The 49,239-nt window shown below is 73.1% G+C and carries 52 protein-coding genes (1 of these 52 running past the window's edge); 16 read left to right on the forward strand and 36 right to left on the reverse strand.

Features of this window, described 5'->3' with window-relative positions; translation table 11 throughout:
* From VR894_RS16705 to VR894_RS16755, 11 genes are all read right to left on the reverse strand, one after another.
* Window positions 1-93 carry the beginning of a CoA transferase subunit B gene (locus VR894_RS16705; RefSeq protein WP_324653361.1) on the reverse strand. It extends 564 nt beyond the left edge of the window, so the window shows 93 of its 657 coding nt (coding positions 1-93); it begins with the start codon at window positions 91-93; the stop codon falls past the left edge of the window.
* 1 nt (window position 94) lies between these two features.
* Window positions 95-904 carry a CoA transferase subunit A gene (locus tag VR894_RS16710; RefSeq protein ID WP_324653363.1) on the reverse strand — a complete coding sequence of 270 codons (810 nt, stop codon included), beginning with the start codon at window positions 902-904 and terminating at the stop codon, window positions 95-97.
* Window positions 901-1,797: an alpha/beta hydrolase gene (locus VR894_RS16715; RefSeq protein WP_324653364.1), complete on the reverse strand. Its 897-nt coding sequence runs from the start codon at window positions 1,795-1,797 to the stop codon at window positions 901-903. The genes VR894_RS16710 and VR894_RS16715 overlap by 4 nt, the downstream gene beginning before the upstream one ends.
* Window positions 1,794-2,546 carry a 3-hydroxybutyrate dehydrogenase gene (locus VR894_RS16720; protein WP_324653365.1) on the reverse strand — a complete coding sequence of 251 codons (753 nt, stop codon included), beginning with the start codon at window positions 2,544-2,546 and terminating at the stop codon, window positions 1,794-1,796. The genes VR894_RS16715 and VR894_RS16720 overlap by 4 nt, the downstream gene beginning before the upstream one ends.
* Window positions 2,543-3,160 (reverse strand): TetR/AcrR family transcriptional regulator, encoded by a 618-nt coding sequence (locus VR894_RS16725; RefSeq protein WP_324653367.1) that lies wholly within the window; start codon window positions 3,158-3,160, stop codon window positions 2,543-2,545. Before VR894_RS16725 ends, VR894_RS16720 begins: the two co-directional genes overlap by 4 nt.
* A complete protein-coding gene (locus VR894_RS16730; protein WP_324653369.1) occupies window positions 3,157-4,680 on the reverse strand; it encodes a class I adenylate-forming enzyme family protein in 1,524 nt (507 codons plus the stop codon). The genes VR894_RS16725 and VR894_RS16730 overlap by 4 nt, the downstream gene beginning before the upstream one ends.
* Window positions 4,677-5,825, reverse strand: coding sequence for a branched-chain amino acid ABC transporter permease (locus tag VR894_RS16735; RefSeq protein WP_324653371.1), 1,149 nt, complete (start codon window positions 5,823-5,825; stop codon window positions 4,677-4,679). Before VR894_RS16735 ends, VR894_RS16730 begins: the two co-directional genes overlap by 4 nt.
* The gene (locus VR894_RS16740; protein ID WP_324653373.1) at window positions 5,822-6,700 is read right to left on the reverse strand and encodes a branched-chain amino acid ABC transporter permease; all 879 of its coding nucleotides are present in this window, start codon (window positions 6,698-6,700) and stop codon (window positions 5,822-5,824) included. Before VR894_RS16740 ends, VR894_RS16735 begins: the two co-directional genes overlap by 4 nt.
* Window positions 6,697-7,416 carry an ABC transporter ATP-binding protein gene (locus tag VR894_RS16745; protein ID WP_324653375.1) on the reverse strand — a complete coding sequence of 240 codons (720 nt, stop codon included), beginning with the start codon at window positions 7,414-7,416 and terminating at the stop codon, window positions 6,697-6,699. The genes VR894_RS16740 and VR894_RS16745 overlap by 4 nt, the downstream gene beginning before the upstream one ends.
* Window positions 7,413-8,174 (reverse strand): ABC transporter ATP-binding protein, encoded by a 762-nt coding sequence (locus VR894_RS16750; RefSeq protein ID WP_324653377.1) that lies wholly within the window; start codon window positions 8,172-8,174, stop codon window positions 7,413-7,415. The genes VR894_RS16745 and VR894_RS16750 overlap by 4 nt, the downstream gene beginning before the upstream one ends.
* A 65-nt stretch (window positions 8,175-8,239) precedes the next feature.
* The gene (locus VR894_RS16755; RefSeq protein ID WP_324653379.1) at window positions 8,240-9,484 is read right to left on the reverse strand and encodes a substrate-binding domain-containing protein; all 1,245 of its coding nucleotides are present in this window, start codon (window positions 9,482-9,484) and stop codon (window positions 8,240-8,242) included.
* Window positions 9,485-9,684: 200 nt separating this feature from the next.
* On the opposite strand from VR894_RS16755, the gene VR894_RS16760 reads away from it, so the two are divergent.
* The gene (locus VR894_RS16760; RefSeq protein ID WP_324653380.1) at window positions 9,685-10,152 is read left to right on the forward strand and encodes a GNAT family N-acetyltransferase; all 468 of its coding nucleotides are present in this window, start codon (window positions 9,685-9,687) and stop codon (window positions 10,150-10,152) included.
* Window positions 10,153-10,158: 6 nt separating this feature from the next.
* Here VR894_RS16760 and VR894_RS16765 read toward each other — a convergent pair whose 3' ends face one another.
* From VR894_RS16765 to VR894_RS16780, 4 genes are all read right to left on the reverse strand, one after another.
* A complete protein-coding gene (locus tag VR894_RS16765) occupies window positions 10,159-10,839 on the reverse strand; it encodes a DedA family protein (RefSeq protein WP_324653381.1) in 681 nt (226 codons plus the stop codon).
* 242 nt (window positions 10,840-11,081) lie between these two features.
* The gene (locus VR894_RS16770) at window positions 11,082-11,225 is read right to left on the reverse strand and encodes a hypothetical protein (protein ID WP_324653383.1); all 144 of its coding nucleotides are present in this window, start codon (window positions 11,223-11,225) and stop codon (window positions 11,082-11,084) included.
* 21 nt (window positions 11,226-11,246) lie between these two features.
* Window positions 11,247-12,503: an MFS transporter gene (locus tag VR894_RS16775; RefSeq protein ID WP_324653384.1), complete on the reverse strand. Its 1,257-nt coding sequence runs from the start codon at window positions 12,501-12,503 to the stop codon at window positions 11,247-11,249.
* A 258-nt stretch (window positions 12,504-12,761) separates the two neighbouring features.
* On the reverse strand, window positions 12,762-13,334 hold the full coding sequence (locus VR894_RS16780) for a winged helix-turn-helix domain-containing protein (protein WP_324653386.1): 573 nt from the start codon (window positions 13,332-13,334) through the stop codon (window positions 12,762-12,764).
* A 59-nt stretch (window positions 13,335-13,393) separates the two neighbouring features.
* On the opposite strand from VR894_RS16780, the gene VR894_RS16785 reads away from it, so the two are divergent.
* Together VR894_RS16785 and VR894_RS16790 are read left to right on the forward strand one after the other, a co-directional pair.
* A complete protein-coding gene (locus VR894_RS16785) occupies window positions 13,394-13,975 on the forward strand; it encodes a DUF998 domain-containing protein (RefSeq protein ID WP_324653388.1) in 582 nt (193 codons plus the stop codon).
* Between the two features lie 38 nt (window positions 13,976-14,013).
* The gene (locus tag VR894_RS16790; protein ID WP_324653389.1) at window positions 14,014-15,252 is read left to right on the forward strand and encodes a S1C family serine protease; all 1,239 of its coding nucleotides are present in this window, start codon (window positions 14,014-14,016) and stop codon (window positions 15,250-15,252) included.
* 5 nt (window positions 15,253-15,257) lie between these two features.
* On the opposite strand, the gene VR894_RS16795 is transcribed toward VR894_RS16790, so the two are convergent.
* Window positions 15,258-15,458: a hypothetical protein gene (locus VR894_RS16795; protein ID WP_324653390.1), complete on the reverse strand. Its 201-nt coding sequence runs from the start codon at window positions 15,456-15,458 to the stop codon at window positions 15,258-15,260.
* A gap of 89 nt (window positions 15,459-15,547) precedes the next feature.
* Here VR894_RS16795 and VR894_RS16800 point away from each other — a divergent pair, with 89 nt between their 5' ends.
* On the forward strand, window positions 15,548-16,516 hold the full coding sequence (locus VR894_RS16800) for a helix-turn-helix transcriptional regulator (protein ID WP_324653391.1): 969 nt from the start codon (window positions 15,548-15,550) through the stop codon (window positions 16,514-16,516).
* 42 nt (window positions 16,517-16,558) lie between these two features.
* Here the strand turns inward: VR894_RS16800 and VR894_RS16805 are convergent, their stop codons facing one another.
* Window positions 16,559-18,439 (reverse strand): acyl-CoA dehydrogenase family protein, encoded by a 1,881-nt coding sequence (locus VR894_RS16805; protein ID WP_324653393.1) that lies wholly within the window; start codon window positions 18,437-18,439, stop codon window positions 16,559-16,561.
* Window positions 18,440-18,569: 130 nt separating this feature from the next.
* Here VR894_RS16805 and VR894_RS16810 point away from each other — a divergent pair, with 130 nt between their 5' ends.
* The 5 genes from VR894_RS16810 to VR894_RS16830 all read left to right on the forward strand — a co-directional run bounded on the left by VR894_RS16810 (window position 18,570) and on the right by VR894_RS16830 (window position 26,314).
* The gene (locus VR894_RS16810; RefSeq protein WP_324653395.1) at window positions 18,570-19,433 is read left to right on the forward strand and encodes an EamA family transporter; all 864 of its coding nucleotides are present in this window, start codon (window positions 18,570-18,572) and stop codon (window positions 19,431-19,433) included.
* 128 nt (window positions 19,434-19,561) lie between these two features.
* Window positions 19,562-23,707, forward strand: a complete 4,146-nt coding sequence (locus tag VR894_RS16815) for a S8 family serine peptidase (protein ID WP_324653397.1) — start codon at window positions 19,562-19,564, stop codon at window positions 23,705-23,707.
* Window positions 23,708-23,867: 160 nt separating this feature from the next.
* Complete coding sequence (locus VR894_RS16820) at window positions 23,868-24,506, forward strand: hypothetical protein (RefSeq protein WP_324653398.1); 639 nt, start codon at window positions 23,868-23,870, stop codon at window positions 24,504-24,506.
* Window positions 24,507-24,514: 8 nt separating this feature from the next.
* The gene (locus VR894_RS16825; protein WP_324653400.1) at window positions 24,515-25,261 is read left to right on the forward strand and encodes a 2,3-diphosphoglycerate-dependent phosphoglycerate mutase; all 747 of its coding nucleotides are present in this window, start codon (window positions 24,515-24,517) and stop codon (window positions 25,259-25,261) included.
* Between the two features lie 153 nt (window positions 25,262-25,414).
* Window positions 25,415-26,314 carry a PfkB family carbohydrate kinase gene (locus VR894_RS16830; RefSeq protein ID WP_324653401.1) on the forward strand — a complete coding sequence of 300 codons (900 nt, stop codon included), beginning with the start codon at window positions 25,415-25,417 and terminating at the stop codon, window positions 26,312-26,314.
* Here the strand turns inward: VR894_RS16830 and VR894_RS16835 are convergent.
* The 8 genes from VR894_RS16835 to VR894_RS16870 form a co-directional block, all read right to left on the reverse strand.
* Entirely contained in the window at window positions 26,302-26,787 is a 486-nt protein-coding gene (locus tag VR894_RS16835) for a hypothetical protein (RefSeq protein ID WP_324653402.1), read from the reverse strand. The genes VR894_RS16830 and VR894_RS16835 overlap by 13 nt on opposite strands.
* 139 nt (window positions 26,788-26,926) lie before the next feature.
* Complete coding sequence (locus VR894_RS16840; RefSeq protein ID WP_324653403.1) at window positions 26,927-27,535, reverse strand: copper resistance CopC family protein; 609 nt, start codon at window positions 27,533-27,535, stop codon at window positions 26,927-26,929.
* Window positions 27,536-27,587: 52 nt separating this feature from the next.
* A complete protein-coding gene (crcB, locus tag VR894_RS16845) occupies window positions 27,588-27,962 on the reverse strand; it encodes a fluoride efflux transporter CrcB (protein WP_324653406.1) in 375 nt (124 codons plus the stop codon).
* Complete coding sequence (locus VR894_RS16850) at window positions 27,959-28,309, reverse strand: DUF190 domain-containing protein (protein ID WP_324653408.1); 351 nt, start codon at window positions 28,307-28,309, stop codon at window positions 27,959-27,961. Before VR894_RS16850 ends, crcB (VR894_RS16845) begins: the two co-directional genes overlap by 4 nt.
* Entirely contained in the window at window positions 28,306-28,746 is a 441-nt protein-coding gene (gene crcB / locus VR894_RS16855) for a fluoride efflux transporter CrcB (RefSeq protein WP_324653410.1), read from the reverse strand. The genes VR894_RS16850 and crcB (VR894_RS16855) overlap by 4 nt, the downstream gene beginning before the upstream one ends.
* A 17-nt stretch (window positions 28,747-28,763) precedes the next feature.
* Complete coding sequence (locus tag VR894_RS16860; protein ID WP_324653412.1) at window positions 28,764-30,233, reverse strand: DUF2079 domain-containing protein; 1,470 nt, start codon at window positions 30,231-30,233, stop codon at window positions 28,764-28,766.
* Complete coding sequence (locus VR894_RS16865; protein WP_324653414.1) at window positions 30,230-32,854, reverse strand: lysylphosphatidylglycerol synthase transmembrane domain-containing protein; 2,625 nt, start codon at window positions 32,852-32,854, stop codon at window positions 30,230-30,232. The genes VR894_RS16860 and VR894_RS16865 overlap by 4 nt, the downstream gene beginning before the upstream one ends.
* An 80-nt stretch (window positions 32,855-32,934) precedes the next feature.
* A complete protein-coding gene (locus tag VR894_RS16870) occupies window positions 32,935-33,714 on the reverse strand; it encodes a CPBP family intramembrane glutamic endopeptidase (protein WP_324653417.1) in 780 nt (259 codons plus the stop codon).
* Window positions 33,715-34,012: 298 nt separating this feature from the next.
* Between VR894_RS16870 and VR894_RS16875 the strand changes: the two genes are divergently transcribed.
* From VR894_RS16875 to VR894_RS16885, 3 genes are read left to right on the forward strand one after another with little or no spacing between them, the layout of a single operon-like run.
* A complete protein-coding gene (locus tag VR894_RS16875; RefSeq protein ID WP_324653418.1) occupies window positions 34,013-34,987 on the forward strand; it encodes a methionine ABC transporter ATP-binding protein in 975 nt (324 codons plus the stop codon).
* Window positions 34,984-35,661, forward strand: coding sequence for a methionine ABC transporter permease (locus VR894_RS16880; protein WP_324653419.1), 678 nt, complete (start codon window positions 34,984-34,986; stop codon window positions 35,659-35,661). The genes VR894_RS16875 and VR894_RS16880 overlap by 4 nt, the downstream gene beginning before the upstream one ends.
* 23 nt (window positions 35,662-35,684) lie before the next feature.
* Window positions 35,685-36,563: a MetQ/NlpA family ABC transporter substrate-binding protein gene (locus tag VR894_RS16885; protein WP_324653420.1), complete on the forward strand. Its 879-nt coding sequence runs from the start codon at window positions 35,685-35,687 to the stop codon at window positions 36,561-36,563.
* 83 nt (window positions 36,564-36,646) lie between these two features.
* On the opposite strand, the gene VR894_RS16890 is transcribed toward VR894_RS16885, so the two are convergent.
* From VR894_RS16890 to VR894_RS16915, 6 genes are all read right to left on the reverse strand, one after another.
* Window positions 36,647-39,223: a heavy metal translocating P-type ATPase gene (locus VR894_RS16890; protein WP_324653421.1), complete on the reverse strand. Its 2,577-nt coding sequence runs from the start codon at window positions 39,221-39,223 to the stop codon at window positions 36,647-36,649.
* A gap of 28 nt (window positions 39,224-39,251) precedes the next feature.
* Entirely contained in the window at window positions 39,252-39,506 is a 255-nt protein-coding gene (locus VR894_RS16895) for a heavy-metal-associated domain-containing protein (RefSeq protein ID WP_324653422.1), read from the reverse strand.
* Window positions 39,507-39,549: 43 nt separating this feature from the next.
* On the reverse strand, window positions 39,550-39,831 hold the full coding sequence (locus tag VR894_RS16900; RefSeq protein WP_324653423.1) for a metal-sensitive transcriptional regulator: 282 nt from the start codon (window positions 39,829-39,831) through the stop codon (window positions 39,550-39,552).
* Between the two features lie 65 nt (window positions 39,832-39,896).
* Complete coding sequence (locus VR894_RS16905; RefSeq protein ID WP_324653424.1) at window positions 39,897-40,529, reverse strand: vitamin K epoxide reductase family protein; 633 nt, start codon at window positions 40,527-40,529, stop codon at window positions 39,897-39,899.
* A gap of 75 nt (window positions 40,530-40,604) precedes the next feature.
* The gene (gene purB / locus VR894_RS16910) at window positions 40,605-42,110 is read right to left on the reverse strand and encodes an adenylosuccinate lyase (protein ID WP_324653425.1); all 1,506 of its coding nucleotides are present in this window, start codon (window positions 42,108-42,110) and stop codon (window positions 40,605-40,607) included.
* Window positions 42,111-42,185: 75 nt separating this feature from the next.
* On the reverse strand, window positions 42,186-42,686 hold the full coding sequence (locus VR894_RS16915; protein WP_324653426.1) for a low molecular weight protein-tyrosine-phosphatase: 501 nt from the start codon (window positions 42,684-42,686) through the stop codon (window positions 42,186-42,188).
* A gap of 173 nt (window positions 42,687-42,859) precedes the next feature.
* Between VR894_RS16915 and VR894_RS16920 the strand changes: the two genes are divergently transcribed.
* Both VR894_RS16920 and VR894_RS16925 read left to right on the forward strand, forming a co-directional pair.
* Window positions 42,860-43,135, forward strand: coding sequence for a hypothetical protein (locus VR894_RS16920; RefSeq protein WP_324653427.1), 276 nt, complete (start codon window positions 42,860-42,862; stop codon window positions 43,133-43,135).
* The gene (locus tag VR894_RS16925; RefSeq protein WP_324653428.1) at window positions 43,132-44,682 is read left to right on the forward strand and encodes a hypothetical protein; all 1,551 of its coding nucleotides are present in this window, start codon (window positions 43,132-43,134) and stop codon (window positions 44,680-44,682) included. Before VR894_RS16920 ends, VR894_RS16925 begins: the two co-directional genes overlap by 4 nt.
* Window positions 44,683-44,686: 4 nt before the next feature.
* On the opposite strand, the gene VR894_RS16930 is transcribed toward VR894_RS16925, so the two are convergent.
* A complete protein-coding gene (locus VR894_RS16930; RefSeq protein WP_324653430.1) occupies window positions 44,687-45,109 on the reverse strand; it encodes a phage holin family protein in 423 nt (140 codons plus the stop codon).
* Window positions 45,110-45,115: 6 nt separating this feature from the next.
* On the opposite strand from VR894_RS16930, the gene hisC reads away from it, so the two are divergent.
* Window positions 45,116-46,195 carry a histidinol-phosphate transaminase gene (gene hisC, locus VR894_RS16935; protein ID WP_324653432.1) on the forward strand — a complete coding sequence of 360 codons (1,080 nt, stop codon included), beginning with the start codon at window positions 45,116-45,118 and terminating at the stop codon, window positions 46,193-46,195.
* A 108-nt stretch (window positions 46,196-46,303) separates the two neighbouring features.
* Here the strand turns inward: hisC and VR894_RS16940 are convergent, their stop codons facing one another.
* From VR894_RS16940 to VR894_RS16955, 4 genes are read right to left on the reverse strand one after another with little or no spacing between them, the layout of a single operon-like run.
* A complete protein-coding gene (locus VR894_RS16940) occupies window positions 46,304-46,777 on the reverse strand; it encodes a DoxX family protein (RefSeq protein ID WP_324653433.1) in 474 nt (157 codons plus the stop codon).
* A gap of 15 nt (window positions 46,778-46,792) precedes the next feature.
* Window positions 46,793-47,428, reverse strand: a complete 636-nt coding sequence (locus VR894_RS16945; protein ID WP_324653434.1) for a serine esterase — start codon at window positions 47,426-47,428, stop codon at window positions 46,793-46,795.
* Complete coding sequence (locus VR894_RS16950) at window positions 47,425-47,958, reverse strand: VOC family protein (RefSeq protein WP_324653435.1); 534 nt, start codon at window positions 47,956-47,958, stop codon at window positions 47,425-47,427. The genes VR894_RS16945 and VR894_RS16950 overlap by 4 nt, the downstream gene beginning before the upstream one ends.
* A gap of 16 nt (window positions 47,959-47,974) precedes the next feature.
* Window positions 47,975-48,550, reverse strand: a complete 576-nt coding sequence (locus VR894_RS16955; RefSeq protein WP_324653436.1) for an NADPH-dependent F420 reductase — start codon at window positions 48,548-48,550, stop codon at window positions 47,975-47,977.
* Window positions 48,551-48,653: 103 nt separating this feature from the next.
* Between VR894_RS16955 and VR894_RS16960 the strand changes: the two genes are divergently transcribed.
* Window positions 48,654-49,169, forward strand: coding sequence for a MarR family winged helix-turn-helix transcriptional regulator (locus VR894_RS16960; protein ID WP_324653438.1), 516 nt, complete (start codon window positions 48,654-48,656; stop codon window positions 49,167-49,169).
* Window positions 49,170-49,239: the final 70 nt, after the last annotated feature.

Below are 49,239 nucleotides of genomic sequence, written 5' to 3' on the forward strand. Positions count from 1 at the left end.
CAGGGTGGGCAGCCCGATGCCGAGGTTGACGTAGGCGCCGTCGGGCAGCTCGCGCGCCGCGCGGGCGGCCATCTGCTCTCGCGTCAGGGCCATCTCAGCTCACTCCCTCGGCGCGCACGGTGCGCCGCTCGATCCGCTTCTCGAAGTCCGACCCGACGTGGACGAGCCGGTGGACGTAGATGCCGGGCAGGTGGACCTCGTCCGGGTCGAGCTGCCCCGGCTCGACGAGCTCCTCGACCTGGGCGATGCACGTGCGCCCCGCCATCGCGGCCAGTGGGCTGAAGTTGCGCGCCGACTTGTTGAACACGAGGTTGCCGTGCCGGTCGCCGCGCAGGGCGTGGACGAGCGCGAAGTCGGTGGTGATCGCCTCCTCGAGGACGAACTCCCGCTCCTCACCGTCGACGGTGAAGGTGCGCACCTCCTTGGGTGCCGACGCCGTGACGACCGAGCCGTCGGGGCCGTAGCGCTGAGGCAGGCCGCCCTCGGCGACCTGCGTGCCGACGCCGGTGGTCGTGTAGAACGCCGCGATGCCCGACCCGCCGGCGCGCAGCTTCTCCGCGAGCGTGCCCTGCGGGGTCAGCTCCACCTCCAGCGTGCCGGTGAGGTACTGGCGCTCGAAGTCCTTGTTCTCCCCGACGTAGGAGGCGGTGATCCGCGCGAGCCGGCCGGCGCCGAGCAGGAGGCCCAGCCCGTAGTCCTCCACGCCGCAGTTGTTCGACACGACCCGCAGGCCGGTCGCGCCCTGGGCGAGGAGTGCCTCGATGAGCCCGACCGGGTTGCCGCACAGCCCGAAGCCACCGACGGCGAGGGACGCCCCGTCGGGGACGTCGGCCACCGCCTCGGCGGCCGAGGCCACCACCTTGTCCAGTCCTCGTCGGGGGGCGGACGTCATCGTCGTCGTCATGGTCGGACTCCTTCCGGGGTCGGGGAGAGCTGGGCCGCCACGAGCCGCGCACCGTGCGGGCTCATGACGACCGTGTAGTGGTTGAGGTCCCCGGCCCACGTCGTCGTCAACGTCGGAAGGCGATTCTCCCACCGGGTGACGTGGTCGCGGGAGTAGAGCGGGGCGTCGTCGAGCAGGCCGCGCGGGGCGTGGACGAAGCGGGTCGGCACGGTCAGGGACTCCAGCGCCGGGATGACGCTGCTCCCCGTGGCGAGCTCCCGCTGGTCCTCGGTCACCGCCTCGATCCGCGACGAGGAGCGCCACCCCGCGCCGTCGGGCTCGAGGTCGTAGTCGAAGTACGGACCGAGCTCGGCGACCAGCCGCGGGCCGAACGCCGGGTGGTCCGCCCAGAACGCCCGGTAGGCGGCGTGGTCCGGGAAGGTCATCGACAGCCGGCGGACGGCTGGCCCCAGCACCGCCTCCATGAGGGCGTCGGGGTCCACGCCGCGCGGCAGGTCGATGGGCAGGCCGCCGTCGACGAGCACCAGCTCGTCGACGATCGCGGGGTGCCGGTGGGCGAGCACGACGGAGGCGAAGGCGCCCATCGAGTGCCCGACGACGGCGGCCCGCTCGGTCCCGAGCGCGGACAGCAGGGCGGCGAGGTCGTCGGCGTGCCGGGCCATGCCGTACGGGCCACCGAGCCCGTTGGAGCGTCCGCGGCCGCGCAGGTCCGGGGCGACGACCCGCACCCCCGGCAGGGCGGCGGGGAGGTAGGTCCAGCTCTGGTGCGTGGCCGTGATCCCGTGGACCGCCAGGACGGTGCGCATCACCGGCCCGTCCGGGTCCCAGACCCCCGCGTGAAGGGTGCCGCCGTCGACCGCGACGCCGACCTCCCGATAGCTGTGGGTGCTCATCGCGCGTGCCACCCCCCGTCCAGGACGTAGGAGGAGCCGGTCGCCATGCCGGAGTCGGGGCCCGTGAGCCACGCGACCAGTGAGCCCACCTCGTCCGGCTCGACCAACCGCTTCACCGACTGCTGGGTGAGCAGCACCTTCTCCAGCACCTCGTCCTCACTGATGCCGTGCGCGCGCGCCTGGTCGGTGATCTGCCGCTCGACGAGCGCGGTGCGCACGTAGCCGGGGTTGACGCACACGCTCGTCACGCCCCGGGCCGCGCCCTCGAGCGCCGTCACCTTGCTCAGCCCCTCGAGGGCGTGTTTGGCGGTGACGTAGGCGCTCTTGTACGGGGACGCGACGAGACCGTGGACCGAGGAGATGTTGACGACCCGCCCCCACCCGCCGTCGTACATGTGCGGGAGGGCGGCCCGGATGAGCAGGAACGGTGCCTCGACCATGATCCGCTGGATGCGCCGGAAGTCGTCCGGCGCGAAGTCCTCGATCGGTGAGACGACCTGGATCCCGGCGTTGTTGACGAGGATGTCGGCCTGGAGCCGCAGGTCCTCGAGCGCGGCGGTGTCGGACAGGTCGACCACCCACGCCTCGCCGCCGACCTCCTCGGCGACGACGCGGGCGGCGTCCCCGTCCCTGTCGGCGACGACGACGTCGGCCCCGCGAGCCGCCAGGGCCCGGACGCACGCGGCGCCGATCCCGCCGGCCCCACCGGTGACGACGGCTCGGCGGCCGCTCAGGTGCTGCTCGCTCATCGGTCCTCCAGGTCGGGGTACAGGGCGCGCTCGATGAGGCGCATCGTCGCGTCGAAGACGTGCTCGGGAAGCTCGCGCGGCCCGCCGGCCTCCTCGGTCCACGTCACCCACCGCATGCCGACGAGCTCGCCGATCCCCATGAGCGCCCAGGCGGCGACCTCGGGGTCGAGGTCGGCGGCGACCTCGCCGCGCTGCTGGGCCGCGGTGAGGCCGGCGACGTAGCCGCGGGCGATGGTCTCGTAGTGGACGTGCAGCACGTCGGGGGCGACGAACTCGGCCTGCCGCATGATCCGGTAGAGCGCCGGGTTCTGGGCGGTGAAGCGGAAGAACGCGCGGAAGCCGGCCCGCTCGGCGGAGAGCCGGTCCGGCTCCGCGGCGGACGCCTCGTGCATCGCCCGGCGGACGCGGGTGTTGAGGTCGCGGACGACCTCCTCGAAGATCCCCTGCTTGGAGGAGAAGTAGAGGTAGAACGTGCCCTGGGCGACGTCCGCCGCCTCGGTGATCTTGACGATCGAGGCCTCGTGGTAGCCGTGCTCGGCGAAGACCTCGGTGGCGCCCACGAGGATCCGCTCGCGGGTGCGGGAGCCTCGGGCGGTACGCGGGGGCGCGCTCATCGGATCTCCTCGTGCTGGGGGCGGAGCGCCGCGCGGCGCACCTTGTGCAGCGCGGTGCGGGGAAGCTCGGTGACGAAGGCGACCGACCGCGGCACCTTGAACGTGGCCAGGTGGGCACGGCAGTGGTCGAGCAGCTCCTCGTCGGTGGGCGGGCGCCGCGGGTCGGCGGGGACGACGACGGCGCGGCCCACCTCCCCCCAGCGCTCGTCCGGGACGCCGACGACGGCGACGTCGCCGACGGCGGGGTGCCGGCGCAGCACGTCCTCCACCTGGGCGGGGGAGACGTTCTCGCCGCCCGAGATGTACATGTTCGACAGGCGGTCGACGATCCGGAAGTAGCCGTCGGCGTCGCGCGTGGCGAGGTCGCCGGTGCGCAACCACCCGCCGTCCCGGGCGGCGGCCGTCGCGCCGTCGTCGGCGAAGTACCCGGCGAAGACGGCGGGGCCGCGGACGAGCAGCTCCCCGGTGCCCGGCCCCTCGACCCGCCGGCCGGTGGCCGGGTCGGCGAGCTCGACCTCGACGTGGGGGTAGGGCTTGCCGACGGAGCCGAGGTGGTCGAAGGCGTCCTCGGGCGGCAGGAGCAGGACGTTGGGGGCCGCCTCGGTGAGGCCGTAGCCCTGGATGACGCGCACCCCGCGGCCGTGCCACGTGCGCAGCAGCCGCTCGGGCATCGGTGCGCCGCCGACGATCATGTGCGTGAGCCCACTGAGGTCCGCCGTCGCGAAGCCGGGGAGCTCGGCGAGCTGCTGGTAGTGGGAGGGGACACCCATCATCGTCGTCACCCGGTGGCGCGCGAGCAGCTCGAGGACCGCCGCGGCGTCGAAGGTGGGCTCGAGCACCACGGTGGCGCCGCGCCACCAGGCGAGCAGCGGCTGGACGTTCCACCCGCCGACGTGGTGCTGCGGCAGCACGCTGAGGACGACGTCCTCGGTGGTCATCCCGGCCGCCCCGGACAGGGAGAGGTTCGTCCAGAAGCAGTTCGCGTGCGTGAGGACGACGCCGCGCGGGCGGCTCGCGCTGCCGGAGGTGTAGATGAGCAGCAGGGGGTCCTCGTCCTGGGGCGGCCGGTCGGGGCCGGGGTGCGACCCGGCGGCGGGGACCGCTCGCTCCATGCCGTCCCGCCCCAGGTGGACGACCGGTGCGGGTGGGTGCGCCGCGGCGACGTCGTCGGCGAGCTCCGGGGCGACGGCGACGAGCGCGGGGCGGCAGTGGGTGAGCTGGTAGGCCAGCTCCTCGGTGCTCAGCCGCCACGACAGCGGCGCGAGGACCAGGCCGGCCTTCGCGCAGGCGAAGAGGAGGACGACGTGCGCGGTGCTGTTGCGGGTGAGGGTGGCGATCCGGTCGCCCGGCCGGTAGCCGGCGGCCCGCAGCCGCTGGGCCAGCACCGCGGCGCGGGCGTCGAGCTCCGCGTAGGTGGTGCGGGTGCCGCGCTCGTCGATGGCCACCTTCGTGGGGGTGAGCCGCGCGTGGTCGGCCGTCCACCTCCCGAGCGTGTGGCCGCCGGGCTCGGGCGTGGTCACGCGACCTCCTCCGTGCGGCGGCGCTCGCGGGCCCGACGGTCGGCTGCCCCGCTACCCCGGACGAGCCGGGTGGCGCCGCGGCGCAGGCCGCCGGCGATCCCGCCCGGCAGGAAGAGCACGACGAGGATGAACAGCACGCCGAGGATGAACGCCGGCTCACTCAGCGGGACCCGCAGCACCGTGGGCAGGGAGTCGACGGCGTCGGACGACGCCAGCACGGAGAGCCGCTGGTTGAGCAGGGTGAAGGTGACCGCACCGACGACGGCGCCCCAGCGTGAGCCCACCCCGCCGAGCACCACCATGATGAGGATCTCGATGGTGAAGTCCGCCGCGGAGATCGTCGGCACCGCCTGGGACTGGAGCAGCAGGTAGGCCATGCCGACGATCCCGGCCAGCGCACCGGCGATGACGAACGTGAGGAGGCGGATGAGGTAGGGCGGCTGGCCCAGCACCCGCACCCGCAGCTCGTTCTCGCGGGTCGCCTCGACGACGTGCCCGGCACGCGACCGCTGCACCCAGGTGACGACGACGTAGACGACGACGAGCACGGCGAGCGAGAGCCAGTACATGTTGCGGGTGTTGACCACGCCGACGAGGGCGTCGGGCACGCTCGCCGTGGCGAGACCGATGCCCTCCTCGCCGCCGGTGTAGCCACCGAGGTTGCGGCGCGCGACGACGTTCCCGGCCTGCGCGAAGGCGAGGGTCACCATGGCGAAGGACACCCCGGACACCCGCAGGGAGACGGCCCCGACGACGTGTGCCAGCGCGATGACGCCGACCAGCACGAGGGCACCGGCCGCGAGCAGGGGCATGTCGGTGCGCTGGAGGACGATGGCCAGGCCGTAGGCGCCGGCCGCGAAGTACAGCGCGTGCCCGAAGCTCAGCATCCCGGCGACGCCGTAGACCAGGTGGTAGGTCAGCGCCACGGCCGCGAAGAGCATGCACAGCGCGATGAGGTGCATCGTCCCGGGTGTCCACGTGGCGCCGGGCAGGATGCCGGGCACGCGGAGGTCGAGCAGGGGCAGCACCGCGACGACGACGACCGCGACGAGCCCCACGACCAGGGGCGCGCGGCCGGGGCGGGAGGCAGGTGCCGGTCCCGCCGCGGGGGCGGGGGCCGGACGGCGCAGGGTCCCGGTGGTCATGCCGCTCTCCTTCCCATGAGTCCGGTCGGTCGGAGCAGCAGGACGACGGCGAGGGCGAGCACCGCGATGAGGTCACCGACCCCCACGAGGTAGTAGTTCGCGAGCTGCTGGGGCACCGCCACGACCACGGCCGCCACGGCGGCACCGCCGAGGGAGCCGAGCCCGCCGATGACGGTGACGATGAAGGCGAAGATGAGCAGCGTCTGGCCCATGTGCGCCGATACGTAGCCGAAGTACTGGGAGGCCAGCACGCCGCCGAGGCCGGCGGCGGCACCACCGATCGCGAAGACGAGGGTGAAGGACCGGCGCACGTCGATCCCCAGGGCGGTGACCATGGAGCGGTTCTCCACCCCGGCGCGGATGATGAGGCCGTAGCGGGTGTAACGCAGGAACAGCACGAGCCCGAGGAGGAGCAGCGCGGCGGCCGCGACCGTGACGAAGACGGTGTTGGGGACGCGCGCGCCGAGGATCGAGGTGGTGCCCGTCATCCAGCCCGGGCCCGAGATGAACACGGCGTCGGTGCCCCACACGCCCTCGAAGAGGGCGACGCCGACGAGGCCCAGGCCCACCGTGATGAGCACCTGCTCGATGTGGCGGTTGTACAGCGGCCGGATGAGGAACAGCTCGGTGAGGGCCGCGATGACCGCACCGGCGGCCGCGCCGGCGAGGAGGGCGAGGAGGAAGCCGCTCCACGTGCTGGCGTCCATCCGGCGGGCGACCTCCCAGCCGACGAACGCGCCGAGGGACAGGAAGACGCCGTGGGCGAAGTTGAGGACGTGCATGAGCCCGTAGATGAGCGACAGGCCGGAGGCGATGAGGAAGTACAGGGCACCCAGGCCCAGGCCGGTGGCCAGCAGGAGGACGACGGTGCTCACGGGGCCACCTCCGCGCGCGGCTCGGTCCCGACGCCGAGCAGCCGGTGGACGGCCTCCTCGTCGGCGAGCAGCTCCCGCGCCTTGCCCGTGTGGACGACCGTCCCGGCGTCGATGACGACGACATCGTCGGCGAGGCGCTCGATGACGGGCAGGTTCTGCTCGACGAGGAGGATCGGCACGGTGCGCGCCGCCTCCTCCAGGGCGGTGGCGACCTCGTTGACGATCCGCGGGGCCAGGCCCTTGGTGGGCTCGTCGACGAGCAGGAGCTTGTTGTCGTTGATGAGGACGCGGGCGAGGGACAGCATCTGCTGCTGGCCGCCGGAGAGCGTCCCGGCCTTCTGGTTGGCGCGGCCGACGAGGTCGGGGAAGAGCTCCTCGACGAGCTCGCGCCGCTCCGTGCCGCCCCGCACAGCGAGGCGCAGGTTCTCCGCGACGGTGAGCCCGCCGAAGACCTCCCGGTCCTCCGGCACGTACCCGATCCCGCGCTGGACGATGCGGTGGGTGTGCTCGTGGTCGATCCGGTGGCCCTCGAACGTCACCGTCCCGGACCGGTTGATGAGGCCCATGACGGCCTTGAGGGTGGAGGTCTTGCCCACCCCGTTGCGGCCGAGGACGGCCGTCACGCCGGTGCCGGGCACCGTGAGGGAGACGTCCTCCACCACCTGCTGACCGCCGATGCTCGCCGAGAGGTGCTCGACGACGAGGAGCGCGCTCATGCCGCCGTCCCCAGGTAGGCGCTCTGCACGGTGGGGTCGGCCATGATCGCCTCCGGGGCGTCGAGCGCGAGGATCGTGCCCTGGTGGAGCACCGCCACCCGCTCGACGAGGTCCATGACCACGTCGATGTGGTGCTCGACCATGAGGACGGTGCACCGGTGCTCGCGGTGCATACGGCGGATGACTTCCGACAGTCCGGGGACGTCGGCGCGGGAGACGCCCGCCATGGGCTCGTCGAGGAGGATGACGCTCGGGTTCATCGCGAGCAGCACGGCGATCTCCAGCTTGCGCTTGTCGCCGTGGCTGAGGCCACCGGCGAGCACATCGGTCCGGTCGGCGAGACCGACCTCGGCCACGTGCTCCCGGGCGGTCGTCGTCGCCCGGTCGTCCGGACGCGGGAAGCGGAGCACCGAGAGGTTCCCGCCGAGCTCGCGCTGTGCGGCGAGCCGGACGTTCTCCAGGACGCTCAGCCCGGGGAAGAGGTTGGAGGTCTGGAAGGTGCGGCCCAGGCCCGCCCGCGCCCGCTGGTGGATGCTGTGACGGGTGATGTCCGCGCCGTCGAGCAGGACCCTGCCGGCCGTGGGGCGGTGGATGCCGGAGATCATGTTGAACAGGGTCGTCTTGCCGGCGCCGTTGGGCCCGATCACCCCGATCATCTCGCCCGAGGGGACCTCGAGGGTGACGTCGTCGAGGATCGTGATGCCGCCGACGGCGAAGCCCAGGGACTCGACGCGGAGTGCCGCGGAGGGGGAGGACATGGTGGCTCTCTCTGCTCGACGGTGCCGGCCCGCCCGGGGACGGGCCGGCACCGGGTATCGGTGGGTCAGCCGGCCTCGGGCGGGGCGACGTCCTCGCCCGGCACGGTGGCGACGAGCTCGGGGACCCAGCTGCCGCCGTCGCCGGGGACGAGGCGGGCCTGGAACATGGGCTGGATGAGCGCGTGGTCCGACGCCCGGATCGTGTACTCGCCCTTGGGTCCCTCGAAGCTCCAGCCCTCGAGCGCCCCGATCATCGCGTCGACGTCGTCCCCGCCGGCCTCGCTGATCGCGTGGACGATCATCTGCGCGGCGGTGAAGCCGTCCGGGGTGAACAGGTCGGGCGTGCCGCCGGCTGCCTCGACGTGCTCCACCATCGCCGTGTTCACCGCGTTGTCCGGCGCGCCCGGGAAGTAGTGGTTGAGGAAGTCGACCTTGTCCGAGGCCTCGCCGTAGGCCCCGAAGGTGGCGGCGTCGCCGAGTCCGGTGACGACGGTGATGTCGTCGAGCACGCCCTGCTGGTTGAGCGACTGCCACATGGCGCCGGAGGTGGCGCCGGCCCAGGCGACGAAGACCATGTCCGGCTCCGCGTCGAGGACCTGCGCCGCGAAGGGGGTGAACTCGGTGACGTCCTCGGGGATCATCACCGAGCCGACCTCGGCACCCTGGGCACCGAGGATGCCCTCGACCGCGGCGAGGTTGCCCTGCCCGAAGGCGTTGTCCTGCGCGAGGACGAGGATCTCCGCGCCCTCGACGTCGATGAAGGACCCGGCGGTGGCGACGTCCTGGAGGGACTGGCGGCCGGAGCGGAAGGTGTAGTCGTTGATGCCGGTGATGGCGTCGGCCGCGGCGGGCCCGGAGACGTAGAGGACCTGGTTCTGCTCGGCCTGCTCGGCCAGTGCGAGCGCGACACCGGAGGAGGCGGTGCCGGTCATGATCGAGTAGCCCTGGCCGATGACGTCGCGGGCCGCGGTGATGGCGCGGTCGGTGTCACCGCCGTCGTCGAGGACCTCGACGACGATCTCGACGCCGTCGACCGTCCCCGTGCCGTCGGTCGCGTAGTCGAGGCCCGCCTCGAAGCCGCCGATGAAGGCCTCGCCGTAGGCGGCGAGGGGCCCGGTGGTGGAGGTGATGAGCGCGACGTTGACCGGGTCGCCGCCGCCGGCGTCGGCGGTCTGCTCGCCGGTGCCGGCGTCGCTGCCGGCGTCGTCGTTGGTGTCGTCGTCGCCGCCGGCGCTGGGGGCGCAGGCGCCGAGGGCCAGGAGGGCTACGACGCCCACGGTGGCCGCGAGGGACTTCGTTGTTGCTCGCACGGGGACCGCCTTCGTTAGCTGGTGCCGGGATGGGACCCATCAACATGACAGGTGATTCAGGTTTCACAAATCATGTGACCTTCGTCCCACCGTGTCAACCTCCTGCCGATCTCGGTCCTGTCACGGCGTTGGTACGGTGACGGCCCAGCGGCCCTGCCCACGGGTCGGCGAGGGTCCGGGTGCCGGGACGAGGGGGACGCATGACCGACGACGACGCCGTCGTGCGGGACGCCAGGCAGGAGGACGTCCCCCTGCTCGAGCGGGTGCTGCCGAGCGGTGGTGACCACGCCCGTCAGCTCGCGAACGCCGTCGCGGGGCGCAGGGACTTCCTCGTGGTGACGAGTGGCGGGGTGCCGGTCGGGACGGTCGTCGTGCGCTGGGCCGGCATCGGCGTCGGTGGTCGTGCGGTGCCGGAGATCGGCTCCCTGGCGGTGGCACCTCGCTGGCGGGGGCGCGGGCTCGCGACCCGGCTCGTGGCCGCGGCCGAGCGGCGGGTCCACGACCGCGGTGGGCGGGCGGCGGCCATGGCCGTCGCCGAGACGAACCAGGCTGCGCTCCGCCTCTACCTGGGGCTCGGCTACGGCGGCAGCGGGCGCCGTCCGGCCCCCGCGTCAGGGGCAGGGCAGGGGGACGTCGCGACGGAGCTGGTGCTCGTCAAGGAGCTGTGACGACGTTCAGCCGACCGACTCGAGCTCGCGGTCGTCGGCCGGGCCGGGGCAGTCCGCACCGTCGTCGAGGACTGCCGCCCGGGCCCGGCGGGTGCTCCGCCGCCGCCGCAGGGTGACGGCGACGCCCGCGAGGACGACGACTCCCAGGCCCACCCAGCCCAGCCGGCTCAGCGACGACGCCATGGCGGGCAGCGCGCGACCGGCCAGCCCGCCCGCACCGAGCCAGAGCGCGGCCCACACCAGGGTGCCCAGGACCGAGCCCGCCAGGAACCGGTGGTAGCGCATCCGCGCCGCTCCGGCGGCGGCAGGGGCGAGGGTGCGCACGAGCGGCAGCAGCCGGCTGACGAGGAGTGCGGCCGGACCGCGCCGGCGGAGCAGCTCCGCTGCGCGGTCCCAGTGCTCGGTGCCGAGCCGGTGGACCATCCGGGTCTCGCGCAGCCGGTGCCCGTAGCGCCGGCCGACGAGGTACCCGACGTGGTCGGCCGCCGTGGCGGCGATGCTGACGACCGTCAGGGCGAGCAGCACCTGGACCGGCGTCGATGCCGCCGCGCCGAGCACGAGGACACCGAGCTCACCGGGGACGAGCACGCCGAGGCCGAACGCCGACTCGGCGAAGGCCAGCGCGGCGCCCAGGGCCAGCAGTGCTGGGCTGAAGGCCTCGGGCAGCAGGGTGATGAGGTCCGGCATGGCTCCAGCGAATCGTGAGGTGGTGGGTGCGGGGTATCCGGGGTCACCCTGGTCCGACCCTGGGGCGGGGTCAGGGTGACGTCCGGGTGGGAGGGGGAGTGGGCGCGGAGCCCGCCGTCGAGATGCACAGCGTGAGTGGTGAACACATGTCAGGACAAGACAATTTCCGGCCCTGGACGACGGCGTCACGCGGGGCCCCACCACCTCTCGCCGAGAGCGGGATTGTGGGCGCCGTTGGTGGGTCAGCCGCGCCGGCGGCCGGGCCAGCCGAAGGTGGTCCGGGGCTTGCGTGGCCGGCTCGGCGCCAGCTGCTGGAGGAGGGCGTAGTCGGACATCGTCCGCCCGGAGCTGTGAGCGGCGAGGTCGTGCAGCAGGTGCGGTTCCATGGTGGTCTCCTCCGGTGGTTCTCAGGCGGTGGGGCGGCGGCCGGTCCGCAGGCAGAGTGCGGCGGCGACGAGGGTGCAGCCGATGGTGGCGGCGACGAGGACGCGGTAGTCGAGCAGGCCGATGACGGTGGCACCGGCGAGCGTGGCAAGGGTCTGCGGCAGGTTGAGCGCGACGTTGGTGGCGGCGGCGACGCGGCCCTGCAGCCGCGGCGGGGTCTCCCGCTGGCGGACCGTCACGAACGCGACGATCGCCCACGGGACGCCCAGGCCGACGAGGGCGAGGCCGGTGACCGCGATGGCGAGCCCGGCGGCCGGCGGGAGGGCGAGGGAGCCGATGAGGACGAACGGCGTCATGCCCAGGCCCATGACGCCCAGGCCGACGGCGACGGCGAGCGGCTCCCCCGTGCGGCCGATGAGCCGTGCGGCGGTGAGCCCGCCGAGGACGGCCCCGACGCCCTGGACGCTGACGAGGACCCCGAGCAGTGCCGGGTCGAGGCCCAGGCCTTGCTCCATCATCGGGAAGACGGCCACGTTGGTCAGCCCGGAGGCGCCCATGGCGATCGCCAGCGCGATCGTGAGCGCACCCAGGGGAGCGGTGTGCCGCAGGTGGTGCAGCCCGCCCGCGAGCTCGGTCCAGAACGACGCACCGTCGGCAGGAGCCTCGGGCGGTGTCTCGGTGACCTCGAGGCGGGTCAGCAGGGCCGCCGTGACCGCGAAGCACACCGCGGTGACCACGACGACGGCGCGTGGGCCGGCAGAGACGTACAGTGCGGTGCCCACCAGCGGTGAGACGAGGCGGAAGGCCTGGTCCGTCGTGGTGAGGAGCCCGTTGCCACCCGCGAGCTCGTCGTCGTCGAGGAGGTCCCGGACCAGGCCGGACTGCGCGGACGCCGTGAGGTGGCCCATGGCGCCGTAGACGAAGGTGACGACGTAGATGAGCCAGATGTCGCGGGCGTCGCCCACCAGCGCGAGGCTCGCCACCACCGGGACCATGACGCCGTTGCCGACGGCGAGCAGCCGCGCGCGGGACACGCGGTCGGCGAGCTGCCCGATGAACGGGGCGAGCAGGGTCGGCAGCCCGAGCGCGGCGAAGACGAACGCCGCGGCGCCGTTGGAGCCGGTCAGCTCCTTCACCCAGACCGCGACCATGAGGTAGAGCGCGCTGTCGGCGATGTTGGTGAACACCCAGGCCCCCGCCAGCTGGCGGAACCCGCGCGTGCGCAGGGCGGCCGGGCCGCGGTGACGCGGTGCGGCTGCTACGCGGAGCTGCTCGGACATCGTGCGGACCCTTCGGGTGGGGGCTGACGACACGAGGTTAGAGCACTAAAGAGATCTTGCGCAAGATCTCTTTAGCAAGTTGTCTTGATAGTTCTGGTTGCTGCGGCGGCACGCTGAGGTCGGGCAGCGCCACGGCGCCCGGCCGCGGGCACGGGGCCTGCGCTGTGGAGGCGACGGGCGCGCCGGGCACGGGGCCCAGGGCGGGGGACACGGCGCTGCGGAGGCGGGTCGCCGGGCGCAGCGCCACAGCGGGGGTAGTCAGCCCGGCGGGTCGGCGTGGATCGTCGTCATCACGCGCACACGCCGGGCGCCGTCGGGTCGGCTCGCCTCGTCGTCGCGACGCCCCTCGAACCGGTCGAACAGCGCCATGATCTGGTCACCCAGCTCGGCGGCCTCTGCCGCGGTGGCCCAGAAGGTGCTGTTCATCAGCCGGGTGGCGTCCAGCCACTCCGGTGGCTCCTCACCGATCCGCTCGAACGCGTTCCACAGGCTCTGGGAACGCTGCTGGAACGTGAGCCTGGCCAGCTCGGAGGTGGCCTGCAACGACCCGGGGACCTCGGGGTCGATGCCGGTCGCGTACCCTCCGGCGCTGCGTGCCTTCCAGGGCTTCTCACGTCCGCGGGCCTCGGCCCGCTCGATGAACCCGTACTTCTCGAGCATGCGCAGGTGGAACGAGCAGCTGGCCACCGACTCCCCGGTGAGCTCGGCGCACTGCGTGGCAGTGAGCTCACCTCGCTCCGCGAGGAGGTCGAGCAGCTTGAGGCGAAGCGGATGGGTCAGCGCCCGGATCCGCTCGGGGTCGTCGATGACCTCCTGCTCGCGCGCTGACATGTCCTCAACCTTAGATTGCTCTGCGCACGAAGGCTCCAACGTCGCGGAGGTCGGTGGTGGTGAGGACGGGTGCCCTGCTCGGGTGCGGTGCCGCGGCCGGACCCGTGCTCGTTCTCGCGCTCCTCCTGCAGGCGCTGTGGCGAGAGGACTACGACCTCGGGACCGACCCGATCAGCTCACTCGGCCTCGGCCCCCACGGCTGGGTCCACGTCGTGACCTTCGTCCTCGTCGGTGGCCTCGTCGCTGCACTCGGCGTGGGCACGCTCCGGCTGGACCGGCGGGGACGCCTGGTCCGGGTGGCGGGAGCCCTCCTCGTCGTCATGGCGGCCGGGCTGGTCGGCGTCGGCGTCTTCGTGGTCGACCCGGTCGCCTGGCACGGCCGCCTGCACGACGTCTCGACCGGCGTCGCGATCAACGCCGGGCTGCTCGCCGTGCTCGCCATCTCGGTCGCGTGGTGGCGCGACGGGCTGCGAGGGCGGGCACTCCACGGTCTGGCGACCGTCGTCGTCTGCGCCGCCCTGGGGTGGCAGACGGACCCCGGGACGACGGCGCTCCGGCACACGGTCGTCGTCGTCGTCCTGGGTGCCTGGCTGACGATGACGGCGCTGTGGCTGCTCCGGGACCGCGCCGACGGTCACTGATCCGGCCGGGCTCGCGACGCCTCGGAGGCGGTGGTGTCATGGACGGGGTACTGCCCGCCCGGTCCGGCTCGAGCGACACGACGGAGGACGACATGGCGGCCGACGACGGCGAGCACGGTGAGTCCGCCGGGGCGAGGGACGCCCGCGGCCGCCCGAGCTGGGTGACGGCCGTGGTCATCGCCGTGCTCGCCGCGGTCGTCGCAGTTCTCGGGACCCTCGCCCTCACGCGATCCGGCGGTGAGGAGCCCGGCGCCTCCCCGAGCCGGAGTCCCGGTGCCCCGACGGAGCCGGCCACGGACCCCGGCGGCCCCGTCCCGGACGGCGCCGTCCCGGACTGGGTGGCGCTCGCCGAGCGGGTGGGTCCGAGCGTCGTGGCCATCGACGTGCGCCGGGCGAACGGCGCAGGCGAGGGCTCGGGCGTCATCGTCAACGCGGAGGGGCGCATCGTCACCAACCACCACGTCGTCGCCGGCGCGGTCGAGCTGGTCGTGACGCTGTGGGACGGACGCCTGTACCCGGCCACCATGGTGGGGACCGACGCTGCGACGGACCTCGCGGTCATCGTCATCGACGACCCGCCGGAGGACCTCCGGTCCGCCGAGCTCGGCGACTCCGACGAGGTGCGCGTCGGGCAGGCGGTCGCGGCGATCGGCAACCCCCTCGGCCTCAGCAACACCATGACGACCGGCGTGGTCTCGGCGCTCGACCGACCGGTGACGACCGTCGAGCAGGCACGCCTGCCGGGGCAGGCAGCGGTTCAGGTCACGACGAACGCCATCCAGGTCGACGCCGCGATCAACCCGGGCAACTCGGGTGGCCCGCTGTTCGACTCCGGCGGCCGCGTGATCGGGATCAACAGCTCGATCGCGACCATGCCCAGCGGCGCCGGCGGACCGTCGGGCAGCATCGGCCTGGGATTCGCCATCCCGAGCAACCTCGTCACCCTCATCACCGAGCAGCTGGCGGCGGACGGGGTGGCGGAGCACGCCTACCTCGGTGTCGCGCTGACCGACGCCGTCGTCGCTGACGACGGTGCGCGACGTGCGGGCGCGCAGGTTGTCACGGTTGAACCGGGAAGCCCCGCCGCCGACGCCGGGCTGCAGCCCGGCGCCGTCATCACGGCGATCGACGGGCGGCCCGTGTCGGGCGCGGACTCACTGGTCGGCTTCGTCCGGCAGTACGCCAGTGGCAGCGAGGCCACCCTCACGGTGGCCGACGACGCGGGGCTGAGCGAGGTGACGGTCACGCTCGCCACCCGCGAGGACGTGCTGCCCTGAGCCGGCTACCGGACGACGACGACGAGGACGGTGCCGACCGCCGGTGCCGCAACCCCGAGGGTCGTGCCCAGGGCCATGGCAGACCGGCGACGACGGGTGGCGCTCCGGCGTGGGCGGCTCGCCGAGAGCCGCTGGTCGCGCGTGAAGTCCGCGAGCGTCGCCCCGACCATGCGAGCGGCAAAGCTGTCGAGCAGGTGCGGATCCATGAGACGTCCCTCCAGGCGAAATGGACATTCCTCACGGTAGGAGGCCAAGCGGACACCCTGTGTCCGCTGCTCCGAGGAAGATGGGGGACGTGGTCGACTCGTCCCGCCGGATGCTCGAGCTCCTCAGCCTGCTCCAGCTGAGGCGCGAGTGGTCGGGCGCGGAGCTCGCCGAGCGGCTCGGCGTCACCGACCGGACGCTGCGCCGGGATGTCGACAAGCTCCGTGAGCTGGACTACCCGGTGCACGCGGTCAAGGGCAGGGGTGGTGGCTACCGCCTCGGTGACGGTGGCCGTCTCCCGCCGCTCCAGTTCGCCAGCGACGAGGCCGTCGCCGCAGCGATCGCGCTCACCACGGCCGCGAGCAGCAACGTCCACGGAGTCGGCGAGGCGGCTCAGCGTGCCCTGGCAAAGCTGCAGCAGGTCCTCCCCTCACGGCTGCGTGCCGGGGTGGAACGGCTGGGAGCCAGCGTGGTGAACCTGCCTGGAGCCGCCGTCGTCGACCCGACGGTCCTGCTGACCGTCGCCGGTGCGTGCCAGGACCGGGTGCGGCTGCGCTTCGACTACGTCCGTGGTGACGGCACCGAGTCCCTGCGGGAGGTCGAGCCCTACGGGCTCGTCGCCTGGACGGGGCGGTGGTACCTCGTCGCCTGGGACCTCGACCGCTCCGACTGGCGGACCTTCCGCGTCGACCGGCTCCGTCCCAGGACCCCCCTCGGACGGCGCTTCACGCCCCGGGAGCTTCCCGCGGACAACGCCGGTACCTACCTGCAGCGCAGGGTGCGTGACCTGTGGGACGAGAAGGCGGTGATCCTCGTCCAGGAGCCCGCGGACAGCGAGCTCATGCGCCGCTGGGCCGTCGAGGGTGAGGTCCAGCCGGTCGACGAGACGAGTTCCCGGTTGCTCCTCGACGGTGACAGCGTGCAGTGGCTGGCGTCCGCGCTCGCCCAGCTCGAGGCCGACTTCGTCGTCGAGCACCCCCGGGAGCTGCGCGACTACCTGCGGGGAGTCACCGCCCGGCTGTCCCGGGCGGTCGCGGACCCGCCCACCGACCATGGCTGAGGCCGCGGCGCCGGGATGTGGCCGACTGGGCGGCGGGCGCGGTCAGGTGCCCTGCGGGTCCGCGGCGATCCAGGGGCCGGTGCCCTCCGAAAGGTCGAGGACACCCTCCTCCAGCCAGGTGTGCTCGCCGTCGAGGACCTCGCGGGCCAGCTGCTCGTCGCTCGCGTCGGTGTTCGTCCACAGCTCGCGGAAGAGCCGTGCCACGGTGAGCCGGGCCTGGTTGCAGTAGGCGTTCGCGAGCCGGGTGGCACCCGGCGCGGTGCCGTCCTCGTCCTGCATGCGTGCCCGCAGACAGACGGCCGTCATCGCGAAGAGCTCGGCACCGATGTCGACCACGCGCCCGAGGAAGCCCTGCTTGTGCTCGAGCCCGCCCTGCCACCGGGCCATGCCGTAGAACGTCGAACGGGCGAGCCTGCGTGAGGCACGCTCGACGAAACGCATGTGGCCGGCGAGCGTACCGAACTGCGCGAAGGAGCTCGGCACCATCCCGGCACCGGTGTAGAGGCTCGGCAGCCAGCCGGCGTAGAACTGAGCCGCCTGGACGGCGGCCCGGGCCTTGTCGGTGGTCGACGTGTCGGGGTCGATGATCGCGCCCGCGACGGACAGGTGGGCGTCGACGGCGTCGCGGGCGATGAGCAGGTGCATGATCTGGGACGAGCCCTCGAAGATCCGGTTGATGCGCAGGTCGCGGAGCACCTGCTCCACCGGCACGGCCCGCTCGCCGCGCGCACGCAGCGAGGCGGCCGTCTCGTAGCCGCGGCCGCCGCGGACCTGGACGAGCTCGTCGGCCACCTGCCACGCGCGCTCGGAGGTGAAGAGCTTGGCGATCGCTGCCTCGATCCGGACGTCGGTGTCCCCGGCGTCGGCCAGGTGGCCGGTCAGCTCGAGGACCGCCTCCTGGGCGTAGGTCGTCGTCGCCATGAACGCGATCTTGTGGGCGACGGCGGCGTGCCGGCCCACCGGTCGGCCCCACTGGACCCTCTCCCGGGCCCACTCCCGCCCGATCTTCAGCGACCACTTGCTCGCGCCGACGCACAGCGCCGGGATGGACAGTCGCCCGGTGGTGAGGGTGGCGAGCGCGATCTTCAGGCCGCGGCCCTCCGCGCCGAGCCGGTTCGCCGCCGGCACGCGCACGGAGGTGAACCGCGTGAGGCTGTTCTCCAGCCCGCGCAGCCCCATGAACGCGTTGCGCCGCTCGACGGTGATCCCGGGGGAGTCCGCCTCGACGACGAAGGCGGTGATCCCTCCCCGCCGCCCCTCGCTCTGCGGCACCCGGGCCAGCACGACGAGCAGCTCGGCGATCGTGCCGTTGGTGCCCCACAGCTTGGTGCCGTCGAGGAGGTAGTCGCCCTCCGGCGTCGGGGTCGCCGCCAGCTGCAGGCGGGCGGGGTCGGACCCCACGTCCGGCTCGGTGAGCAGGAAGGCGGAGACGGCGCCGGCCGCGCAGCGGGGCAGGAACTCCTGCTTCTGCTCCTCGGTGCCGAACATCTTGACCGGCTCGGGCACCCCGATCGACTGGTGCGCGGACAGCAGCGCGCCGAGGGACGGGTTGACCGTCCCGACAAGCATGAGCGCCCGGTTGTAGTACACCTGCCCCAGTCCGACGCCGCCGTACTCCTCGGGGATCTTCATCCCGAAGGCACCGACACGGGCCAGCCCGTCGAGGACCTCCTGCGGGATCTTCGCGTCCCGTTCGATCGCCTCGCCGTCGACCGTCTCGAGGAACGCGCGCAGCCGGGAGAGGAAGGCCTCCCCGCGCTGGACCGTGGCGTCATCCGCCCGCGGGTGGGGCTCGACGAGCTCGGGCCGGAACCGGCCGAGGTAGAGCTCCTTGGCAAAGCTCGGCCGGTGCCACTCGGTGTCCCGGGACTCCTCCGCGACCCGCCGTGCCTCTCGTTCGTCGACCTGTGCCGTTGTGGCCATGATCGCCTCCCGCGTCGTTGCCGGTACCCGCAGTATCGGGTACTCGGAGCCGAAGGGGAAGAGGTGACGGGCAGGGAGCCGACATCCGGCGACGACGGCGGGGGCGCGGGCTCGGGGATACCGTGCAGCAGTGACCTCACCGTCGGGTGCGCGGTTGCGTACCATGGCCGTCAGCCTCGTGCTCGCCGCCGCCGTCTCGACCCAGTTCGGCGCCGCCGTGGGAGCCCTCGTGTTCCCGCAGGCCGGCCCGATGGGTGTGGTCACGCTGCGGCTCGTCTTCGGTGCCGCGATCCTCCTCGCTCTCCTGCGCCCGCGGGTGCGCGGTCGGACAGCGTCCGACTGGCTGCTCGTCCTCGGGCTCGGGCTCTCGCTCGCGCTGATGAACACCATGCTCTACCACGCCATCGACCGGATCCCGCTGGGCATCGGTGTCACCTTCGAGGTGCTGGGCCCGCTCGTGCTCTACGTCGTCCTTGGTCGGCGGTCGTCGCACGTGGTGTGGGCGGTGCTCGCCCTCGCCGGTGTCTACCTGCTGGGCGGGGACCTCGGCGCCGACCTCGACCCGGTCGGGGTGGCCCTCGCCCTGGGCGCGGGTGCGGCCTGGGCCGGGTACATCCTCGTCGGATCCCGGGTGGCGCGTCGCTTCGACGGCGCGGACGGGCTCGCGCTCGCCCTTGCGGTCGGCGCCGTGCTCGCCCTGCCTCTCGGGGTCGCGACCGCCGGGACCGCGCTCGTCGAGCCGGGGGTGCTCGGTGTCGGTGCACTTGTCGCGGTGCTGTCCTCCGTCGTGCCCTACAGCCTGGAGATGGCCGCGCTGCGGCGGGTCACCGCGGGCAGCTTCGCGGTCCTCATGAGCCTGTACCCGCTCATCGCGGCCCTCGCCGGACGGCTGGTGCTCGGACAGGCACTGGGCGGGCTCGAGCTCGTCGGCATCCTGCTCGTCGCGGTCGCCACTGCGGGGGCGACCAGACACTCCGCCCCCGTGCCGGGGTGACCGACTGACGGGATCCTTCCTCGGGCGGGTGACGTTCGTCGGTGGTGACCGCTACCTTGTCCAGCACCCCCGTACTCGTGTGGCCGCGACGAAGCCGTCGCGGCCACCACCAGGAAATGAGTGTGTCGATGCGTCGATCGCTGACCGCAGCAGCCAGTGCCCTCGTCCTCGGAGCGACCGCGGTGCTGGGGGCAGTCCCAGCATCCGCGGACGGCGACCCACCGCCGGCCCTTCCCGCGCTCGACCCCGGCGCCAAGGTCAGCGACTCCCTGCGAGCGGCGGAGGGCAACGTCACCGCGTTCGTCCAGCTGGCCGCACCGTCCGCGCTCGACGTCGTCGAGTCCGGCGGGTCGCCCGCCGAGGCGGAGGAGGCTGTCGCGGAGGTCGAGCACCTCGCGCAGGACGTCGTCCCCGCCCAGGCCCGAGCGCGCAGCGCCCGCAGCGTCGCGCCCCAGCGGCTGTCGGTCACGAGCAACCTGCTTGCCGGCACGATCGTCACCGGCGACGCCGCTCAGGTGCGTGCGCTCGCCCAGTCCGACGACGTCGTGGGGGTCCACCTCGTCACGCTCAAGGAGCCGAACAACAAGGGCACCGACGTCATGACGCGCGCCGCCGAGGTCTGGGAGTCCTACGGCCAGACCGGCGAGGGCATCCGGATGGGCATCATCGACACCGGCGTCGACTACACCCACGCGACCTTCGGCGGCCCGGGCACCGAGGAGGCCTACGCCGCCGCCTACGGCGAGGACGGCACCGGTCCGGTTCCCGAGGGCCTGTACGACCCGGCCAAGTTCCTGGGCGGCTGGGACTTCGCCGGCCCCACCTACGACGCCTCCGGCACCGTCCCGGGCTCGACGCTGGTGCCCCAGCCGGACCCCAACCCGATCGACGCGCACTACACCGCCGGGGGTGGGCACGGGACGCACGTCGCCGGTACCGCGGCCGGTTACGGCGTCACGCCCGACGGGGAGACCTTCCGCGGCGACTACGGCGAGCTGGAGGACATGAGCGACTGGGAGGTCGGCCCGGGCTCCGCGCCCGAGTCGGGCATCTACGCGCTCAAGGTCTTCGGCGACGTCGGTGGCTCCACCGGCGTGACGATCAACGCCCTGGAGTGGGCGGCCGACCCGAACGGCGACTTCGACTTCAACGACCGTCTCGACGTCATCAACCTCTCGCTCGGCGCGTCGACCGCCCCGGTCGACGACCCCGAGAACCTGTTCGTCAACCGCCTCGCGGACCTCGGCACCCTGTCGGTCATGTCCGCCGGGAACTCCGGGGACGCCACCGACGTCGGCGGCTCCCCGGGGAACTCCAGCGCCGCGCTCGCCGTCGCCAACTCGGTGGGCGACACGATGACGTTCGACGCCGTGGAGGTCGCCGCCGCGGCCGACGAGTCGCTGCTGGGCCAGCACGCCGCGCAGAACTCGATCAACTACACCGGCACGGAGGACGTCGAGGCCCCGGTGGTCTTCCTCGGCGAGCAGGTGGACGGCTGTGAGCCGCTCACCGACTACGCGGAGCAGATCGCCGGCAACGTCGTGTGGCTGTACTGGGACGACAACGACTCCAGCCGGAGGTGCGGCAGCACGGCCCGCTGGAACAACGCGACGGCGGCGGGTGCGGCCGGTGTGCTCATCGGCACCGAGAACCCGATCTTCACAGCCGGCATCGCGGGCAACGCCCAGACCCCCGGTGCGCAGCTCACCGCCCGGGTCACCGACCTGCTGCTGCCGGAGATCCAGGCCGGCACGCTGACCGTCCGGCTCGGCCCGTCCTACCTGGACATCTCCCTCACCCGGGACGAGACGCTCGGTGACACCCTCAACCCGGGCTCCTCCCGCGGCGCGCACGGGTCGCTCGGCGTCGTCAAGCCCGACGTCGCCGCGCCGGGTACCCGCATCTCCTCCGCCGCGTCCGGTGCGGGGACGGGAGCGCAGACCCTGACCGGCACGTCGATGGCCTCCCCGCACGTCGCGGGCATCGCCGCGCTCCTGCGGGCCGCCAACCCGAGCTGGACACCGGAGGAGATCAAGGCCGGCATCATGAACACGGCCACCCACCCGGTCTACTCCCAGCCCGGTCCCACCGGGCCGGTGTACGGACCGGAGCGGGTGGGCGCCGGCCGCGTCGACGCGCTGGCCGCCGTGAGCAACGGCGTCATCGCCTACGACTCCAGCGCCGAGCAGAACGTCACGGTGTCCTTCGGCGTCGTCGACGTCGGTGCCGAGACCGTCCAGCTGCGGCGCACCGTGACCGTGGAGAACATCGACAACCGCGGCCCGGTCCGCTTCACCACCGGGTTCGAGGCGGCCACGACGGCCGGCGGGGCCACGATCACGACGACACCCTCCTCGATCCTCGTCCCGCCCGGACGGAGCCAGACGGTCACGCTCACCCTCACCGTGGACCCGGAGACCCTCGAGCGGGAGATCGACCCGACCTCCAGCGCGGACTCCGGCGCCGGCGTCCCCCGCGAGTACCTCGCGGCCATCTCGGGCCGGCTGGTCCTGGCGCCCCGCGGGTCGCAGGGCCAGACGCTGCACGTCCCGGTCCACGCCGCCCCGCGCCTCGTGTCCGACCTCGACGCCGAGCCGGTCGTCTTCCCGGCGCCCGATGCGCTCGCCGCACCGCTGGAGATCAGCGGCCGGCACGTCGACTCGGGCGGGTGGACCTCCCTCGTCTCGGTGCTCGAGCTCATGGCGACCAGCCCGCAGCTCGAGCCCGCCGACCCCGGCGCGACCTCGCCCACCCAGGTGGCCGCCGGCGACGTTCGGTACGTGGGCGCGATGTCCACCGGTCCGCGTGTCGCCGCTGCCGGGTACAACCCGCTGCAGTACGGGTACGTCGGCATCGGCATCGCGATGCAGGGCCAGTGGCCGACGCTCGGGACGTCGGTGAACCCCGTCATCGACATCGACGTCACCGGCGACGGTGTCCCCGACCTGCAGACCGTGATCCAGAAGCTCAACGAGGAGACCGACGTCACCGTCGCGGCGACGTTCGACGCCAGGACGGGCGCGAGCATCTGGATCGGTGCGGTCAACGGGCTGTGGGGTGACACGGACAGCACCGTGTACGACAACAACGTGCTCGTCGCACCGATCCCGCTGGGGCTGTTCAACCCGGCGGTCGAGCCGACGTTCACCGTGTGGACGTACTCGGGCTACGCGCCCAGCGGGACCAACGTCATCGACGAGGTCGCGCCCTTCTCCTACGACCCCTTCACGCCGGACATGTGGACGAGCGGCGGTGGGGACGAGCTCCTCAGCGCGCTGTTCGTCCCGTCGACCACGGACATCACGGTGCACCGGTCGCCGGACGCCGGGCCGGAGGTCGGACCGCTGCTCGTGCTCCACTCGCACAACGCGGACGGGGACCGGGCGCAGGTCCGCGACGTCACCGTCGCGGACGTCGTGGCCACACCGACGACCACGACGCTCACGGTCGACGGCGAGCCGACGGTCGGCTCCGAGCTCACCCTGACCGCGACCGTCTCGCCCGCCGAGGCGACCGGCACGGTGACGTTCAGTGACGGCGACACGGAGCTGGCGACGGCACCGGTCGAGAACGGCAGCGCGGCCGCCGCCGTCGGTCTCGGCGCCGGGAGCCACTCGCTCACCGCGGCCTTCACGCCGGACTCGTCCCGGTGGGCGCCCTCGGTCTCCGAGCCCGTTGCCGTCGAGGTCGCCACGTCCGCGGCGACGGTGTCCCTGCACCTGTCGCGGGTCGTCGGGACCTACGGGGACGCGGCGACGGCGTCCGTGACCGTCGACGGTGCGAGCGCGGCGCCGTCGGGGGCGGTGGAGATCCACGAGGACGGCGAGGTCGTCGCCGCCGGCGAGCTCACCGTCGACGGGCTCCGCGGAACCGCCGAGATCGCCCTGCCGCGCGACCTCGCGGCGGGGGCGCACCACCTCACGGCGGTCTTCCCCGGCACGGACGCCGTCGTGGCCGCGACCAGCCGCAGCGCGACCTACGTCGTCCTCCCGGCGTTCTCCCGGGTGAACATCGACGCCGCGTCGAGCGTCCCGCGGGGGAGCTCCCCGGAGATCGGGGTCGAGGTCCTCGGCCGTGGCGGTGCGCCGCTGCCGACGGGCACGGTGACCGTCACCTCGGGCTTCCGTGTCGTCGACCGCGTGCAGCTCGACGAGGACGCCCGCGTCGAGGTGCAGCTGCCACCGGTCCGCTTCATCTCGATCGTCACCGCCACCTACAGCGGCGACACCGGGTACCTCCCCGGCATCGACGTCGCGACCGTGCGCGCTCGGTGACCTGAGCGCAGCCCGGGGACCACGGTCCCGCGGTTCCCTGGCCCCAGGGAGCCGCGCGGACCGTGGTCCCCTCCCGGCGCCGGGAGGGGAGCGGGCCCTCTCGTGGGACGCGCGGCCGGTGGTACAGCCAAACTGTGCCCGTTCCCCGTAACCTGGCGGCATGAGCGACGCCGGTCACGGTGACTTCGAGTTCGAGCGCAAGTTCTTCGTGCGCCGGCTGCCGGACGCCGCCCTCAGCGAGCCGTCGCCGGCTCTCATCGTGCAGAGCTACTTCCTCGCGGCGGACGGGTACGCGCTGCGCATCCGGCTGCAGGGCCCGGCACCGGCCGGCTCCCTCCCGACCTGGGGTGACGAGCGCGAGCTCCTCGAGGCAGCCGCCGACACGTTCAGCTTCTGCGCGTTGACGGCGAAGGGCCCCTACGTCGGGGGCACCCGCTACGAGGCGGAACGCGAGCTCGACGTCACCGCCGGACTGGCGATGGTCAGGCTCGGTGGCGACCTCGTCGCCAAGCTCCGCTACTCGCTGTGGCTCGGCACCGACGGCTGGGTCATCGACTCCTTCCTCGGCCGCAACCACCCGCTGGTGGTCGCCGAGTGCGAGCGAGGCGGGCCCGTCACCGACCTCACCATCCCCGACTTCTGCGTCAGTGAGGTCAGCGACGACCCCCGCTTCGCGAACGACGCGCTCGCGACCAGTCCCTACGGCCACTGGAGCGCCACGTACGAGCGGGAGCTCGACTCGCGCGGCCCGCGGTTCCTCACCGAGTTCGGGCAGAACCAGCTCGGCATGTCCACCTGAGGCCGGCCGTGACGGACACCGGCTCGCTCATGCTCGTGCGCCACGGCGAGAGCGCGGCGAACGCGCTCGGGCTGTTCACCGGGGTGCTGGACGTCGGACTCACTCCCCGCGGTGAGCAGGGCAGCCACGACGCCGCCGCCCGGCTGGGGGCGAGCGGCTGGCGACCCGACCTCATCGTCTCCTCCGAGCTCGTCCGGTCCTGGCACACGGCGGACATCATCGCCGCCCGGGTCGGTGGGCGGGAGGTGCGGCACTGGCGGTTGAACGAGCGCAGCTACGGCGCCCTCACGGGCTACCGCAAGCGGGACGTCGCCGAGCGCTACGGCCAGGACCTCTTCCTCCACTGGCGGCGCTCGTTCGACGGTCGCCCCGACCCGCTGCCCGCGGCGACCGTCGCCCTGTGGCGTTCCCTCGCGCCCTTCGACCGGCTCCCGCCGGAGGCGGTCGCGGCGACCGAGTCGCTCGCCGACGTCGTCGACCGGGTCCGTCCGCTGTGGGAGGGCGAGCTGCGGGCGGAGCTGCTCAGCGGCTCCCAGGTGCTCGTCGTCGCCCACGGGAACTCCCTGCGGGCCCTGTGCGGCCTCGTCGACGGGCTCACCGCGGACGAGCTGCGCGACCTCAACCTCCCCAACGCACGTCCGCTGCTCTACGAGCTGGACCCCGAGCTGCGGCCCCTGGTCCGCGGCGGGCGCTACCTCGACCCCCGCGTGGCGGCCGAGGAGGCCGCCGAGATCGCGGCCCAGGGCGGCACCTGAGGCCGAGCACCCCTCCGACTCCTCGCTACCGCCGGGTCCCTCATCCGGCCAGGCGGATCGTCCCTCCGCTCGACGTGCGAGGGTGCACCGGGAGGTTACGCTCGTCTCGGCGGGGTCCCGCAAGGTCGCGGCATCCGATGAGGGGGCACTCACATGAGAGTGGTCGTGGTAGGCATGGCCTACTCCGTGGTCACGCTGCCGGTGGACGGCTTCCCGGTGGAGTACCGGCCGGTGCGCGACGCGGCGATCTCGACGTCGGTTGCGGGCTCGGGGTTCACGGCTGCGCGCACCTTCGCCGCGCTCGGCGACGAGGTGTACCTCGCGGCACCGCTCGGGGAGGACGCCGAGGCGGCAGCGGTCGACGCCGCCGCGTACGGCTACGGGATCAACTCCGCGATGTCGCCCCGGTCACTGGCGCGTTCCCCGCGTGCCGTCGTCCTGGAGGACGCGTGCGGGCACCGGCAGATCAGCCGTGACCTCGGGGATGCCCGGACCGCGCACGTCGAGCTGGACCTCGGCGCGCTGGCGACGTCGGACCTGCTCGTCGTCGACGGCGTCCTCCCGACGTCGGCCCTCATCACCGGGGCGCGGGCCACCGGGGTGCCGGTCACGGCTGCGCTCGGGTCGATGCGGTCGCCACCCGGACTCGAGCAGCAGCCCTACCTCAGGGCCGACCTCGTCGTCATGGGGCACTGCCCCACCGTCGACGAGGAGGTGCTGCTCCGCACGTGGCGGCAGCGCTCGACGGCGCGGCTCGTCGTCGTGACCCTGGGTGAGCGTGGGGCGATCGGTATGGGGCTGAGCGAGGAGCTGATCCGTGTGCCGGCCCGCGACCTCGGACCCGGGCGCCGGCCGGCGGGCCTGGGTGCCACGTACGCCGCGACGCTCGCCCACTACGTCTTCGCGCGCGGGTGCGAGACCCGCGCCGCCATGGAGTACGCCGCGACCGCCGCCGCCTGGAGGATCACCCACCCCGACGGGCCCGACGGGCTGGGGGAGGACGTCCTGGAGGCGGCGACGGCGCGGCCGGACGGGGTGGCTCAGGCGCCGTAGCCGGCGTCGGAGCAGGCGCTCTGGAACTCGGCCTGGGCGTCCTCGGAGCCGGAGACGTCGATCTGGCTGAGGTCGGGGAACGCCGGCTCCTCGCCCTCGGGCACCTCCTGGGAGCGTGCCTCGTTGACCGCGGCGACGGCCTCGGTGAAGGGCGCGTTGACGTCCTCGAGGAGGCCGGCCAGCTCGCTCGGGGCGTCCTCGCCGAGCTCGCGGATGCGCTGCTCGAGTGCGTTGACCTCCGTGTAGGGCGCACCGTCCTCGACCTCGCCACCGGTGAGGGCGGTCCGGGCGTCGTCGGCCCGGTCCGCCAGCGGCGTGCCCGTGCCCTCGTAGAAGCCCTCGCAGGTGACCTGCTCGGCGCTCTGCTCAGTGGTCTCGGTCGGCGCGGCGGTGGACCCGTCGTCGGGCGTGCTGGAGCTGCAGCCCGCAAGGGTGAGCAGCAGGACCGCGGGAAGGATGAGTCGACGTGTCATGTCTTGACGTTAAACCCGCACGGCGGCTACCGGCACCGTGATATGTCGGGTGGTCAACGACGGCGAGACCCGCGGAATACCGGTGATTTCTGGGATTCGGCCCCGCTCGTCGGCCGGCGGACATGGTGCGAGAGGTTCCTCACAGGCGGTCCTCACGCAGCCGCCGGACCACGATGACGACGAAGCCCGCGACGGCGCCGAGCGCGGCGACGCCGATGGCCACCCGCAGCCACAGGGGCAGCGCGGCGAGCCCGGACGCCTCCTCGCCCGGCTCGGCGGTGACCTCCGGCCCGGGTTCCGCGGTGGGGGCCGCCGCCGTGGTGGCCGTCTCGGCCGCGGCCTCGGTCACGACCGGTTCCGGGCTCCCGGCGACGGTGAAGGGGATAGTGCCCTCGATGGGGTGACCGTCGCTGGACGCGATCCGCCAGCGCACCTCCAGCTCGCCGGCCGGGAGCGGTGTGCCGAGCTCCAGCACGACGTCGGTGCCGTCGACGGTGCCCTCTCCCTGCGCCACGGTGGCTCCCGACGCGTCGACGACGGTGATGGCCGAGCCGACCGTCAGGGGGGCGTCGCTGAAGCTGAGCACGATGGACCCGGGTGCCTCGTCGAGCACCGCCCCCGCGGCCGGGTCCGACCCGACCAGGACGTCGTGCGCCTGGGCGACCGCTCCCGCGGAGACGACGCCGAGGAGGGTGAGCAGCGCGACGAGTGCGCTCCGGAGACGGACGGGCGCAGGCAGGATGGTCATACCGCCATCGTAGGTGGGCCGGAGGTGCCGGCCGGAGGCGGCTCGGTACCCCTCAGGCCCAGACGGCCCCGGCGACGGTGAAGCCGAGCCAGGCCGCGGCGAGGCCGGCGGCGAGACTGAGCAGGACGTTGAGCACCGCGTACGCCCGGGACCCGTCGCGGTCGAGGCGGACGGTCTCGTAGCCGAAGGTGCTGTAGGTCGTCAGCGCCCCGCAGAAGCCGACCCCCGCCGCGGCGAGGACGGTGGGTGACACGTCCCCGGCCGCGGCGCCGCCGGCGAGGACGCCGAACAGCAGGGAACCGCCGACGTTCACTGCCAGGGTTCCCCACGGGAGGACGCCGCCGTGGCGGGACTGGATCGCCCGGTCGGTGTAGTAGCGCAGCGGTGCGCCGACGGCCGCACCCAGGGCGACGAGCAGGACGGTCATGCCGGGTCGTCCCCCGCGTCACCGAAGTGGCGCACCACCTCGACGTCGTCGAGGACGGCGATGCCCTCGGTGACGAGCCCGTCGAGCTGGGGCAGGAACCCGCGGATCCTGTCCTCCTCGTCGATGATGACGATGCTCAGCGGCAGGTCCTCGCTCAGGCTGAGGATCCGGCTCGTGTGGATCGTGTGGAACCGGCCGAAGCCCTCGAGGCCGCGAAAGACCGACGCCCCGGCGAGCCCGGCGTCGCGTGCTCTGCGCACGATCTCGGCGTAGACCGGGCGGTGCTGCCACTGGTCCGACTCACCCACCAGCACCGTCAGTCGCAGCACCCTCTGACCTTGTTTCATCGTCGACCGTCCTTCCTGGTGCGGCGGGCCCGGGAGGCCCAGCGTGTCGTGGCCATGCCGACCTCGACCGCGACGAGGGCCGCGGCAAGGGTGCCGAAGGTGTAGACGAGGGCGGTGCCCGCCGATCCGGACTCCACGAGCCGGACCGCGTCGACGCTGTAGGTGGAGAACGTGGTGAAGCCGCCGAGGACTCCGACGCCGACGAACGGGCGGGCGAGCCGGTGCGGTCGTCCCTCGGTGACCAGCACCATGAGCCCGCCGATCGCCAGGCACCCGGCCACGTTGGTCCAGAAGGTCGCCCACGGGAACGAGCCGTCCCCGGCCGGCAGTGCGACGGACAACCCGTAGCGGGCAACGGCACCGAGCGCGCCGCCCGCGGCGATGACGAGCGGGACGTCCACGGAGAACGGGCGGGCGGGCCGGTCGTCCTGGCGCAAGGGGCGTCCCTCCACGCTCATCGGGCGTCGACGAGCCGGGCGACCTGAAAGCCGCCGGTCTCCAGCACGAGCTCGTAGTCGGCTCCCGGGTGCTTGTCCTCCGCCCAGCCGGCGACGTCAGCGGGTGGGTTGCCGCCCCACGCGCCGCCCTCACGGTCGAGGACGTAGTAGTCCGCGACCGGGTTGCTCGGGGTGCCGGACCACAGCGCCGTCGTCGTCGGAACCAGACGGGCGAGCAGGGAGATGTCACTGGCGACGACGGCGCCCTCGGGGATCGTGTCGAGGACCTCGCGGGCGGCCTCCGCGCGGGGGGACGGGCGCCAGGTCTCGGCGTCGAGGAGGCGGAGCACGGGGAGGTCCGGGGCGGTGAGGACGACGGCGAGGCCGGCCGCGGCGAGCGCACCGGCGGTGCGGCGGCGGTGCCGGCGCCGGCCGTCGGGCGCGGGGAGAGGCTCACCGGTGGGCGCCGCGTCCAGCGACGCGGCGCGGGACCCGGGTCGCGGTCCGAGGGCGTCGAGGAGTGCTGCGACGGCGAGGGGCATGAGCACGGCGTCGTAGTGCCACACCCACGACCAGTAGAACGACACCTCACCGAGGAACCGCCAGCCGAGGGTGGGCAGGGCTGCCAGCAGGAGCGGGGAGCGGACCCCGACGATCCCCGCCATCGCGACGAGGAGCAGGACGGTGACGACCTTCTCGCCCGGGCCCAGGGCACCCGCCAGTGCCGAGAGTGGGTCCCCCAGGACGTCCCCGACGGACAGGTTGTCGGTGTAGTCGTACTGACCGCGCGGGTTGAGCGCGGGGAGGATTAGCGCCGTCGTGAGGACGAACCACGCAGCTCCCCACGCCGCCAGGCCCAGCCCCGGCCGGGTGGCGCCCCGGTGCCAGACGACCAGGCCGAGGATCGCGACCATGAGGCCGAGGTCCTCCTTGACCAGGACGAGCGGCGCCAGCCACAGCACGCCCGCCCGCCAGCGGCGCTCGAGCAGCGCGCACAACCCGAAGGTGAGGAGCGGCAGGGCGAAGGCGATCTCGTGGAACTGGCTGCGCACCGCACCCTGGATGCCGTGCGACAGCACGTACACGAGGCCCACCCCGACGCCGGGCCACCGACCCAGCCACCGCACCGCGAGCGCGGTGAGCGGCCACGCGGACACCGCCACGAGCAGCGCCTGGACGACGAGCAGCGTGAGGCCGGAGGGGAACATTGCGTAGAGGGGACCGAGGAGCACGAGGACCGGGTGGAAGTGGTCGCCGAGGAGGTTGAAGCCGTTGCCCTTGATCGGGACGATCGGGGCGCCCGGGCCGGCGTAGGCCTTGGCGAGCTGGGTGAAGATCGCCAGGTCCCACGACGGCGCCTCCAGCCGCCGCCACTGGAGCACGGAGACGACGACGTAGACCGCCCCTGCGACCACGGCGACCCCCCACGCCTCCGGCTGCCGCAACCGGTGCGCGGCCCGCCGCGCGAGGCCGGCTGCGGCCGTCACACCGCTCCCTTGCGCTGGAGGAAGCGCAGGGCCGCCCAGCCGAAGGGCACCCGGATCCAGAAGGTGAGGACCCGGAAGACGAGCGCGGTGGAGAACGCGACACCGGCGGGGATGCCCGCGACCGTCAGGCCACCGGTGAGGGCGGCCTCCACGGGGCCGATCCCGCCGGGCGACGGCACGGCGGCACCGACGGTGTTGGACGTGAGGTAGGTGATCGCCAGCGTCGTCACGGGCAGCGAGTACCCGAAGGCCGCGAGCGCGGCGCCGAAGGCCGCCACGTACCCGAGGGTCATGATGACGTTGCCCCCCAGGCCCATGAGCAGCCGGCTCGGGCTGCCGACCACCCACAGCACCCGGGGCCACACCTGCCGCAGCGTGGGCCCGACCCTGTGCCAGACCCAGGCGCGTGCCGGCGGGACGACGAGCAGCGTCACGATGACGAGGACGGCGACGATCGCCAGGGCGTTGACGGCCCCGGACGGGACGGACAGCGTCCCCGCGCTCCCGGTGACCAGGGCCATGACGACGAGCAGAAGCACGGTCGTGACGAACTGGGAGACCTGGACGAGGGCGACCGTCGCCACCGCGAGCGGGGTCGCGATGCGCTGGCGGGTGAGGAAACGCAGGTTGAGGGCCGCCGGCCCCACGCCGGCCGGTGCGACGAGCGCGACGATGCCGGCCGCGACCTGCACCAGGGTGGTGCGCCACAGCCCGATCCGTTCCGGGGAGAAGGCCACCAGACCCATGGCGCTGCCGAGGAAGGTGGCCATCCCGAAGCCGAAGGTGGCGACGAGCCACCACGGGTTGGCACTGCGGGCGGCGGCGACGACCTGCTCGAAGTTCAGGGACCCGAGCAGCAGCCAGACCGCGACGACGGCGATCGTCACCATGACGACGGTGCGCATGCTGAACCGCGCGAGACGGATCGGCTCGAGGTCGGCGTCCGGGTGCTGGTCGACGAGCCGCTCGCGCAGCGCGTTGAGCAGCTCGCGCGGCTTGTCCACCTCGGAGCGGGTGTGCGGCGTGAGGATCACCGGCTGCAGCAGCGGCGCGATCGACGCGAGCTGCTCGTCCCCGAGGCACCGCCCGGCGCTCGCCAGCGCCCTGTCCGCCCCGACCTTCGTCGCGGTGATCGCGAGCATCTGTGCGAGGTCGAGCCGCCGGGAGAACTCCGAGGAGGCGATCTCCCCGTTCTCCCAGTCGAGGAGGAAGACGGTGCCGTCGCTGGTGACGAGGACGGCGTTGGCGGTGAGGTCGAGGTGCGCGATACCGGCGTCGTGGGCCGTCCTCAGCTCTCCCCAGATGCGGTCGAGCAGCTCGTCGCTCACCTCGTCCGCGGGGATGTCGGAGAGGCGCCGCGCCCCCGCGATGTGGGCGGTGACCATGATGACGGAGTCCCGCGCCTCGGCCATCCCTACGAGCGGCGGGGTGCGGACACCGGCCCGTTCCGTGGCGTAGGCGAGGAGGGCTGCCCGGTCGGCGGCCTCCCGCAGGGAGCCGGCACGACGACGGCGCAGCCCTCGCACCCGGAGGCGGTGCCACAGGGAGGAGAGGTAGCCGACCACCTGCCGGTCGCCGTCGAGCATCGTGACGTACCAGCGTGCGCCCTCCGCGTCCCACACCGAGTACACCCGGTGGGCGCTCACCGGGTCGAGGGCCACCCCGGCCGGCCCGGCCGACGCGGCCAGGACCGCATGCGGGTCGGTGAGCACGTCCGGGACGATGCTGTCGGTGGTGCGTGAGGACCCGGGCCAGGACGGGTCACCCTCGAGCGCGGCGCGCCGCCTGTCGGGGAGCCGGACCGTGTACCCGATCGGGGCCGAGGTCGTCACGGTCCATGCCCGGACGTCCCCACCGTCCGGGGGGTCCAGCCGCACGACGCGGACGGGGTCGAGCCCGGAGCGGCGCAGTCCCTGGACGAGGACGGTGCCCTCGGCACGCTCGTTGAACACGCCGACGACGTAGCGCCCGGCCAGGCCGACGACCCGCCCGATGAGCACCGTGATGACCGCCCCGGGGAGCGTGAGCCCGCCCCGGATGACGGTGAGGACGAGCACCACCCACAGCAGGTTCCACGACCAGCGCACGGTCGGCCGCTGGTCCCTGGGGCCCACCGTCGTCAGCAGTGCCGCGAGGGCGGCGACGAGGGGGTTCATCGCGATGACGCTGTCGCCCTCGGTGGTGATCGTCAGGCCCACCGACAGGGCGCTCGGGCCGTAGGAGTCGAGCAGCCAGACCGCCGCGGTCGTCAGGCCCCAGGCGACCACCGCCGCCGCGAGCGCCTCGAGCACCGAGCGCCACCGCCGCCGCAGCACCTGCATGACGACGACGAACAGCGGGAGGAAGAACGTGACGACGCCCTCGAGCACGGTGACGGGCAGGAGCAGGATCTGGCGCAGCACGAGCGCGGCGGCGGACTGGACGTCCTCGGTGACCCCGATCGCGGTGGCGTGGGCGTACACCGCGAGCAGGAGGACGACGGCGATCCCGAGCACGGACAGGATGAGCTCGAGCAGGTCCCTGGGCCGGCGCACCCGGGCAGCCGGCAGGTCGACGAGCAGGACCTTGCGGGCCCGGGTGGTGGACGCGGGCGCGCTGGGGTCGGCGGCCCGATCGGTCATGCGCCCGAGTGTAGGGGCTGCGCCCCGCGTAGCCCCGCAGCCACCCGGCGAGCCCACGGCCGCCCGGCACGCCGCTCGGCTCAGGTGACGCCGAGGGACGCGAGGATCGAGGCGGGCAGCAGCGCGTAGCCGACGAAGGCGACGACGTCGAGGAGCGTGTGGGCGACGACGAGGGGCATGGTCCGCCGTCGTCGTCGGTAGTACTCGGCGAAGACAACGCCCATCGCCACGTTCGCCAGCCCCGGCCCGATGCCCTGGTAGAGGTGGTAGGCGCCGCGGAGGAGGGCGCTGGCGGCGACGACGGCGGCGGGTCGCCAGCCCATCTCCTCGAGCCGCTCGACGAGGTACCCGGCGGCGACGACCTCCTCCAGGAGCGCGTTCTTCAACGCGGCGAGGACGAGCACCGGCACCGTCCACCAGTACTGGTCGAGGGTCGCGGCCTGGACCTCGACGGTGATGCCGAGCGCCCGGCCCAGCGCGTACAGGCCCAGGCCCGGCACCCCGATGAGCGCGGTGAGGCCGACGCCCACGGCCAGGTCCCGGCCGGGACGCGCGAGCGTGAGCCCGATGCGGCTGGTGGCCCGCCGCCCGGGCTCGCTGAGCAGGAGCAGGGCGAGCGCCACGGGCACGAGGGCGAACCCGACGCTGAGCAGCTGGTAGACGAGGTCGAGGTAGGGGCGGGGGGAGCGGGAGGGGTTGAGGGCGGTCGCCTGGTCGCGCAGCGGGGTCGCCGCGGTGAGCCGGGCGACGATGTTGACCAGGGCGTAGACGGCCGACTGGCCCAGCGACAGGCCGAGGACGATCCACACCTCGGCGCGTGCACGCCACGGGCGCACGGGTGCGTGCGGGGCCGGCTCCATGGTGCGGTTATAGCAGCGTCGCCCCGACGCCGAGAGCGGGGTTGTGTCGGCCGTGCAGAGGAGAGCGCACCCCCATACGACGCCGAGAGCGGAGTTGTTGCGAAACAACTCCGCTCTCGGCGTGAGGGGGGAGGGGTCTTATGTCCGTGCGGTCTTGCCATGCGGACGGCGTTTGTCGGTGCCCGAACGACGGAACCTACGATGAGCGGACCATCCAGAGCAGCCGAGAGACCTGGCTCGTCGACGCTGCAGCAACCCGCCCGTCGGGTGCTCCCGCCAGGACCGATGGAGGAGTCCCGTGATCAGCCTGAGTGACGTGCGCAAGGTCTACGGCACGCGCGGTGACCGCGAGGTCGTGGCGCTCGACGGGATCGACCTCCACGTCCCCCGCGGCCAGATCCACGGGATCGTCGGTGAGTCCGGCGCCGGGAAGTCCACCCTCATCCGCTGCCTCACCGCCCTCGAGCGCCCCACCTCCGGGACCGTCGCGATCGATGGCGTCGCCCTCTCCGGGCTCGGGGAGCGGGCGCTGCGGCGGCAGCGGCTGCGGATCGGGATGGTGTTCCAGCACGTCAACCTCCTCGAGGCCCGGACGGCGGCGGCCAACGTCGCCTACCCGCTGCGGGTGGCCCGAGTACCCAGGCCCCGGCGGGCCGAGCGGGTCGCCGAGCTGCTCGAGCTCGTCGGCCTGTCCGACCGGGCGGACTCCTACCCCTCCCAGCTCTCCGGCGGGCAGAAGCAACGGGTGGGCATCGCCCGCGCGCTCGCCGCCGAGCCGGCCGTCCTCCTGTGCGACGAGCCGACCTCGGCGCTGGACTCGGACACCACCCGGCAGATCCTGCGCCTCATCCACGACGTGCGCGACAGGCTCGGCATCACCGTCCTCATCATCACCCACGAGATGTCGGTCGTGCGTGAGGTGTGCGACGCCGTGACGCTCCTCGACCGCGGGCGCGTCGTCCAGAGCGGGCCGATCGACGAGGTCACGAGCGAGCACGGCTCACGCCTGGCGCGCTCGCTCGTGCCACTGCCCCCCGCGCCGGCGGCCCCCGGACGGACCACGCTGGAGATTGCCTTCGCGGGTGGGACCGGCCGGGTGCTGGCCGCGGTCGCCGCACTCGGTGAGGACGTCGACGTGCCCGCCGGGACGATCGAGACCCTCGTCGGGACACGGGTCGGGCGGATGCGGCTCACCGTGCCCGTCGGCTCCGCCGCCGACGCAGGACGGTCCCTGCGCGCCGCGGGTATCCACGTCGAGGAGGTGGCGCAGTGAGCTGGGTCGAGGACGCCCTGACCAACCGGGTCATCACCGAGCAGCTCCCCTCGGCCACCCTCGAGACCGTCTGGATGACCGGGCTGTCCTCGCTGTTCACCGTGCTGCTCGGGCTGCCGCTCGGGCTGGCTCTCGTGGCGACGAGCCCGGGAGGTCTGCGACCGGCGCGCGCCGTCAACGCGGCGCTCTCCGTCGTCGTCAACGTCGGCAGGTCCTTCCCCTTCATCATCCTCATGATCGCGATCCTGCCGCTGACCCGGCTGCTCACCGGGACCACCTACGGCTGGCGCTCGGCCGTGGTGCCGCTGACGCTCGCGGCGATCCCGTTCTTCGCCCGCCTGGTGGAGACGGCCGTGCGCGACGTCAGCCCCGGGAAGGTGGAGGCGGCCCAGATGGTCGGGGCGTCCCGGCTGGGGATCGTCGGCGGGGTGCTCGTGCGCGAGGCGCTGCCTGCCCTCCTCGGAGGCGTGACGGTCACCGTCATCACGCTCGTCGGCTACTCCGCGATGGCGGGCGCGCTCGGTGCCGGCGGCCTCGGCGCCCTGGCCGTCAACCACGGCTACAACCGCTTCCAGACCGACGTCATGGTGGTGACCGTCGTCGTCATCATCGTCCTCGTCCAGCTCCTTCAGATGCTCGGTGACCTGGCCGTCCGCCTCGTCGACCACCGCTGACCCCCAACGAGAGGAATCCCTCCATGCGCACCACCCGACCCTTCGCGGCCCGTGCCCGGGTCGCCGCCGTCATCGGCGCCTCCGCCCTCCTGCTCGCCGCCTGCGGCGACGCCGGCAGCTCCGGCTCCGGAGGCGAGGAGGACACTGCCGGCACCCAGGACACCGCCGCCGACGGCGAGCCGCAGACCATCGTCGTCGGCGCGAGCCCCACCCCCCACGCCGAGATCCTCGAGTTCGTCCAGGAGAACCTCGCCGAGGACGCCGGCTTCACCCTCGAGATCGTCGAGTACACCGACTATGTCCAGCCCAACGTCCAGCTGGCCGAGGGCGAGCTCGACGCGAACTTCTTCCAGCACCTGCCCTACTACGAGGCCGAGGTCGCCGAGAAGGGCTACGACTTCGCGCACTTCGAGGGGGTGCACATCGAGCCCTACGGTGTGTACTCCGACAGCGTCGAGTCCCTCGACGAGCTGCCCGACGGCGCCCAGGTGGGTGTGCCGAACGACCCGTCGAACCAGGCGCGCGCCCTCGAGCTGCTCGCCGACGAGGGCCTGTTCACCCTCGCCGACGTCGCGGACCCCACCATCTTCGACGTGGCCGACAACCCGAAGGACGTCGAGCTCGTCGAGCTCGAGGCGGCCCAGCTGGTCCGCAGCCTGCAGGACTTCGACGCGGCCGTCATCAACGGCAACTACGCCCTCGAGGCGGACCTCAACCCCGCCGAGGACGCCATCGTCACCGAGTCGGGGGAGGGCAACCCCTACGCGAACCTGCTGGCCGTGCGCGCCGAGGACGTCGAGGACCCGGCGATCCTCGCCCTCGACGAGGCGCTCCACTCCGAGGACGTCCGCTCCTTCGTCGAGGAGCGCTGGCCCGACGCGGAGATCATCCCAGCCTTCTAACGCGCGCCCCCACCCCCCTTTCCTGACGCCGAGAGCGGAGTTGTTGCGAAACAACTCCGCTCTCGGCATGCAGGGGGAGGGGGTTATGTTGCGCGGCGGAGGCGCAGCGAGTTGGCGACGACGATGACGGAGCTGGCGGCCATCGCGGCGCCGGCGATCATCGGGTTGAGCAGACCGAGCGCGGCCAGCGGGATCGCGGCGACGTTGTAGGCGAAGGCCCAGAACAGGTTCTGCTTGATCACCCGCAGCGTCGCGCGGGAGACCGAGATCGACGTCGGGGCGGCCCGCAGGTCACCGGTCACCAGCGTGATGTCGCTCGCCTCGATCGCGACGTCGGTGCCCGTGCCCATCGCCAGGCCCAGACCCTGCTGACCCGCCTGGGCGAGCGCCGCGGCGTCGTTGACGCCGTCCCCGACCATCGCGACGACGCGTCCCTCGCCCTGGAGGCGAGCGACGACGTCGAGCTTGTCCTCGGGCAGCACCTCGGCGATGACGTCCTCGGCCGGGATGCCGACCTCGCGGGCGACCGCCTCGGCTGTCCGGCGGTTGTCGCCGGTGAGCAGCATCGGGCGCACCCCGAGGTCCCGCAGCCGGGCGACCGCCTCCGCAGAGGTGGCCTTGACGGTGTCGCGTACGGCGAGCACACCGCGTGCGGTGCCGTCCCAGGCGACGACGACGGCGGTCGCCCCCGTCTCCTCCGCCCCCCGGTGGTCGCGGGCGGTCGCGTCGTCGACGCCGACACCCTGCTCGGCGAGCCACGCCGGCCGGCCGACGAGGACGTCGCGGCCCCCGACCCGGCCCCGGACGCCGCGGCCGGCGTGGTTGGCGAAGTCGGTGACCTCCGGCAGGGTGCCGAGCTCGGCGGTGGCGCCGGCGGCGACGGCCTGCGCGATCGGGTGCTCGCTGGCCGACTCGACGGCGCCGGCGAGGCGCAGGACCTCGGTGCGGTCACCGGAGGTGAGGACGTCGGCGAGCTCCATGCGACCCTCGGTCACCGTGCCCGTCTTGTCGAGCACCATGGTGTCGATGCGGCGGGTGGACTCGAGGATCTCCGGGCCCTTGATGACGATGCCGAGCTGGGACGCCCGCCCCGAGCCGACGAGCAGGGCCGTCGGCGTGGCGAGCCCCAGGGCGCACGGGCAGGCGATGATGAGCACCGCGACGGCCGCGGTGAAGGCTGCCTGGACGTTGGCACCGGAGAGGAGCCACACGGCCAGCGTGGTCAGGGCGATGACGATGACGATCGGGACGAAGACCGCGGAGATGCGGTCCGCGAGCCGCTGGACCGGGGCCTTCCCGGTCTGGGCGCGGGTGACGAGCCGCCCGATCTGCGCGAGCGTCGTCTCCTCGCCCACGCGCGTGGCGCGGACGACGAGGCGGCCCGAGGAGTTGACCGTGGCGCCGGTGACCGGGTCACCGACACCGACGTCGACCGGCACCGGCTCGCCGGTGAGCATCGAGGTGTCGACGGCGGAGGCACCCTCGACGACGACGCCGTCGGTGGCCACCTTCTCCCCGGGTCGCACGACGAAGAGGTCGCCGGCGGCGAGCTGCGCGACGGGCACCCGCTCCTCGGTGCGCCCGCCCGCGGCGTCGACGCGGAGCCGCGCGACGTCCTTGGCGCCGAGGGACAGCAGGGAGCGCAGCGCGTCCCCGGCCCGACGGCGTGAGCGGGACTCCGCGTAGCGGCCGGCGAGGAGGAAGGTCGTCACGACCGCGGCGACCTCGAAGTAGAGCTCGGGCATGCCGACCTCGCCCAGGGCACCCTCGGCGGGGAAGAGCGCGGGGGTCATCCGCAGCCCGATCTCGCCGGTGCCACCCAGCAGCAGGGCCCACAGCGACCACAGGGTCGCAGCGGTCACGCCGAGGGACACGAGGGTGTCCATCGTCGAGGCGCCGTGCCGGGCCGCCTTGACGGCGGACCGGTGGAAGGGCCAGGCGCCCCAGGTGACGACGGGCAGCGCGAGGACCGCGACGACCCACTGCCAGCCCGCGAACTGCAGCGCCGGGATCATCGACAGCGCGACCACCGGCGCGGTGAGCGTGGCGGACACGCGCAGCCGGCGCAGCAGGTCGGTCTGTCGCTGCTCCGCGGGGGCGGAGGTGTCCTCACCGGCGTCGTGGCCGTGGGCCGCGAGCGTGTGCTCCTCACCGTCCGGGGCGGCGTCGTCGGCGGTGCGACGGCGCGTGACCGACCCGGAGTAGCCCGCCCGCTCGACGGCGGCCAGGAGGTCCTGGTCGCCGACGGGCTCCGCGAGGGTGACGTGGGCGCTCTCGGTGGCGAGGTTGACCGTCGCACTGACGCCGGGGACGGCGTTGAGCCGCTTCTCCACCCGACCGACGCAGGACGCGCAGGTCATCCCCTCGACGGCGAGGTCGACCTCACCGTAGGGCTCGTCGCTCGGGCCGCCGTGCCGGCGGGTGACCGTGGCGTCATAGCCGGCGCGGGAGACGGCACCCAGCAGGTCCTGGTCGGACACCTCCTGCTCGAGGGTGACGTGAGCGCTCTCGGTGGCGAGGTTGACCGTCGCACTGACGCCGGGCACGGCGTTGAGCCGCTTCTCCACCCGCGTGACGCAGGAGGCGCAGGTCATCCCCTCGACGGCGAGGTCGACCTCACCGAACGGTGTGCTGGTGCTGGTGCTGGTGGGGGATGACAAGACGACCTCCAGGTGGGTGTCGGGTGGCTCAGTTGTCGGCGTGGACGGCGGTGACCGTGTAGCCCGCCTCGTCGACCGCGGCACGCAGGGCGTCCTCGTCGAGGACGGCGTCGGAGACGACGGTGACCTCGGAGGTCTCGCCGTTGCGGAGGATGACGCTGACCTTCGTCACGTCCTTGACCTCCTCCAGCTCGCGGGTCACGGCGGACACGCAGTGCCCACAGGTCATGCCCTCGACCTCGAGGACGGTGGTGCGGTCGATGGGCGAGGGGTCGGTGCTCATGGGGTTCTCCTTGGGTTGGGACCGGCCGCGGGCGCGGCTCGGGTCAGGATCGGACGAGGCGCGCGATCGCGTCGCTCGCCTCGCGGACCTTCTCGGCGCCCTCCTCGGTGGAGGAACGGGCGGCGTCGACGACGCAGTGGCCGAGGTGGTCCTCGACCAGTCCGATGCCGACGGCCTGGAGCGCCTTGGTGACGGCCGAGATCTGGGTGAGGACGTCGATGCAGTAGACGTCCTCGTCGACCATCCGGGCGATGCCCCGGACCTGGCCCTCGATCCGCCGCAGGCGGCGGGCGTAGTCGTCCTTGGTACCGCTGTAGCCGGCCATGGTGTGCTCCCTTCCGTCAGTCGTAACGATATACCCCCTAGGGGTATGCCGTCACGTGACGGTCGTCACGGGAGCAGGTCGGACCCGTACTTGAGGATGATGGCGACGACGACGGCGCCCAGCCAGCCGAGCACAATGACGCCGTCCCACCCGGCCCGGATGAACCCGAGCGCCCGCTCGTGCGCCCTCGCCGGGAGGTAGAGGTTGTTCTCCCGCAGGTTGTAGTGCAGGAGTGTGGCGAAGACGAGCGTCGTGGAGAGCGTGACGAGCAGGCACCACGGGCACAGCGCACCGATGACGAACATCGACTGGAAGAACAGCCAGTACGCGAACACGAACCCGAGCGTGTAGACCACCTGCGCGGCGAACATGAACCAGCGCGGGAAGCGGACCCCGCCGAGGCCGGCGACGGCGATCGTGATGACCACCGGTTCGGCGACCAGCCCGAGGAAGGCGTTGGGGAAGCCGAACAGGCTCGCCTGCCACGCCACGCCGACGGTCCCGCAGCTCAGCGTGGAGCTGATGTTGCACGACAGCTGCGCGCCGGGGTCGGCGGCCAGCTCGATGGCGTCGGTCGCCAGCACGAAGGAGGCGAAGAGGCTGATGCAGGCGGACAGCAGCATGGTGCCGAAGATCCAGCCGTCGGTGTGGCGGATGCGGCGCAGGTCCAGGCGGGACCGAGGCTCGGTGGTGGTCACCCCGTCATCCTCCGGGCGATCCGGACGAATCGCCGCGGACCAAGGTCCCACGTCTCCTGATGGTGGCGGAGGTTTTCAGCCGACGTCGTCGAGGTGGTCGACGAGCGCCGCGGCCAGGCCGGTGTAGGTCGCGGGGGTGAGGGCGAGGAGCCGCTGCGCGACGTCGTCGGGCAGGCCGAGCCCCGCGATGAGGCCGCGCATGCCCTCCGCGTCCACCTCCCGGCCACGGGTCAGCTCTTTGAGCCGCTCGTAGGGGTCGGCCATGCCCTCGGCACCCGCGACGGACGCGGCTCGCATCGCGGACTGGACGGCCTCGCCGAGGACCTCCCAGGAGGAGTCGAGGTCACGCTCCATCGCGGCGGTGTCGACGTCGAGGCCGGCGAGGCCGCGCCGGACGTTGTCGACGGCGAGCAGCGAGTGCCCGAGGGCGACGCCGATGTTCCGCTGCGTCGTCGAGTCGGTGAGGTCGCGCTGGAGACGGGAGGTGACGAGCGTGGCGCCGAGCGTGTCGAGCAGCGCGGAGGAGATCTCGAGGTTCGCCTCGGCGTTCTCGAAGCGGATGGGGTTGACCTTGTGGGGCATCGTCGAGGAGCCCGTCGAGCCCTGCGCCGCCAGCCGCTGGCGGAAGTAGCCGAGCGAGATGTAGGTCCAGATGTCGGTGCACAGGTTGTGCAGCACCCGGTTGAACCGGGCGATGTCCGCGTAGAGCTCCGCCTGCCAGTCGTGCGGCTCGATCTGGGTCGTCAACGGGTTCCAGGTGAGCCCGAGGGCCTCGACGAAGGACCGGGAGACGGCCTGCCAGTCGGTCCCCGGGACGGACACGACGTGGGCGCCGTAGGTGCCCGTCGCGCCGTTGATCTTGCCCATGAACTCGGCGGCCGAGACGCGGCGCAGCTGGCGGCGGAGCCGGGCGGCGAGCACCGCCATCTCCTTGCCGAGGGTCGTCGGCGTCGCCGTCTGCCCGTGGGTGCGGGAGAGCATCGGCAGCTCGGCGGTCTCCCGGGCGAGCGCGGCGAGGTCCCCCGCCAGCCCGATGGCGGCGGGCAACCAGACCTGCCGGACGGCGTCGCGGATGGTCACGGCGTAGGACAGGTTGTTGACGTCCTCGCTCGTGCAGAAGATGTGGACGATCTCCCCGACCGCGGGCAGCGGGCTGTCCGGGCCGACGGCCGCTGCGGCCGCGGCCAGGCGCCGCTTGAGGAAGTACTCGACCGCCTTGACGTCGTGCCGCGTCTCGCGCTCGATCTCCGCGAGCTCGGCGATCTCGTCCGCGCCGAAGGAGTCGACGACGTCGCGCAGGTAGGCGACGTCCGCGTCGCTGAGCATCGGGGCGCCCGGGAGGGCGCCGATCGTCGTGAGGTGGACGAGCCAGGAGACCTCGACGTCGAGGCGTGCCCGGTTGAGCGCCGCCTCGGACAGGTGGTCCGCGAGCGGGGCGACGACGCCGCGGTAGCGGCCGTCGAGCGGACCGATCGCGACGGGCGGCTCGAGATCCGCGAGGGAGACGCGGTGCCGCCCGGGGGCTGCTGCGGTGCTTCCCGGGAGACTCGCGGACGACGTGCTGCTCTGGTACTCGCTCATGGCGTCCAGTCTTTCAGAGCCGGCCCGCTCGCCTCACCCTCGTCTCGCCGCGGGTGCGGCGGCGCCGGCGCCCGCTCAGGCCGAGGCGCGCAGCCGCTCCTTGAGGTGGGCGACGACGCCCTCGCAGGCCGGCAGGACCTCCTCGTAGGTGGTGACGAAGTCCGCGTCCTCACCGAAGTAGGGGTCGTCGACCTCGAGCTCGCCGGCCTCGACGGCGGACTCGTCGAAGCCGCGCAGGAGGTGGACCTTGGCCGCGTCCTCCGGCGTCGGGGCGATCCTGCGCAGCTCACGCTCGTGGCCGCGGTCCAGGGCGAGCACGAGGTCGACGGCGGCGAAGCTGCGGGAGGTGAACTGCTCGGCCCGGTGGCTCTCACCGTCCAGGCCGAACCGGCGCAGCGTGCTGACCGCGCGCGGGTCCGCCGGACCGCCGACGTGCCAGTCGCCCGTGCCGGCGGACACGACCTGCACCCTGTCCTGCAGACCCTCACGCTCGAGCAGGTCGCGCAGGATCACCTCGCCCATGGGGGAGCGGCAGATGTTCCCGGTGCAGACGAACGAGACGGTGAAGGGGGGCATGACCGCATTCTCACCCGCCGCCCGGGCGAAGGCCACCGACGGGTCCGCGGCCGGCAGCTGCGATGCGCAACAGCTCGGCGCCGCGTCGGTGCGGTCCCCAGCGCCCGCGCCCGCCCCGGAAGGGCGTCGGCGGCCCTGCATAGCGTCGGGCCAGGTGGACGGAGGAGGAGGAGATGGCATCGAGCTGCACGCCGGGCGTCGCCGGGTGGGGCGGGGCGGGCGACGGGTGCGTCGCCGTCGATGACGCGCTGCGTCTGGTCGGGGTCGTCGAGGACGCCCTGCGCGGCGCCCTGCCCGAGCAGTGGCAGTCCGCGGCCGCTGACGAGTGCACCGCGCGCCTCGGGGAGCTGCTGCTCCACGCCGCCCGGTTGGAGGACCTCGTGCGGACGGCGCGGCTGCGTGCCACGGAGCTCTCGGCAGCGGTCGAGGCGGCGCGGGGCGGGCCGTGACCGCCCTCCTGCACAGCGACGACGCGGACGGCGCCCCGGTCGGGCCCGACGTGCGTCACCGGACCGCGGTCCACGTCCGTGGTGGTGTCGGCGCGACGAGGGTCGACCCCGATGAGCTGCGGGGCATCGAGTCCCGCCTCGAGGAGGTCGTCGTGGAGGTGTCCCACCTCGAGGCGGCTCTCATGTCCGGCGCGAGAGGTTTCGCGCTGGACGCCGCCGCGGCGCCGGCCCTGGCCGCGGCGGCCGACGACGCCGTCGACACCGCCGTCCACGACCGGTGGGGATCCCAGCGACTGGGTGAGGAGGCCTTCGGGCTGCTCATGTCCGTGCGGTACGCCCGGCTGCTCTACCAGGAGGCCGAGCTCGCGGTCCACGCCCGGACGCCAGCACCCTCGTGGCTCCAGCACCTGCTGGTGCTCCTCTCGCCCGGCCAGTCCACCGTCGACGCGGTGCGGTCGGTCGGCGCGCGGCTCACACTCGTGGGGCGCCTGCCGGGCACCGAGCCGAGCACCGGGGCGGGGTACGCGCTCGACGGCATCGGCGAGATCCTCAACCTCGTCCACGGCGATGACGACCTGCCACCGGACGGCATCGCGCTGGACGGGGCGGTCCGGGAGCTGGGGGACCGCGGCCAGTACGTCGTCCCGTGGTTCCTCGTCCCCCGGCCCTTCACCTACGACGGCCGCACGATCGACCCCGACCACGTCACCGCAGCCCAGCGACTCGCCATCCCGCTCTCCGTCGCCGTCCACGCCCTCACCGGCCGACGGCCGGGCAGCGCGACCGACCTCCGGCTCACCGTGGCCGCGCCGCGCGAGGTGCCGCCCGCCCCGGACCTGCCCGCGGTCGTCGACAGCCTCCGCGCCGTCCACCAGGACCACGGCGCCACGCCCGGCACCCTGGAGGTCCGGCGGACCGAGCACCCGGACGGGACGCGCAGCTGGACGGTCCTGCTGCCGAGCACCCAGGCGATGGTGCCGGGGGGCCCCAACCCGGTGGACAACCTTACCAACCTGGAGACCTTCGGCGGTCTGGTGAGCGACGTCGAGATCGGGGCGGCACGGGCGATGGAGCTGGCCGGGATCCCTCCGGACGAACCGGTCGCCGTCGTCGGCTTCAGCCAGGGCGGCATCGTCGCCATGCGGCTCGCGGCGGACCCGCTGGTGCGCAGGCGCTACGCCATCTCGACCGTGGTGACCGCCGGCTCGCCCGTGGGCCACCTGCCCACCCCGGCGGACACCGAGGTGCTGCACCTGGAGCACCTCGAGGACCCCTTCGTCGGGCTCGACGGGACCTCCAACCCGGAGGAGGCGGCCCGCACCACGGTGAGCAGGTCACTGGCCACCGGAACCACCGGGGAGCTCCGCTTCGAGGTCCCGCCGGGGGAGTCGCACTCGATCAGCGAGTACGCGCGGACCGCCGAGATCGCGCTGGCGGCGCACGAGGTGTCGGTGGCCCACACGTCCGAGCGGCTGGCGGCCATCACGGGTGGTCCCGGCGCGACGGTGACGGCGCGGGCCTTCACGCTCGAGCGGGCCGGGCCGTGAGCGCTCAGTCGCGGTCGGGCGAGAGGATCGCGTTGAGCACCCAGCTGATCACCGAGATGATGACCGCCGCCAGCAGCGCCCACCAGAACCCGTCGACGTACAGCCCCCACTCGGTGAAGCTGGTGAGCCAGCTCGTGAGCATGAGCATGAGGGCGTTGATCACCAGGCTGAACAGCCCGAGCGTGAGGATGGTCAGCGGCAGCGCGAAGAGGTGGACGATCGGCTTCACGACGAGGTTGACCAGGGTGAAGACCAGGCCGACGACCGCGACCACGACGACCTGCTCCCACCCCTCCCGCTCGGTGAGCGAGATCCCGGTGAGGAACAGCGAGGTGACCCAGATGGCGACCGAGCTGACGAGGAGGCGCACGAGGAACCGCATGGCCAGATCGTGCCATGCCGAGGACCCCGCGTGGAGTGCGATCATGGCGCCATGGCTCCTGCGTTCCGATTCCGCGCGGACATCGACTCCCTCCCGGCCTACGTCCCCGGTCAGCGCCCGCCGGCCGGCCACTCGACGTACAAGCTGTCCTCGAACGAGAACCCCTTCCCGCCGTCCGCCGCCGTGCTCGCCGCGGTCGCCGATGCTGCCGCCGACCTCAACCGGTACCCGGACATGTACGCCACCGAGCTGGTCGCCGCGATCGCCGCCCACCTCGGCACGGAGCCCGACCGCGTCGCCGTGGGCAACGGCTCGGTCGCCGTCCTGGAGACCGTGCTCAAGGCCGCCTGCCGTCCCGGGGACGAGGTCGTGCACGCCTGGCGCTCCTTCGAGGCGTACCCGATCGCGATCCAGGTGGCCGGAGCCACCGGAGTCCGCGTGCCGGTCCGGGAGGACGGGAGCCACGACCTCGTCGCCATGGCGGACGCGATCACCGACCGCACCCGCGTCGTCCTCGTGTGCAGCCCCAACAACCCGACCGGGACGGTCGTGCACGACGACGAGATGTGGGCGTTCCTCGCCCGCGTGCCCCGCGGTGTGCTCGTCGTCATGGACGAGGCCTACGTGGAGTTCGTCCGCGACGACGACGCAGCGGACGGGCTCGCACTGGCGGCCGAGTTCAAGAACGTGCTCGTCCTGCGGACGTTCTCCAAGGCCTACGGGCTCGCGGGCCTGCGGGTCGGGTACGCGGTGGCACGCCCCCGGCTGATCCGGGGTCTGCGCTCGGCGTCGACCCCGTTCGGCGTCAATGCCCTGGCACAGGCCGCGGCGCTCACCGTCCTGCGCGAGGCGAAGGACGTGGCCGTCCGCTGCGAGCGGATCATCGCCGAGCGCACGCGCGTGCTCGCGGCGCTGCGTGAGACGGGCTGGACGGTCCCGGAGGCGCAGGGCAACTTCTACTGGCTGGAGGTCGGTCGGCACGCGGTGTCCTTCGCCCGCGAGGCTGCCGCCAGCGGTGCCGTGGTGCGAGCATTCGACGGGGAGGGGGTGCGCGTGAGCGTGGGGGAGATCGAGGGGAACGACTCGGTGCTCCGTCTCGCCGCGCAGTGGCAGCGGATGAGGGTGTCCTGAGCCACGAGCGGTGCCCCGCAGTGGGCCGTGCGCTGCACCTCCCCCCGACGACAGCACTGCGCCCCTCCGCTGGTCGGAAGGGCGCAGTGGGCGTCGTACGCGGGGGACTCAGGCGTCCACGGCCACCGGCTGCGGCTCGGTGGTGCGCTCGAGGCGACGGCCGATAAGCCCGTCGACGCTGAACCGTCCGCCGCCGAGCACGACGAGCAGGAGCAGACCGGCGAGCAGGGCGAGGACGAGCTCGTAGCCGTTGTTCTCGACGAACAGGCCGTTCGGGGCGTGGACGATGAAGAACGCACCCAGGAGGCTGACCATGTTGAGGGCGGCCATGAGTGGGGTGAGGAGCCCGAGGATGAGGGCGGCGCCCCCGACGAGCTCGACGACGGTGACGAACACCGCGGCCGCTTCGGCGGCCGGGACGCCCATGTCGCCGAAGAAGGCGGCCGTGCCGGCGAGGGTGAACTCGGTGAGCTTCTGCCATCCGTGCACGAAGAGGATGAGGCCGATGGCGACACGGGAGATGAGGAGCGCGGCGTCGAGGACGGTGGTGGACGCGGAGCCGGGGTGGAGCAGGAGTCGCATGGGAGTGGAACTGTCCTATCGCTTGGTCGTGGGGTCGGTCAGCTCGCCGATCCAGTCGGCGAGCTCGGCGACGGTGTCGTCGCTGAGGGTGTGGCCGCCGGGGTCTCGACGGCCGTGGACGGTGGCACCGGAGTCGCCGTGGAGGTAGGTCCACGTCCGGCTGAGCAGCTCGGCGGGGATAACGGTGTCCGTGTCGCCGTGGGCGACGAACACCGGCGTCCCGGCGAGCCGGTTCGCCGTCACCGGCACGCCGGCGTCGAACGGCAGCGTGCCGTGGAGGATCGCGGCACCGGCGAACCTGGCCGGGTCGCTGAGCAGCAGGCCGCCGGCGAAGGCGGCACCCCCGCTGAAGCCGACGAGGACGACCGGGCGGCGCCCGGGCGCGACGTCGTCGAGCCAGGCGTGGAACCAGGCCATCGTCTCGGCCAGGGAGTCGGCGACCGGGCGTCCGACGCCGCGGTTGGCGAACCAGGCGTAGCCGCCCCCCTCGGCGATCGGTGCGCGGACCGCCGCGTAGGTGGGTGCGAACGGCAGGTCGTCCGCGATCCCGATGATGCCGCGCTCGTCGGCGCCGCGGCCGTGCAGCAGCACGACCAGCGGACGGTCCGCCTCGTCAGCGCCCTGCCAGGCAACGACCGGATGCCCGGTCATCGTCCTGGTCCCGGACGGGCCGGCTCGGACTCGGGCACTATGCGGCCGGCCGTCCGCACGCCGGACCAGCGGGTCAGCTCGGCGGCGAGGTCGAGGCGCTCGACGGGGGCGGCGTTCTCGAAGGCGCCCCAGTGCTCTCGCGGGAGCATCCACATGATCTCGAACTCGTTGCCGTCGGGGTCTGCGCCGTAGATGCTCTTCGTGGCGCCGTGGCTGGACTCACCGGTGTACGCCCCGGCGTCACGCAGCGCCGTCCGCGCCGCAGCGAGCTCGTCGATGGTGTCGAGCTGCCAGGCCAGGTGGTAGAGCCCGATGCCGCCCCGGCCCTGGGACGCCGCGGCCGAGTCGACCTGGAACAGGCCGAGGTCGTGGTGGTTGCCGGAGCGGGGCAGCCGCAGGAACGCGGCATTGGCGCGGGGCTCCCGGGCGGCCACCTGCATGCCGAACACGCCGGTGTAGAACCGTTCGGCGCGCTGGAGGTCCGCGACGAACAGGACGGCGTGGTTCAGCCGGACGGGTGAGAACGGCATCGGTACTCTCCTCTGCTCAGTTCTGGACGGCGAAGCCGCCGGTCCAGGAGATCTTCTCGCCGGCGGCGAGGGTCATCTGCAGGAAGCCGACGGCCTCCAGCTCGCGCGCCCGCCGCAGCGAGCCGGCGTCGACGGTGCGCAGGCCGCCGGCAATGATGACCTCGGTCAGCCGGGCCTTGGCGTCCGCGTCGTCACCTGCGACGAGCACGGTGGTCGGCTGACCACCGACGCTGCCAGACGCCAGGGTGGCGGCGAAGTTGGTGTTGAACGCCTTAATGACCTGCGAGCTCGGCAGCGCGGCGGTGAGCTCCGCGGTGGCTGAGGAGTCCGTCGGCACGACGAGCCCGTCGAACGTCTCCATGTTCACCGGGTTGGTGATGTCGACGACGACCTTGCCGGCCAGCTGGTCCGCGCGCTGCGCCAGGACCTCCCTGAGCGCCGGGTAGTAGACCGCGAGAACGACAATCTCCCCCGAGACGGGCTGGTCGACGTCCTTGCTGCCGAGCAGCTGGACGGTGTTGCCGCCCTTCTCGACGAGGCCCGCGATGGCCTGGCCCATGTTGCCCTTGCCGAGGATGGTGACGTGTGCCATGAGTGCCTCCTGGTGACTGTGTCGACAAGCCCGATTGGTTGTCGCTACAAGTGACGCTAGCAGGCTTTGGTTGTCGCAACAACCTTTGTGGCAGACTGATCCCATGGACACGGAGTGGCTGACGAGGGACGAGCTGGCGGCGTGGGTGCGGCTGGTCGCGCTCGTCGAGCTGCTGCCCGGCGTGCTCAACGCGCAGCTGCGCCAGGACGCGGAGCTGACGCACTTCGAGTACTACGTCCTCGCGATGCTCTCCGAGGCGGAGGGCAGCACGCTTCGGATGACAGAGCTGGCCGCGTTGACGAACGCGACGCTGGCGCGACTCTCCCACGTCGTGCGCCGTCTGCAGGAGCGCGGGCTGGTGGAGCGGTTCCCGTGCCCGGAGGACGGCCGAGCGACGAACGCCCGACTGACCGACGTCGGCCGCCGCACGGTCGAGGAGGCCGCCCCCGGGCACGTCGCCCATGTGCGCCGGTACGTCATCGACGCGCTGACGCCGGAGCAGGTGGGTCAGCTCACCGCGATCGGCGACGCGGTCCTGGCACGACTCGACCCCGCGGGCGCGATGCGGCCCATGGTCCAGCGGTATGACGGCACCGCTGATGAGCGTGCAATGCCCTAGACGGTATGGCGTGACCGGCTCGTCGTGAGGCGGTTGCGGGCCGGGGCCTCGCTCACGAGATTCGTGGGTT

Origin of the sequence: Georgenia sp. H159 (assembly GCF_035607575.1) — a bacterium.
Taxonomy (GTDB): Bacteria; Actinomycetota; Actinomycetes; order Actinomycetales; family Actinomycetaceae; genus Oceanitalea.

Bases quoted from the DNA above. Each gene is read 5' to 3' on its own strand.
- VR894_RS16710 (WP_324653363.1), bottom strand. From the start codon at position 904: ATGACGACGACGATGACGTCCGCCCCCCGACGAGGACTGGACAAGGTG.
- VR894_RS16715 (WP_324653364.1), bottom strand. From the start codon at position 1,797: ATGAGCACCCACAGCTATCGGGAGGTCGGCGTCGCGGTCGACGGCGGC.
- VR894_RS16720 (WP_324653365.1), bottom strand. From the start codon at position 2,546: ATGAGCGAGCAGCACCTGAGCGGCCGCCGAGCCGTCGTCACCGGTGGG.
- VR894_RS16725 (WP_324653367.1), bottom strand. From the start codon at position 3,160: ATGAGCGCGCCCCCGCGTACCGCCCGAGGCTCCCGCACCCGCGAGCGG.
- VR894_RS16735 (WP_324653371.1), bottom strand. From the start codon at position 5,825: ATGACCACCGGGACCCTGCGCCGTCCGGCCCCCGCCCCCGCGGCGGGA.
- VR894_RS16745 (WP_324653375.1), bottom strand. From the start codon at position 7,416: ATGAGCGCGCTCCTCGTCGTCGAGCACCTCTCGGCGAGCATCGGCGGT.
- VR894_RS16750 (WP_324653377.1), bottom strand. From the start codon at position 8,174: ATGTCCTCCCCCTCCGCGGCACTCCGCGTCGAGTCCCTGGGCTTCGCC.
- VR894_RS16760 (WP_324653380.1), top strand. From the start codon at position 9,685: ATGACCGACGACGACGCCGTCGTGCGGGACGCCAGGCAGGAGGACGTC.
- VR894_RS16765 (WP_324653381.1), bottom strand. From the start codon at position 10,839: ATGCCGGACCTCATCACCCTGCTGCCCGAGGCCTTCAGCCCAGCACTG.
- VR894_RS16770 (WP_324653383.1), bottom strand. From the start codon at position 11,225: ATGGAACCGCACCTGCTGCACGACCTCGCCGCTCACAGCTCCGGGCGG.
- VR894_RS16775 (WP_324653384.1), bottom strand. From the start codon at position 12,503: ATGTCCGAGCAGCTCCGCGTAGCAGCCGCACCGCGTCACCGCGGCCCG.
- VR894_RS16780 (WP_324653386.1), bottom strand. From the start codon at position 13,334: ATGTCAGCGCGCGAGCAGGAGGTCATCGACGACCCCGAGCGGATCCGG.
- VR894_RS16790 (WP_324653389.1), top strand. From the start codon at position 14,014: ATGGACGGGGTACTGCCCGCCCGGTCCGGCTCGAGCGACACGACGGAG.
- VR894_RS16795 (WP_324653390.1), bottom strand. From the start codon at position 15,458: ATGGATCCGCACCTGCTCGACAGCTTTGCCGCTCGCATGGTCGGGGCG.
- VR894_RS16805 (WP_324653393.1), bottom strand. From the start codon at position 18,439: ATGGCCACAACGGCACAGGTCGACGAACGAGAGGCACGGCGGGTCGCG.
- VR894_RS16815 (WP_324653397.1), top strand. From the start codon at position 19,562: ATGCGTCGATCGCTGACCGCAGCAGCCAGTGCCCTCGTCCTCGGAGCG.
- VR894_RS16820 (WP_324653398.1), top strand. From the start codon at position 23,868: ATGAGCGACGCCGGTCACGGTGACTTCGAGTTCGAGCGCAAGTTCTTC.
- VR894_RS16830 (WP_324653401.1), top strand. From the start codon at position 25,415: ATGAGAGTGGTCGTGGTAGGCATGGCCTACTCCGTGGTCACGCTGCCG.
- VR894_RS16835 (WP_324653402.1), bottom strand. From the start codon at position 26,787: ATGACACGTCGACTCATCCTTCCCGCGGTCCTGCTGCTCACCCTTGCG.
- VR894_RS16840 (WP_324653403.1), bottom strand. From the start codon at position 27,535: ATGACCATCCTGCCTGCGCCCGTCCGTCTCCGGAGCGCACTCGTCGCG.
- crcB (WP_324653406.1), bottom strand. From the start codon at position 27,962: ATGACCGTCCTGCTCGTCGCCCTGGGTGCGGCCGTCGGCGCACCGCTG.
- VR894_RS16850 (WP_324653408.1), bottom strand. From the start codon at position 28,309: ATGAAACAAGGTCAGAGGGTGCTGCGACTGACGGTGCTGGTGGGTGAG.
- VR894_RS16865 (WP_324653414.1), bottom strand. From the start codon at position 32,854: ATGACCGATCGGGCCGCCGACCCCAGCGCGCCCGCGTCCACCACCCGG.
- VR894_RS16870 (WP_324653417.1), bottom strand. From the start codon at position 33,714: ATGGAGCCGGCCCCGCACGCACCCGTGCGCCCGTGGCGTGCACGCGCC.
- VR894_RS16885 (WP_324653420.1), top strand. From the start codon at position 35,685: ATGCGCACCACCCGACCCTTCGCGGCCCGTGCCCGGGTCGCCGCCGTC.
- VR894_RS16895 (WP_324653422.1), bottom strand. From the start codon at position 39,506: ATGAGCACCGACCCCTCGCCCATCGACCGCACCACCGTCCTCGAGGTC.
- VR894_RS16900 (WP_324653423.1), bottom strand. From the start codon at position 39,831: ATGGCCGGCTACAGCGGTACCAAGGACGACTACGCCCGCCGCCTGCGG.
- purB (WP_324653425.1), bottom strand. From the start codon at position 42,110: ATGAGCGAGTACCAGAGCAGCACGTCGTCCGCGAGTCTCCCGGGAAGC.
- VR894_RS16915 (WP_324653426.1), bottom strand. From the start codon at position 42,686: ATGCCCCCCTTCACCGTCTCGTTCGTCTGCACCGGGAACATCTGCCGC.
- VR894_RS16920 (WP_324653427.1), top strand. From the start codon at position 42,860: ATGGCATCGAGCTGCACGCCGGGCGTCGCCGGGTGGGGCGGGGCGGGC.
- VR894_RS16930 (WP_324653430.1), bottom strand. From the start codon at position 45,109: ATGATCGCACTCCACGCGGGGTCCTCGGCATGGCACGATCTGGCCATG.
- hisC (WP_324653432.1), top strand. From the start codon at position 45,116: ATGGCTCCTGCGTTCCGATTCCGCGCGGACATCGACTCCCTCCCGGCC.
- VR894_RS16940 (WP_324653433.1), bottom strand. From the start codon at position 46,777: ATGCGACTCCTGCTCCACCCCGGCTCCGCGTCCACCACCGTCCTCGAC.
- VR894_RS16945 (WP_324653434.1), bottom strand. From the start codon at position 47,428: ATGACCGGGCATCCGGTCGTTGCCTGGCAGGGCGCTGACGAGGCGGAC.
- VR894_RS16950 (WP_324653435.1), bottom strand. From the start codon at position 47,958: ATGCCGTTCTCACCCGTCCGGCTGAACCACGCCGTCCTGTTCGTCGCG.
- VR894_RS16955 (WP_324653436.1), bottom strand. From the start codon at position 48,550: ATGGCACACGTCACCATCCTCGGCAAGGGCAACATGGGCCAGGCCATC.
- VR894_RS16960 (WP_324653438.1), top strand. From the start codon at position 48,654: ATGGACACGGAGTGGCTGACGAGGGACGAGCTGGCGGCGTGGGTGCGG.